Origin of the sequence: Roseovarius aestuarii (assembly GCF_019966515.1) — a bacterium.
Taxonomy (GTDB): Bacteria; Pseudomonadota; Alphaproteobacteria; order Rhodobacterales; family Rhodobacteraceae; genus Roseovarius; species Roseovarius aestuarii.
In genome coordinates this window covers 113,281-169,930 of record NZ_JAIMIB010000005.1, presented here as the reverse complement: position 1 = coordinate 169,930, position 56,650 = coordinate 113,281, and the positions used below count along the sequence as shown (strand labels likewise).

Below are 56,650 nucleotides of genomic sequence, written 5' to 3'. Positions count from 1 at the left end.
GACAGACAAAATTTGCAAGATGCATTTCTGAACCAGGTACGAAAGACCAAGATTCCGGTCACAGTATTTCTGATCAACGGGGTCAAGCTACAGGGTGTGATCACCTGGTTTGACAATTTCTGCATCCTGTTGCGCCGGGATGGGCAATCGCAGCTTGTCTACAAGCACGCGGTCAGCACCATCATGCCGTCGCAGCCGGTGAACCTCTATGATGGTGAAGACGCCAGTTGACCGAGACCGCGCGGGAGGCGACCCGGGCCTGGGTTCTGCATCCTGACATCAAGACATCGCCGGGAACTCGTGATCCCCAATTGGCGCTGGAGGAGGCGGTATCGCTTGCCCATGCGCTGCCCGAGCTTGAGGTTGCGGGGGATATGGTCGTGCGACTGCCACGCGCCCATCCCGGCACGCTCTTTGGCAAGGGTAAGATCGAAGAACTGAACGCGCTATTCGAGGCCGAAGAGATCGATCTGGTGCTGATCGACGGGCCAGTCACGCCGGTGCAGCAGCGCAATCTGGAAAAGGCCTGGGGACTGAAGCTTCTGGATCGTACCGGGTTGATTCTGGAGATTTTCAGCGACCGCGCCGCCACCCGCGAGGGGGTGTTGCAGGTCGAGATGGCGGCGCTGAGCTATCAGCGCACAAGGCTGGTCCGGGCCTGGACCCACCTTGAAAGGCAGCGCGGCGGGCTGGGCTTCGTGGGTGGTCCCGGTGAAACGCAGATCGAGGCTGACAGGCGCGCCATTGACGACCAGTTGGTGCGGCTCCGGCGGCAATTGGACAAGGTGATCAAGACCCGCACCTTGCACCGCGCCTCGCGCGCCAAGGTGCCGTTTCCGATTGTGGCGCTGGTGGGCTATACCAACGCTGGCAAGTCGACGCTGTTCAACCGCATGACCGGGGCCGAGGTAATGGCCAAGGACATGCTCTTTGCCACGCTCGATCCGACGATGCGGCGGATTGAACTGCCGGAATCAGGCCCCGAGATCATCCTGTCGGACACGGTCGGTTTCATCAGCGATCTGCCGACCGAACTGGTTGCCGCCTTCCGCGCCACGCTCGAGGAGGTGCTGGCGGCGGACCTGATCGTGCATGTGCGCGACATCTCGCACCCAGAGACGGCTGAACAGGCCGAAGACGTGCGCGCCATCATGGACAGCCTCGGCGTAGCCAAGGACACGCCGCAGATCGAGGTCTGGAACAAGGTCGACCGGCTGGACGCTGAGGCGCGCAACACGGTTCTGACTCAGGCCGCTCGGATGGATGACGCGCTGGCAATCTCGGCCATCACCGGCGAAGGGATGGATACACTGGTGGCCGGTATCACCGAGGCGCTGGAGGGGGACATGGTGGAAACCAGTGTGTCATTGGATTTCAATGAGGGCCGCAAACGTGCCTGGCTTTTTGAACGCGGGCTGGTCGAGAGCGAGGCACAGGGCGAGAAGGGGTTCGAGCTGACGGTGCGCTGGAACGCCCGGCAGGCTGCGCAGTTCGGTCAGTTGTGATCGTGAGACATTACCTGCGGCCAAAGACGTTTCCCACCAAGGTCGGTTTTGCAGACAAAGCTGACCTTTGCCGAGTATCAGTACTCTATCATAATTGTACGATCACCAACGTGATACTGGCGGCAACAATCGACTATCCGTTTTCCAAAACTTCCAAACCAACAGCCTTAACTTCCCTGAGCAACAATTCGAGGTCGCTGAGCCTTGTCCTGTGATTGCATATTGCGGCTCTCAAACAATGCCGTCCCTTGACGGTTGTATCTGATACTGCTGCAGTACCACTTTCCTGCAGGCGGATCATGATCTCTGTATTCAAAGTCTCCAGCGCATCATCAGCCAACTCGGCTGGCTTGTAGCGAAAGCAAACAATGTTGACCGTCGTTGGTGCGGCCAGTTCAAGCTCGGCATCTTCATTCACCATTTCAGTCAGATAGCGGGCTTGTGCGATGTTCTGGTCAATCAACCGCCCAAACTTCTCAACACCATGTTCCTTGAGCGTCATCCATATCTTTAGTGCTCTAAAACCGCGAGAAGTCTGAAGGTTGTAGTCCTGAAGATATTCTGCAGCCGCAATGCCGCGTGGCTTTTCTTCAAGATATTCGGGATGAACGGCGAAGGCGTCCCTATGCAGAGCAGCATCTTTTATTATAGCGCAGCCGGCCTCGAACGGAGCATGTAGCCATTTGTGAGGATCAAGCGCCAATGAATCTGCATATTCAATGCCGTCCACGAGATGTCTGTTCTCAGGTGCTATTGTCATCAGGGCACCGATACACCCGTCGACGTGAAGCCAAAGACCCTCCGCGTCACACAACTGCCGGATCGCCTTCAGGTCGTCTATTGCCCCGGTATTCACTGTGCCTGCCGTCGCAATCACGCAAGCTGGTCGCCTACCTGCATCGCGATCTTCATCTATCCGTCTTCTAAGCTCCGCCAAATTCATGCACAGGTCTGAATCAGAAGGCACACGGCGCAGTGCTTTGTTCCCCAGGCCCAAAAGCTCAACGGCTTTCTGGTGGCAACTATGGGCCTGATCAGAGGCGTAGTATGACAGTGGCTGCTTGATCGCAGCGACTCCCTCCGATCGAACATCAATGCCTGCCAGTGCGTTACGTGCTACTGTAAGTCCAACAATATTGGCCATTGAACCGCCGCTAACCAAAGTTCCACTCGCCGTTTCAGGGAAGCCCATCATCTTTTTTAGCCAATTGGTAACCTGCCCATCCATCAGCGCTCCCGCGAAGTTACCGCCACCGAGGTTAGACCCATCAATCGCCGCCAAAAATTCTCCTAATGCGCCGCTAAAACTCCCTGAACCCATGTACCACATCCAAAACCGTGGATGGATATTACCCATGGGATACGGAAGAAGATTTGATTTTAGTTCCGCATAGACGTCATCGAGAGCTGTTGACCCGAGCGGCAATGGCGCGGCGTAAGCGTCGCGAACCGCGGTGGGCATATCCTGCAAAAGCGGACGATCGCGGACGTCGCGTACATGTGAGATTGCATCGTCGATGATCTGGTGCGCCGTCGAATGAAGCGTCGCCCAATCAGGTGGATCAAGACTTTCTTCAATCTTTGGCTGGTCAATTTCAGTCATGGCATCCTCCAGCACACTCAGCATAATCAGAGCTGGAAATTTAGCAATCTGGGGTCCGCTAAGGGCTCTGTGCGGACCTTGCGATCCTTTGCCTGTGCACTTCCAACCTATTCTGCTTGCCGCGCCCGATTTGGCCGGGTGGTGACCGACCTCCCTCCGGGACTCGCTTTTTGATGTTTCGCCTGATGGAGACGTTGCGGCTTTGGCGAGGCGCCCGAATAAATCCCGGTTTCAACGCCCTCCAGGTCAGTCGCCGCCCTTATGATGTTCTTTATCCGGAAAGGGCTGAACAAGAACGTTCAATGCGCGAGAGGCATGAAATGCCGACCGCCGAACAGGTTCTTTTCACCCGGTTACCTTGATCTGACCGGTCATCTTCACGCCGCTTTCGGCCGCCATTGTCTTGGCCGTGACATTGGCATGCACCTTGGATGTTGTCCCAAGTTTCAGATCATCGCATTGCAGACTGCCGGTGTGTTCACCTTCGATCGTGATCGACTTTGCCGACAGCTTGCCCTTGGTCGAACCGCCCTGTTGGACGAAAACCGAATCTGCGGTGATGTCGCCGGTCACTTTGCCATTTATTTCAATGCCGCCTTCACCTGAACTGACATTGCCGTCGATAATGAGGTCTTTTTCGATAACAGAATTTGCCACTTCAATCGTCTCTCTTGAATGCCACTGCAGCCATAGTTTGTACCCGGACGGTCCCCAAGGCAACAACTCTGCGATTTCGGGCGGGAAATCGGCGGATGAACGGTCATTTGACGCGCTCAGGCGTTTGCGCAAGGCATCAAATCTGCACGCCGGTGCCTTGCAGTACCCCGTGTTCCAACGCGTAGCGGGTCAGACCGGCGGTGGAGGAGATGCCCAGCTTGCGCTTGATGTTCTTGCGGTGGGTCTCGACCGTACGGACGGATATATCCAGCTCGACCGCGACTTCCTTGTTGGACTTACCTTGCGCCAGTTGCAGCAGGATCGTCTGTTCGCGGTTGGTCAGCTGTTCACGGTCGCTGCGGTCAAACGGCTCAAGCGAGCCCTGCGCGCCGGTGCAGAGATAGCGCTGTCCGGCCATGACCGCATCAATCGCGCGCCTGATCTCGTCGGTGGGCACATCTTTCAGCACATACCCCATTGCGCCGTGGCTGAGCGCCGAGGAAATGTATTCAGGGCTATCATGCATGCTGAGGATCAGGATGCGGGTATCGGGGCGGCGTTCCAGAATGATCTCGGTTGCGGTCAACCCGCTGATGCCCGGCATGTTGAGGTCGAGCAGGATGACATCGGGGTTCAGCACCTCGGCCTGGTCGATGATCTGCTGACCATCGCTGAGCGTCGCGATCACCTCGACATCTTCGTAACTTTCGAGGATCGACTGGATGCCCTCGGCCACCATCGGGTGATCATCGACAATGACGATGCGGATCGGGGCAGGGGGTGTGTCAGGGCGTGTCATGCGCTGGCCTTTGTTTCGGATTTTGCTTTTTCAGGCGGAAGCAGGTGGCTGAGAGGTACCGTTGCCTCGATCACCGTACCGGTCTTGCTGGAGAGGATGCGAAGATTGCCATCCAACTGCTCCATACGTTCCTGCATGTTGCGCAGGCCCAGTCCGGAGGAGGGCGTGTCCTGCGCATGGGTCTGATCAAGACCACGTCCGTCATCGGCAATGCGCAAGGTGGCGCCGCGGGCATGGCCGCGCAGATCAATGGTGAGTTTGGACGCGCCGGAATGGCGTTCGATATTGGTCAGCGCTTCCTGTGCGACACGGTAGAGCGCGATCTTGGCGTCTTCGTCCAGCCGGTTGCGGAATACCACCGTGTCGAATTCGGTCTCGATCCCGGTGCGTTTGCCGAAATCCTCGGCCAGCGCTTTGAGGGCCGGGCCGAGGCCCAGATCGTCAAGCGCACCGGGGCGCAGATCCCGGCTGATCCGGCGGACTTCCTGAATCGCGCCGGAGAGATGCTCGAGACCGCTGTCAAGCGTGTCGGCGGCGCGCATGTCACCATTGGCCAGCCTGCGGCGTGCGGTATCAAGCGCATAGCGGACCCCGACAAGGATCTGACTGATGCCATCGTGCAGTTCTCGGGCGACGCGGCCGCGCTCTTCCTCCTGAGCATCGAACACCCGCTGAGTGAGCTTCTTGAGCTTGGCATCGGCCAGGCGGCGTTCCCTGATGGTGATGAACAGCCCTGACCCGAAGACCAGGAGCAGGGTCGCAAGCGTGATGGCGCCGATATAAAGAAATGTCCGGCGGATGCGCGCCTCGACCTCGGCGCGCGACGCGGCGACCTTGGCCACCACGTCGTCGATGAAGACCCCGGTACCGATGGCCCATCGCCAGTCCTGCAGCCCGATCACATAGGTAACCATCTGGGCGGTCTCACCGGTGCTGGGCTTGACTGAGGCGTAAGTGTGATAGCCCCCACCAGAGCGCGCAAGCCGGACCAGTTCATCGGTGATGGCGGTGCCGTTCGGATCGGTTCGCCCGGTCCAGTTTCTGCCGATGAGATTGGTCTCGCGCGGGCTGACAAGGTTGTTGCCGTCATAGTCGTAGACAAAGAAATAGCCGTCGCGGCCATAGAGCATGGCCGACAGGATCTGCGTGATCACCAGCTTGGCTTCTTCGTCATCGGGCGAGGCGCGCCCATAGATGTTGAAAAAGGCGTTGCGGGCGATGGAAAGATAGTTTTTCAGCTCGGCGCGTTTAGCGGCAATCAACTGCCGTTCGAGATTGCGGATTTCACGCTCGGCCAGTTGGCGAGATTCAAGTGTGACAAGGACCGAAATCACCACGGCCGCCAGCACAAGCGGTAGCGTGGCAGTCAGAAACAGTTTCTGCCCGTAGTTTCGCCAAAGGTGGTCGCGCAAGCGTCGCATGACGAATCGTTACGTCGATTCAGCGGTGATTCCCAGAGTTTGCGCCTCCGAGCCTTTGTCAGACCCATGAACCGGTAAGGTTTGCGGACCAAAGGCGTGTTTTCTACGCAGTAGTCGGTATTCCCAACCCGTTACGCTCGCGCTAGGGTGCCCCTACTTGCAACGATCCGCGTGCCGGCCCCGGTGGGGCAAGGCGCGCTTTCAACTCATCGGGAGGTATAACCATATGGATCGTCGTTCTTTTCTGAAGAATTCAGCTCTGGGCGGCTCGGCCGTCGCCGCGACGGCGCTTGCGGCACCAGCCTACGCGCAGGGCAAGCGTACGCTTACGATGGTCACAAGTTGGGGCCGCGGTCTGGCGGGCGTTTTTGACGCGGCGCAAAAATGTGCGGATAACATCAACGCCATCACTGACGGTTCCCTGACCATCGACGTAAAAGCCGCTGGCGAGTTGGTCGGTGCGTTCGAAGTGTTTGACGCGGTGACAGCCGGACAGGCGGACATGTATCACGCCGCCGACTATTACTTCGTCAACCAGCATCCGGGATTTGCCTTCTTTACCGGCGTGCCATTTGGCATGACAGCGACCGAGCTGAACAACTGGTACTACCACGGCAACGGTCAGGCGATGCATGACAAGCTGGGTGAAATCTTTGGCCTGAAATCCTTCCTCGGCGGGAATACCGGTTCCCAGGCGGGCGGCTGGTTTGCCAAGGAAATCAAGGGCCCCGAGGATTTCAACGGCCTTAAGTTCCGCATGCCCGGCCTGGGCGGCAAAGCCCTTGGTTACATGGGCGCGTCGGTTCAGAACCTTCCCGGCGCGGAAGTGTATCAGGCGCTGGCCTCCGGTGCGATTGACGGCACCGAGTGGATTGGCCCCTGGGCGGATGAAAAAGCCGGTTTCCAGGAGATCACCAAGTTCTACTACACTGCCGGTTTCCATGAACCATCAGCCGGCCTGTCGCTGGTGACCAACCGGGAAGTGTTCGAAAGCCTGACACCTGCACAACAGGGTGCCATCGAAATCGCGGCCGGACACGCAAATGTATGGAACCTGAGCCAGTTCCTGATGAACAACGGTGCGGCGCTCGAGCGTCTGAAGGCCGGTGGCGTCAACGTTCTGGAATTCCCGCCCAGCGTCTGGGATGCGATGGGTGCGGCCAGCCAGCAGGTCTATGACGAGTTCATGGGCGACGAGCTGTTCAAGGAAATCTACGACGATTATGTCGGCTCCATGAAAGCCTCCTCGGGCTGGCTGACCCAGTCGATCAGCGCCTACCGCAATCAGCGCGACCGCGTTCTGGGCTAAGCCGACAACAACACTTGCGGGTCCCGATAACCGGGGCCCGCATCAGGGATGAAGGGCCAGAACGGCCCATAAGAGGGGGCATGAGAGAACGATGCTGGACGCAATCGTCTGGTTTTTCCAGAATATCGGACTTGCCTTTTACAATCTGGGATATGCGCTGACCCATCCGCAATTGTGGCTGGACTGGTCTGACAAGGCCTCGATCATGCGCTTTGTCTATTACGGCGGCTCGGTCGAGCTGTTCTTTGTCATTTTCACCTTTGTTCTGATCATCACCGGCTTTGGCTTGTGGAAAAACGGTTTCATGTGGGGTTGCGTGCGCGTCCTTGAAGGTTTTGCCAACACCGTGGGCCGGTTTTTTGCCTGGGCCGGGCTGTTGATGGTGATCCAGCAGATCGTGATCGTGTTCATCCAGCGGGTCTTTACCCGGCCGGACATCGTGCTGGGCTTCGGTATTCCGATGCAGTTCGACATCAGCTGGTGGGCGGAAGAGCTGAAGTTCTACAATGCGCTGGTGGTGTGTATGTGCGCCACCTACACTTTTGTGCAGGGTGGGCATGTGCGGGTCGATCTGATCTATTCAGCCGTCAGTTTCCGCACCAAGCGCATCATAGACATGGCTGGCAGCCTGATCTTCATGATGCCGATGGCGGTGCTGACCTGGATGTATGGCTGGTATTTCATGTGGCGGCACATGATCGTGCCCAATCCGTCGGCCAGTGACAGTCTGGACAAGCTGCTACTGAAATCGCGCGCACTGCGCTGGAACCTCGAGACGATCGGTTTCAGCCCGAACGGGTTCAATGGTTATTTCCTGTTCAAAATTCTTCTGATCTGCTTTGCAGCGATGGTGTTCATCCACTCGATCGCGTTCTTCTACCGGTCGTATCTGGAGTGGAAGGAGGGGCCGGAAAGCGAAGGAAAATACCTCGACAAGGACAGCCTTGGTGAAGGGGAAGAAGCCTACGAGGGGACACACTGATGCTTTTCGGACTTGATGGCGTCGAGATCGGCCTGATCATCGTCTTTCTCTGCCTGTTTGGCGGAATTCTGTCGGGTTTTCCGGTGGCGTTTGCCATTGGCGGGGCCGGGATCATTTCGTTCGGGATCATTGCCGCGCTGGATAGCGCCGGATTGCTGATCCATCAGGCGATTGATACCGGAAGTGACGCCTATAACGCGCTGATTGCCAGCGGGGTGAAGGGCGAGAGCATTTCGGTCTTCCGATATCCAGAGTTGCCGCGATTGGCCGAACCGGTCTTTGTCAAAGGATGGGAAACGGCGCTGGACCGCAACATTTCGTTCATCGTCAACCGCATGAACGAACGCGTGCTGGCGGGCCAGTCGATCGAGACACTGCTGGCGGTGTTGATGTTCGTGCTGATGGGCATAACGCTGGAGCGCTCGAAAATTGCCAACGACCTGCTGACCACAATGGCGCGCGTCTTTGGTCCGTTACCGGGTGGTCTGGCCGTGTCGGTGGTGGTCGTGGGCGCGTTCCTGGCCGCCTCAACCGGTATCGTGGGCGCGACGGTGGTGACGATGGGCCTTCTGAGCCTGCCCACCATGTTGCGCAACAACTATTCGCCCGAGATTGCCACCGGCGTGATTGCGGCATCGGGCACACTGGGGCAGATCATTCCGCCCTCGATCGTGATTGTTCTCTTGGGAACGCTGGCGGGAGATCTCTATTCCGTCGCACAGGAAAACCGGGCGCTTGAGGCCGGCTGCACCGATGCGTTGACTTATCTGGGTGAGCCTGCGGTCGTTTCGGTCGGGACATTGTTCCAGGCAGCTCTCTTGCCAGGAATTCTGCTGGCGCTCCTATACGCGCTTTATGCCTTTGGCTATGCGCTGGTTAATCCCTCGAAGGCACCTGCTGTAGAGATGGGGGCCAGCAGCGGTGAGGTCGTCACAAGAGGCGAAGCGCTGACCTGGTATCTGGGCGTGCCGCTGGCAATGATCGTCGGCGTGATCCTCTTGTCCTCGGCGAACATCGTCGGATCGCAAAGCCTGACGGTCGACAGTTATTCGGAACGCGGCGACGCGGCATCCCTGCGCACCAGTGTCAGTGACCAATGTGCGGCCTCTATGATCGAATTGCACGGGCAAGAGGCCTGGGATGCGGCTCTGGCGGAACAGAAAGCCATTGACGATGCGGGCGGAGCTGCGGCCAGCGTCAAGCTCAGCGAAGAGGAACTGGCCGCCGCCGTCATCGAGAAAGAGGCCACCGCAGCACCTATCGGTACCGGTGTTGCGATCATCTTCCTGCTTCTGGGTCTGATCCTTGCGGTGGCGCGCGGAGTTAAGCCATCGGCTGCGCCCGCCCCGTTGTTGATCGGTTCCCTGGGGATTGTGCTGGGCTTACTGGTGGATATCTTGCTGATCGCCCCTTCAACCAGCCCCGGTATCAGCATTGTTCTGCTGGCCATTCCGCTGGCAATGGCGCTTTATGGTTGCGGCCACGGTGCCATGCGCCTGGCAGAGAATGAACTGATCCGGGTGGTTTTCCCGCCGCTGGTGCTGATTGTCGCGGTTTTGGGGTCGATCCTGGGCGGTATCACCAACCCAACCCCCGCGGCGGCACTTGGGGCAGGCGGCGCGATCATGCTGGCGGCCTATCGCAAGCTACGCGATGACGAACGGTCGGGCAGGGTGATCATCTACGCCACATTTGCCATCATCGTAGCCATTCTGATGGGGGTGAATTTTGATCTGCGGATTAATGTTCAGGGCGTTAGCGTCGAGACTTGGATTGCCTTTGTTGTGGCCAAGGCGGCGTATCTCTTTGCGCTCTTTGGCCTCCTGTTCTCGTGCTGGGTTCTGTTCGCCGGGGGCGTGCTCAGCCCCATCGTGCGCGAGACCGCCAAGGTCACCTCGATGGTCTTTACCATCCTGATCGGGTCGCAGCTTTTGAACCTTGTGGTGATCAGCTTCGGCGGCGAGCACTATATCCAGCAGTTCCTGAAAAGCTTCGATTCAGAGTTCAAGGTCTTCCTGATCGTGATGATCGTGCTTTTCGTGCTGGGCTTCGTGCTCGATTTCCTCGAGATCATCTATATCGTCATCCCGATTGTCGGGCCTGTCATCTATGGCGGCACGTTCGACCCGAAATGGGTGACGATCATGATCGCGGTGAACCTGCAGACCTCGTTTCTGACGCCGCCCTTTGGTTTCGCGCTATTCTATCTAAGGGGGGTTGCGCCGAAGGAAGTTACGACGGGACATATCTATCGCGGCGTGTTCCCCTTCGTGCTTATCCAGGTACTCGGGTTGGCGATCCTGTGGTTCTTCCCGGCGATCGTGACGATTGTTCCGGCGCTGATCCCGAACTGATCCAGCACATCACCGACCATGCCTGGGGGCGCCTTACGGGGCGCCCTTTTCCATTGCGGGCCATTGACGTTCTTGTCGCGCCTGAATAGGCCGGAGGGGCAGGGGCGGTGCCCTTTCGTGGGGGCAGGGAAAGAGATGCTGCTAAGGCATTACGGCGATACCGATTTCATCACCGGTCTCAGAGCGATTGCCGCGCTGATGGTGGTGGCCGTACATACTCGCGCCTTTGACGGGTTCGGCTGGATCGGAGAGATCGCAAGCGACAATGGCAAATACGGCGTCCAGATCTTCTTTGTGATCTCGGGGTACACCATCGCTGCGACTTACCTGAAGGCGGGTAGTTTTGCGCCCTATTTCATCCGCCGCCTGATGCGGATCGCGCCGCTTTACTACCTTGCCGTGCTGGTGTTTTTCACGCTGATCGTCAGCGGCGTGATGGGTGCGCCCTATTTCATGCAGCTCTATGACAGCAAGCCAGATGGGTATAATCTGTTCATGCACCTGAGCTTTCTCAGCGCCTGGGACGCGCGGGTTGCAAATTCCCTCATCGGGGTTGAATGGACCATCCCGGTTGAGATTTTCTGGTATGCGGCATTGCCTTGCCTGTTGGCCTATCGCCTCACCCCGCGCAGCTTCGCCAAGGTGTTTTTTCTGCTGTTGCTGCTATCGGGCGCATCGCGCGCAATTGGCGAACTGTGGTTGCCGAAGCATGCGGCGCATTTCATGCCGATCACCTATGGCGCCTACTTCTTTCTGGGCGCCTGGTGTCACCACATACGTGACAGCCGTCTCTCGGATGCGAGCTTTGCCTGGCGCAAATGGCTACTGGCGGGATATCTGATTTTCGCGATGGCACTGATCACCGATACCGGCTTTTCCGCCGCCCTGATGGCGGTGGCGACGGCGATGATCATTGTCAGCTACCGAGTTCGGGCCGGCAGAGTGCAACTGCTGCGATCAAAGGGCTTCGTTCTGATCGGCTCGATCAGCTACAGCATCTATTTGTGGCACCTGCTGGTGGTGTTTCTTTTCGTAATGGTATTGGGAAACACGTATACCGAATGGTCCGGCTTGGTGAAATTCGCCACCGTTTCGACAGCCACGATCCTGTTGTCGATCGTGACCTATCTCGTGGTTGAGCGCCCGACAAACCTGTTGGGTCGGCATCTGTCGCAGCGCTTTGAAGCGGGTCAGCCGGGCCGCGCCTAGCGGCTGGGACGCAGCGGACGGCCATCCGGAAGCGAGATATCGGCGACCTGTTCGGCGATCGGATCATTGCTCAGCGGATGGCGACGGGCTTCGTAATCGGCGGGATCGCGCATTTTCTCCCAGTCACCGTTCACGTAAAGCTCCAGCCCCGAGAACGCTGCCTTGTAACCCATCTTGGCGCTGCCGGGCACCCAATAGCCCAGATAAACATGTGGCAGACCCGCATCGCGGGCGATCTGGATGTGGTCGAGGATAATATAGGTGCCGATGGAGTCGCGGGGCCGGTTCGGCGTGAAGAAGGAATAGACCATGCTGACCCCGTCATCGAGGACATCGGTCAGGCAGACGGCGACCAGCTCTCCTGTATCGCGGTCGGTATACTCGACCACGCGGGTACGAATGGGGGTTTCCTCGACCATCGCAGCAAATTCGAACGCATCCATATCGGCCATGCCGCCGCTGGCGTGGCGGCTTTCCAGATACTCGCGGAAAAGCTCGTATTGCTCATCCGTGGCCCAGGGCGAGGTGGCGCGGCGTTCCAACCCCTCATTGCGTTTCCAGGTGCGTTTCTGGCTTTTCGACGGAGAGAAATTCTCGACCGATATGCGGGCTGACAGGCAGGCGGCACAATCTGCGCAGGAGGGTCGGTAAAGCACGTTCTGCGACCGACGAAAGCCCTGTTTTGACAGCCCGTCATTCAGCCGCTGTGCTGCCTCGCCCTGCAGTGCAGTGAACAGTTTCCGCTCCATCCGGTCCTCAAGATAAGGACAGGGTTGCGGGGCCGTCACATAGAACTGGGGCGCGATGGGCAGAGTGTGGCGCATGTCATCTTTTTCTTTAGCGTCACAGAACGATAACAATGAACCCCCAACAGGCCAAGAGATAATGAAATTTTGAGTAAACAGAGCGATGGTTTGGATCGGGCTGGGCGGAGCCAGGTTGAAAGTACCACTGGCAACCGCAGTTCAGACGCCGCTGCCGCGTCCGGCCGGTCTAGCTGAGGGCCCGGCGGTTGACGGCGACGGTGCCCAGCACATGGTCGCTGAGGCCCTGACCGCGCGGGGTGGTCAGCATCAACACGATGGAGCCGACTTGCAACAGGGCAAAGGCCCAGGAGATGCTGTAGCCAAGCGTATGCATGAAGGCCATCGGCAGGTCAAAATGCGTACCTTGGGCGGTCCGAAATTCGATCGCGGTCAGGCGCATGCCCCAGGTGGCCGAGGCGCGTGCGATGGTGATAACGCGGTAGACAAAGCTGACGCCAAGAAAGAGAACCGGCAGGAAAAACAGGCCTGTAAATGCCGTAAAGGGAAGGATCAGCAGGCAAATGACGATCACCACGATCGTGTCCGCCACCCAGGCGACCAGCCTTTTGGTGGGGACATCCGCATAGAATTCGGGCTGGGTCTGCGGATCGGGAATATGCCAGGTACTGTCGCTCATGAGGGTCATATAGGTGCGGGGAAGGCCCGGGTGAACCCAGGCCGATCCGATTAGGCCTCTTTCTCGTCGTTGTCTTCCGTGGCCGTCGGTTTGGCGCGTTCGTCCATGAACTGGTCGAACTCGGCCTTGTCACGGGCATCCCGCAGACGTTGCAGGAAGGCTTCGAACTTTTCCTGTTCGTCTTCCAGACGGCGCAGCGTTTCATTCTTGTAAGCGTCAAACGCGGCGTTCCCGGTTGGCTGCGACATGTGAGTATGGCGACATGCGTGGCGGCGGAACGAGGATTTCTTGGCATGACATGACATTTTTTTGCTCCAGAACATGTAGGCGAGAAGGGCAAGGCCAAGCGGCCAGAAGAGGATAAACGCCAATACCGTGGCGATGATCCAGGCGGCTTTGCCTTTGCTGTCCAGCCACGCCTCGGCGCGGTGAAGCCATGCGGCGAAGCCGGACGCAGAGGAGGATTGGGCAAGGGTGGTCATTCTGGTATGTCCTTTTCAGTTAGGTTTCCGGTCAATGTGAATGCGCTTCACATTACATAGATTGGGACCGCGCCCGCCAGTTGCAAGGGGTAATGTGAATGTTTTTTACATTTTTCTGCCCTGGAAGCAAAACCACCTGATTATCGGCACAAACCCCGGTGCACTGCGCCGAATGCCCGCTGAAGGTAAGGATTTCATGACTAAGAGGTTTCTGCAGAACTGCTATAGTGCGGTGTGGGAGGGTGAAGACGTGCGATTTATTTCAGTTATTTTAGTTGTAAGCGTTCTTATTGTAGCGGTTTCCGCGTGTTCGACAGGATCTTGTCGTCTGCCGTATTTGACCGGCGTGGACTCCGAAATCATTTAGGCCCGGCCAGGTCTGACCTAGACAACGATGGCGCCGGATTTTGTGGGTTAACACCAGTGCTGAGCTGGAAACACCAAGGCCTTCTAAATCTGCTCCACCGCCACCGTATCGCTTGTGTAAAACGCCAGATGTCCCTTGATGCGCGACACCTCGTCGTTCGGGTTCTCATAACTCCAGGCCGCGTTTTTCAGTGTCTGGCTTTTGGTGATTATCGAATAATAGCTGGCATCGCCCTTATGCGGGCAGTGGCTGCTATGGTCACTCTCATCCAGAAACGCCATCGCGATATCGTCCTGCGGAAAATAGATCACCGCCGGATAGTCGCCCTCGCTCAGTTCAAGCGCGTTTTTGCTTTCGGCCAGCACGGCGCCACCCGCGCGCACCGTCCAGACGCCATCGGCCTTGCGTATCCGGATATTCGCCATCATCTTCTCCCATTATTCTGCGTCTCTTTGGATGCAGTTGTACACGAGGAGCTTACAGAGGGGCAGTGGCATGATCCAGCCATTTCGCCGCAGCCTCTGACAGGCGCGGCCTGACCTTGTCGCGGCAAGTGGCATGGTAGGTGTTCAGCCAATCGCGCTCGGGTGTGCTCAGCATCGCGACATCAATCAACCGGCGGTCAATCGGCACCCAGTTGAGCGTCTCGAAACACAGCTTGCCAGTCTGATCCCCGCCCGTAATCGGCTCTGCCGGTGTAACCACGACTAGGTTTTCGATACGGATACCGAACGCCCCCTCGCGGTAATATCCCGGTTCGTTCGACACGATCATGCCGGGCCTGAATGGCACATGGCTGATCCGTGAAAGGCGCTGCGGGCCTTCGTGGACGCAAAGTGCTACGCCCACGCCATGCCCGGTGCCGTGGTTGTAATCCTGATCCGCCAGCCACAGGGGGTAACGCGCAATCGCGTCCAGATCGCGACCGGCCAGCCCCTCGGGCCAGCGCAGGCGGCTGATGGCGATCATGCCCTGCAGTACGCGGGTAAAGGCGGCGCGCTCATCCTCGCCGATCCGACCGACGGGAAGGGTGCGGGTGATGTCGGTGGTGCCGTCCAGATATTGCCCGCCGCCGTCCAGCACCAGCAGGTCGCCATCTTCCAGCGTTCTGTTGGTGTCATGTGTCACCCGGTAATGCGCCAATGCGCCATGCGGGCCACTACCCGCAATCGTGTCAAAGCTGATATCCAGCAATTTACCCGACGTGGCGCGGCAGCCTTCCAGTTTGGTCACCACGTCGATTTCGGAAATCGTTCCGGGCGCCTGCGCGTCGAACCAGGTCAGGAATTCGCAAAGCGCGGCCCCGTCGCGGAGATGCGCCTCGCGGGTGGCGGCAATCTCGGCCTCGTGTTTGCAGGCCTTGGGCAGGATCGGCGGCTCGTCGCCCCATTCATGTTCCACACCCGTGTCATCCAGTTGCTGAACCACCCAGAGCGGGATCCATGTCTTGTCCAGACGCACCGGACCGGTCAGATCTTGCAATGCAGCGCCGAATTCCGCGACCGGGCGTATCTCCACCTCGTCACCCAGATGCGCCTGTGCCGGTTCATCCAGCTTGGCCTCGTCCACGAAGAGCGCCAGCTTCGCACTATCATACAGAATGGCAAAGGCATGGGCGACGGGGTTGCGCAGTATGTCCCTGCCACGGATATTGAGCGACCAGGCGATAGAGTCGGGCAGGGTGATCACCGCCGCCTTATGGTTGGCCTGTTTCAGTTGTTCTGCCATTTCGGCGCGTTTATCGGCATGATCACGTCCCGCCAGTTCGACCGGGTAAACGCTGATCGCACCCGTTGGCGCGGCGGGCTGATCCGGCCAGATGCGGTCAATCAGGTTACTGCAGGCGCGCAACGTGATGCCGCTGCCCTTTAGCCCCTGTTCCATCTGTTCGACCTGTTCGGCGGTGTAAAGCCACGGGTCGAATCCGATGATGCCGCCGTCGGGCAGGTGGTCCTTCAGCCACGGGGCCGGTTTCACCTCGGGCCAATCCACGGGGGTGAAGTGAACGGTATCGACCTGCACCTTGACCTGCACGCGGTAGCGCCCGTCGACGAAAACTCCGGCAATCCCGGGCAGCACGACGCAGAACCCGGCCGAACCGGTAAACCCCGTCAGCCAGGCCAGACGCGCGTCGCGATCCGCTACGTATTCGCCCTGATGGGCATCGGCGCGGGGCACCAGAAATCCGGTCAGCCCCTCGGCCTCGATAGCCTCGCGCAGCGCCGCCAGACGCTCGGCCCCGGCCTCAGGGCTGGCAGTGTTGTGAAAAGATTGGAACATGGCGCGGCCTCGCATTCTTCTGGCTCTTTCCTTTACATCTCTCAGATATGCGGAAATGACCAGAGCGTTGCGCAGCCCTTGTTACCTGACGGATTCAATCGGGCCGTCCGCGCTGCCGCGAATGAACTGATCGAGGTAAGGATCGCCGGAATTGTCCATCTGGGCCACGGGGCCGGTCCACTGGATGACACCGTCATGCAGCATGGCTACATTGTCGGCGATGGCGCGTACGCTGGTCATGTCATGGGTGATTGTCATGGCCGTGGCACCCATTTCGACCACGATCTCGCGAATGAGTTCATTGATCACGCCCGACATGATCGGGTCGAGTCCGGTGGTGGGTTCGTCAAAAAAGATAATCTCGGGCTCGGCGGCGATGGCACGCGCAAGGCCCACACGCTTCTGCATCCCGCCCGAAAGCTCTGCCGGGAAGAGATCAGCCACCTCGGATTTCAATCCGACGCGGCGAAGTTTTTCGATCGCGATGGCACGGGCCTCGTCCTTCGGGCGTTTGAGCGAGCCGCGCAGCAGCCGGAAGGCGACGTTTTGCCAAACGGGCAGTGAATCAAACAGCGCGCCACCCTGAAACAGCATGCCAAACCGGGCGAGGAAGCTGTCGCGATCTGCCTTGGTCACGTCCTCGCCGTCCAGCGTTATGGTGCCGCTGTCGGGGGTAACAAGGCCAAGAATGCTTTTGAGGCAGATCGACTTGCCGGTACCCGAGCCGCCGATCACCACCAATGACGTGCCCTTGGGGATCGTCAGATTGACCCCGCGCAGCACCTTGTTGCTGCCGAATGCTTTATGGACGTCGGCGAGTTCGATCATAGGGCAAACAGGATGCTGGTGAGGATGAAGTTAGCGGCAAGAATCAGGATCGCGGCGCTTTCGACCGCGGTTTTAGTGGCGCGCCCCACGCCCTGTGCGCCGCGGCCCGTGTGCATGCCGTGATAGCAACCTAGCAACGTGGCGATGAACCCGAATGCCGCCCCCTTGATCAGCGACGAGACAACATCACGCGCCTCGATGAAATCGACGGTGTTCTTCAGGTAGGCGGCCGGGTTGAACCCCAGCGACTTCGTGCCCACGATGTAGCCGCCGAGGATGCCGATGATATCGCCGATACCAACCAGAAGCGGCACCATGATCAGGCCCGAAAGTACTCGCGGCACGGTCAGGTATTTCATCGGATGGGTCGACAGGGTGACCAGCGCGTCGATCTGTTCGGTAACCTTCATAGTGGCGATTTCGGCCGCGATCGAAGAGGTCACGCGCGCGGCGATCATCAGGCCCACAAGCACCGGCCCCAATTCGCGCACCATGCCGATGGCAACGATTTGCGGCACGACGGCCTCGGCGTTGAAACGCGCGCCACCGGAATAGATTTGCAGCGCCAGGGCGCCGCCCGTGAAGATGGCCGTGAGGCCAACAACTGGAAGGCTGAAATACCCAACGTTCATAATGCTTTGCAGAATTTCCTTAAAGTAAAATGGCGCGCGTATCATGTGGCTGAGTGCCTGGCCCGCAAAAATCGTCAGCCGCCCCAGGGAGGCGAGCCCCCTTGTGACCGGTTGGCCAATGGAGGCCAGGACGGCGATGATCCAGCTCATCCGCCGATATAACGGCGGGTGTAGCGCGCGCCCAGCGAGGTGAGGATTTCGTAACCAATCGTACCTGCGGCCTCGGCCAATGTATCGATGTTCTGATGGGGGCAAAGCAAATCGAGTGTTCTGGGGTTTGGATCGTCCAGATCGGTTATGTCGACGCTGATCAAATCCATCGAAATGCGACCCGCGACCGGGCAGGCCTGATCGTCGGCATAGAGCACCGCTTTCGGACCCATGGCACGGATGACGCCATCGGCGTAACCTGCGGCGATGGTAGCGATGCGGCTGGGGCGGGTGGTGATAAAGCTGTTACCATAGCCCACCGTTTCGCCCTCGACCAGATCGCGGCATTGGATGACCGGAACGCTCAGGCTGGCAACCGACGACGCCTCGGCAAAGGGCAGGCCGCCATAAAGGCCGATGCCTGGGCGTGTCAGATCAAAATGATAATCGCCGCCCAACAGGATGGCGCCGGTATTGGCAAGGCTGCGCGGCGCCTCAATGCCCTCGGTCATCTCGTGAAACGTGGTCAGTTGTTGTGCGTTCATCGCATGGTCCGGCTCGTCGGCGCAGGCCGGATGGCTCATTATCAGGGTCGGGCTCTGCTCAAGCGCAATGTCGCGCACCGCAGACCATTCGGCGGCTTCCATCCCAAGGCGGTTCATACCGGTATCAAGCTGGATGCCGAACATATGACCGGGCAGGGCCTCGACATGGCGGACAAGCTGTTCGAGCGAGTTGATCATCGGGGTCAGGGCCATGTCGGCGATCATGTCGGTATCGCCCCGCATATGGCCCGAAAACACATTGATCACCGGGCCAGGGCCCAGGGCTTCGCGCAAGCTCGCGCCTTCTTCGGCCGCGGCGACGAAAAAGCTTCGCACGCCAGCGCGCGCAAGGGCGCGACCAACGCGCTCCACGCCAAGCCCATAGGCATCGGCCTTGACCACGCCGGCGGTCTCGGCGCTTGTGCGCTTGTCGAGCTGTTGCCAGTTTGCGACCACGGCGCCCAGATCAATTGTCAGTGTTGCAGTTCCCATGAGAAGGGGTTTTGACATGCCTGACGGTCGGGTCAAGTGGGAATGCGAGCGTCTGTCATGCCCGTATCAGAAAGGGCGCAGCCGCATAGGGCCGTGATACGGTGCTGCCGCGACATTCGGCCGATCTAAGATACAGGGAATGTGGGGGCGACGCGGGTGATCAAACGGCCGCCGGCGGTTCGATCACGGACAAAAAATCGGCCCAGTGTTTTATCCGCTCAAGAAATTTTCCGGAACTGACGGGTTTGACAATGTAGCCAGCCACGTTTTTGTCGTAAGCCTTGCGGATATCGGACGGCCTGTCCGAGGTCGTCAGCACAAATACAGGTGTGTGTCGCAAGGTGGGATCGCCGCGCAATTCCTTCAGAAACTCGTGCCCATTCATCCGTGGCATATTGATATCCAGCAAGATGACCGTCTGTGCACCTTGATGTTGTTCACCGGCGTTTTGCTGAAGTTTTTCGAGAGCTTCTACACCATTCTTGGCCCGTGCCAGTGGCAGCGAGATTTCGAGCTTGCCAAATGCACGTCGTAGCGCCATCGCATCCAGTTCGTTATCTTCGACATGGAGCAAATGTAATTCAGTTGTCGCTGTAGCACTCATGCCGCTACCCTCATTTCCGAATCAGCGTCCAGCCTTTTTGGCCAGTCGAAAGTAAAGCGGCTTCCGTTGCCCGGTTGGCTGTCCAGCCGTATTTTCCCGCCATAATGGGTGATCGTCTTTTTGACGATCGCCAGACCGATGCCGGTGCTGTCAACCGATTTTGAGGGTTGCAGTGTCTGGAACATCTCGAAAATCCTGTCGTGATACCTTGGGTCGATACCAGGGCCGTTATCGGCAACCGTGACGACCAACTTTTCGCCCTTGTCTTCGATGTTGACATCCAGCTGAAGGCTGTACGGGTCGGTGTGATACTTGTGTGCATTTCCAATCAGGTTCAGCAGCACCTGCTCAAATCGGATGACATCGGTTTTGAATTCGATCAGATCGCCGGTCAATTTGTACTGATCCGGGCGCAAGCCGACAGAGGCACAGATGGAGGATACGAGCAAGGCGGTATCGACGAGTTCCGGTGAGACCGAATCGGAGTAGATACTTGAATATTTGAGGATACCGGTAATCAGGTTATCCATCCGTTTTACCTGATCTTCCAGCATCTCGAGGTTGTCGAACAGCTCGTTATCCTTACAATCCTCGCGCATATTATCGAGATCGTCGCGGATGCATTCCGAGAGGTATCCAATGCCGCGCAGCGGTGTCTTGAGGTCATGTGACGCCACGAAGGCAAAGCGTTCCAGGTCTTCGTTCGACCGCTGCAAGGAATCTGCGCGATGTCTCGCCTCGAACGTCATCTGGTCAGCGAAACGCAGCGCACGTCGGTTGGAGCGCGTTAATAGGATGAAGAGGCTGAGCAGCAAGGCATCAATGATAAGGCCCCCCAGCAGGATCATGATTGCCTCGTTGCTGCGGCTGCTTACCTGAAATTCCGGCGTCCCCCAGATATCGAACGTCCACTTGCGTCCGTGAACATTGATCTCATGGGTAGACTTGAATTCCGGTTCGAACGCGTCGTTATCCATATTGCGCTCGTCATAGAGGATCGTTTTGTTGTCCCTTATTGAAAAGCGAACCAGCTCATTGTCCCGGCCACGAAGCCCTTTGATCAACCTGTTGAAGATAAACGGTGCATAGACCATCCCGACAAAGTTCTCCCGCCGCTCGGCCACCGACTCGGAGCGGTTTCCAGCATAAAATGGTGTGAAGAATAGAAAACCGGGTGTCTTTTGCGCATCCTGCACCAGCACGATGGGGCCGGTTATCTGTGGCTGACCGTTGTCTCGCGACTGCAGCAGGGCTGAATACCGGTTGGCCTCATGCGCCATGTCCAGCCCAAGTGCTGCGGAATTTTCCCCTGCGGGTTCGATGTACGTTATCGGATAGAGGGTATCGCCGCTATGTTCGGGGTATATCTGGAAGCCGGGCTGGTTTCTTTGTTGTCCTGCGATATGTTCATCGGCCCTTTCGCGCGGGACTTTGTAGATGATGCCCATACCGTTGATGCCTGGATATTTTGTCTCGATCTGAAGTTCGGCAGTGAACGCGTGCCATTGCTCGTGAGTCATATCGCCGCCCGCCGCATGGACCGCTGCAACCCCGGACGCAAGCGCATCTTCATATTTGGCCAACCGTTCCTGCACCAGCTCGACAACGTGATTGGCATAACGCTCGAACCGGTTGGCCGCTTCTGTGGAAACCTGCTCGCTGGCGAAATACGAGGCACCTAAGGTCAGCATAAGCGACAGAATGACGGCGATCCAATGGACCGCGCTGAGCTTGCTCATGCGTGCAATCGCTGAACGTTCGGTCTCAATCTCATCATTATGGGTAAATTTCGCGGCCATGCTGGAATCCAATGTGCGCTCCCGCTTGGAGTTATTGACGCAGATCGTCTTAACAGCACGACCGCTTGCAGAAGTGCCTCGCAAACATGAAATTTCGGTTAACACGGGCGCGAACCCGCAGGCCGAAAATCTCTAAAATCGAGTGGATTTTCTGTGAAATCGGCGGTCTATATTTACAGCCACAAGGAGATGCTGGGCTCGTGAATGCCTCGTCAGAAACTCTGGTCCGCGCTGTTTTGCTGCCAGGGTTTTACCAGGTTGCCAAATCGGGTGAACTGCGCCTCAAAACTGAGTTCAACCGTGCCGATCGGCCCGTGGCGTTGCTTGCCGATGATTACCTCGGCCTTACCATGCAGGCGCGACATGCGCTCTTGCCATTCTGCGACCTCTTCGAGCCTTTCATCCGAGGGTTTCTCGCGTTCGACATAGTATTCCTCGCGGAAGACGAACATCACCACATCGGCATCCTGTTCGATCGAGCCGGATTCACGCAGATCGCTGAGTTGCGGACGCTTGTCATCGCGGCTTTCGACCTGACGTGAAAGCTGTGACAGGGCGATGACCGGAATGTTGAGTTCCTTGGCGATGGCCTTGAGGCCCATCGAGATCTCGCCGATTTCCTGGACACGGTTGTCGGACATGCCGCGCACCAGTTGCAGGTAGTCAACAATCAGCAGGTCCAGCCCGTGGGTGCGTTTCAGCCGCCGGGCGCGGGCGGCAAGCTGCGAGATTGGGATGGCGGCGGTGTCGTCGATAAACAGCGGGCAGGCTTCTAGCTCCTTGGCGGCGTCGACAAAGCGGCGGAATTCGGCCTCATCCATATCGCCCTGACGAATCTTGTGCGACGAAATCTCAGACGCTTCCGCCAGAATCCGCCCCGCTAGTTGCTCGGCGCTCATTTCAAGGCTGAAGAAGCCAACGACGCCGCCGTCCACCGCGCCCTCGGTGCCGTCCGGTAGCTTGCCGCGTTTATAAGCTTTAGCGACGTTGAAGGCGATATTGGTCGCCAGCGAGGTTTTCCCCATCGAGGGGCGTCCGGCCAGGATCAGCAGGTCGGATTTGTGCAGGCCGCCCAGCATCTTGTCCATGTCGACAAGATCGGTGGCGATACCAGCCAGGCCGCCTTCGCGCATGTAAGCGGCGTTCGCCACGTTCACGGCGTCGGTGACGGCTTTCAGGAATGACTGAAAGCCGCTATCGGCCTGGCCCTGCTCGGCAAGGTTATAGAGGCGCTGTTCGGCCTCTACGATCTGATCTTTGGGCTCGCTTTCGACATCGACGCTGGCTGCCTTTCCGGCAATTTCCTGCCCCAGCCCGATCAATTCGCGGCGGATCGCCAGATCATAGATCATCTGGGCGTAATCGCGCACCGCGAAGGCACTGATCGCAGCACCGGCAAGCCGGGCGAGATAGGCGGGGCCACCAAGTTCTTTCAGGCCGTCATCGTCTTCGAGAAACGCCTTGAGCGTGACCGGGGACGCCAGGTTGTTCTTGGCAATGCGAGCGGAGGCCACGTCGAAAATACGAGCGTGGACGGGGTCGTAGAAATGCTGCGCGCTGATGATCGAGGCGATCCGGTCATAGACATCGTTATTGGTCAGGATCGCGCCCAGAAGCTGCTGTTCGGCCTCGATGGAATGCGGCATGGTTTCCGCGCTCTCGACTTCGGTGCCGGCGGCATTGAAACTGGTGATCTCGTTCACGTCCCACTCCCTCAACTTTATTATTATTGTCCCCCGGGAGCGTTCTAGCGCAACACAAGGGGAGGCTCTATATGGACAGAATTGTGGATATTCGCCGGGATAAATCGGTGTAAAACCCTGTTGCCCGCAGGGGTCTTCCACATAGTGTATCAGAAGGGCACATATTGTCTACATAGAGTATCGAATGATCGATTCGATCCGCCGAAACGGGCTTTATCCACAGCGGAATTTATTTCTTGTTGTCTTCCTGCCACTTACGAGGATCGTTTAGAAAGGCTTCGACCCCGTCCAGTGTTGCCGTGGCGATTTCGCCCTGGGCGCGGGCCTCGGCCAGCACGTCCCACCAGGTGCAGAGATGGTGCAGGGTGACGCCGTGATCGCCGAGGGTTTTGCGGGTCTCGGGAAAGATGTCGTAGTAGAAGATCACCGCCGTGTGGCCGCAGGTGGCACCGGTTTCGCGGATGGCATCGACAAAGCTGAGCTTGGAGCCGCCATCGGTGGTCAGGTCCTCGACCAGCAGCACGCGCTCGCCCTCGGACATCGCGCCCTCGATCCGGGCGTTGCGGCCGTAGCCTTTGGGTTTCTTGCGCACATAGGTCATCGGCAGGGCCATGCGTTCGGCCACCAGCGCGGCAAAGGGGATGCCCGCGGTCTCGCCCCCGGCGATATTGTCGAACGCCTCAAAACCCGCGTTACGCATGACGGTGACGGTCAGGAAATCCATCAGGGTCGACCGGATACGCGGGAAGCTGATCAGCTTTCGGCAGTCGATGTAGGTCGGGCTGGGCAGGCCACTGGCCAGGGTAAAGGGTTCGTCCGCGTTGAAATGCACAGCCTCGATTTCCAACAGAATCCGGGCGGTCAGCCGGGCGATTTCTTCTGCCGGGGGATAGGAAGAGGGGATCATCTGGCCGGGTTCCTTCGGGTGATTCAGTCGCCGCTTTCTAACGCGACGGCAGTGGCGGGGCCAGAGCGGTTCAGCCTGTGCTCAGAATTTCTGCAAATTTCCCGGCGTCGATATTGCCGCCGCTCAGCACGGCACCGACACGTTTGCCGCGAAGGCCCTGATGTTCGGTCATGATAGCGGCCAGCGCCGCAGCACCAGCCCCTTCGGCAACATTGTGGGTGGCGCGAAAGAGCAGCCGCATGGCCGCTTTGATCTGATCGTCACTGACCTCGACAATATGGTCGACCCCGGCATTGATTAGTTCCACTGCTTCGGGGTTGGGTTCGCGCACGGCGATGCCTTCGGCGAAAGTGTCGGCCTTGTTGGTCGACACCGCATGCCCTGAGGCGAAAGAAAGCGCATAGGCGTTAGCTCTGCGACTCACCACGCCGACGACCTTGGTTTTCAGCCCCAGCATATCACGCATGCCCATCACACCGCAGATGCCAGAGCCCAGACCGATGGGCACGTAAATCACGTCCAGCTCGCCTGCTGCAGAAAACAGCTCATGCGCATAGGTGGCGACGCCGGTGACCAGATCACGGTGAAAGCTGGGGATCATATCGAGGCCTTCATCGGTGGCCAATTGTCGGGCAAAGGTCACGGCATCAATGAAATCGTCCCCCACCTCCAACAGTCGGGCACCAAGCGCCCGCATCGCGGCGTTTTTCCCGGGTGAGTTGTTTTTCGGAACCACCACCGTGGCGGCGATACCTTCCAGCTGCGCGGCATTGGGAATGGATTGACCATGATTGCCAGTCGACGCGGTGATGACGCCGTTCAGCAGGCCAGCTTTCTTGCGTCGCCGCATATGAACCAGTCCGCCACGTACTTTGAAAGCGCCCAGCGGGGTCTGGTTTTCATGTTTCAGCCAGAGATCACAGCCAAGTTCCTGCGCCAGGAGCGGCCAGTTATGCTGTAGCGTTGGTTGAAGATGCGTGTAGACTATGTCCTGTGCCGCTTTGAACTCGTCACGAGTGAACATCAGGCGCCCTCAACGCGCCAGTGCAGATCCATGCCCGGATCGAACACGGTCACCGGCCCGTCAGCGGTGTCGATCTTATCAGGATAGTGCACCGTCTCTCCCTTGGTGAGGGTGATGTGGTCTTCGTTCGGCGATAGGCCATAGAAGGTGGGGCCGTTGAGCGAGGTGAAGGCCCCCAGCCGGTCGAGCGCGTTTTCTTCTTCGAAGACATGGGCGAGGATCGACATCGTATTGGTGGCGGTGAAGCAGCCAGCGCAGCCGCAGGCGTTTTCTTTCAGCGCATCGGTGTGCGGGGCACTGTCGGTGCCCAGAAAGAAGCGCTTATCGCCCGAGGTGGCGGCGGCGCGGAGGGCCAGCCGGTGATCCTCGCGCTTAGCGACAGGAAGGCAGTAGTAATGCGGTTTGATCCCGCCCACCAGGATGTGGTTGCGGTTGATGATCAGGTGATGCGTGGTGATGGTGGCGCCAAGATTGTTCTGGCTCAACGCATAGTCCACGCCGTCGCGCGTGGTGATATGTTCCATTACCGTGCGCAACCCGGGTGTGGCGCGGCGAATGGGGTCGAGCACACGGTCGATGAAAACGGCCTCGCGGTCAAAAATATCCACCTCGGCATCGGTAACCTCGCCGTGGGCGCAAAGCGGCAGGCCGATTTCGGCCATACGTTCCAGCACCGCTCGCACCTTGTCGAAGTTCGTCACCCCGCTGGCCGAATTGGTGGTGGCCCCGGCGGGGTAAAGCTTGACCGCCGAGATCAACCCGCTGGCATGGGCGGCGGCCACGTCCTCGGGATCAGTATCTTCAGTCAGGTAGAGGGTCATGAGCGGCGTGAAATCGTCCCCGTTAGGCAGCGCGGCAAGGATACGATCGCGGTAGGCCGCCGCCTCAGCGCCGGTCACCACCGGCGGCACCAGATTGGGCATGATGATCGCCCGGGCGAAATGGCGGGTTGTTTCGGGCAGGACCGCGCGTAACATGGCGCCATCCCGCAAGTGCAGGTGCCAGTCATCGGGGCGTCGAATGGTCAGTTTTTGGGTCATGCCACGGACTTACACAATCGCGTTCCGGCGTGCCAGATATGTTCGCAGGTTAATTTCCGCGATAGTCATCCGGTGCTGTGGATGCCCAGCCTGTTGCGGGCGCGCGAATAGGCTTTGCGAAAGGCTGGCGCTTCGCGTTTCTCCAGTACCTTTCCGGCCAAAAGCATCACCAGATAGGGCCGGTTATCGGTCGAAAGGCGCTTGAGCAGGCGAAACTGATAGCCGGGGTCATCACGACGCGCCCGAAACAGCCGTGCTAACCGATGCCGGGTGAGTTTTCTCGCGCTGAGCTGGGCGATGACCCGCAAAAGAACATTCATGCGGATCAGCGATTGTTCCATTTCCACTCCCATATGCCGCATGCGAAACCGGGTGACGTTGGCGCGGGCGAAAAGGGCGGCATGCATCGCATCTTCGGTAATTTCCGGATCGTAGAGCACAAATGCCTGATCTGCCGCCTCAAGCATGTCAGGGGCATAACCGTAGCGGTCGGTGAAAGAAACCCGGCGCATCTGGCGAAACCGTTGATCCCACTCTGCCATACCGGGATCAAGCGTGGCCTGAGGTTGCAATATCAGGACCTGTGCCCCGGGCGCCGCTACTGAAAAGGCGGCAGCGGCATAGCCGCAGAGCCCAGCACCGTAGAATATGACCTGATCGAAATCTTCCAAAAACCCGTCATCGACCAGACGGTCGAAATAGCCATAGACATGTTTGTCGCGAAACCAGGTGTCTCCGTCACTGACAACGCAGAGATGTGACCAGCCCAACGCCTTGACCATTTCCCAGCCCATTGGATGGCCAAGTTCGGACTGCGCATTTATGGTCTGGTGGGTTTCGAAGGTGACCAGGAGCGTGGGTTTTTCCTCGACAAGAATGGCGGCATGCTGACCGCCCAGACGTTCCGTATACCCGTCGTCGTCCGTGATCCGCTCCAGATTCTCCAGCCAGTCGTGCCATGCCAGATCTCTGAGCGGCGTTTCGTACCCGTCCGGTACATCCTTCATTTCAGTAGGCCCTCGTCACCTTTAACCGGCACGCTCGTGCTGGTCGACAATTAACACGCCCCATCATCCGGATATTTGACGCAAATTCCAAGCGGAATCCGACAGATTTGAGTCGCCTAATAGCAGAGGTGTGCTTGACGCCGCGGGTGGCCCCATGCAGTGCTTGCAGCAAGAGGAGACGCTTGATGGATATACCGGGTTCGATTGGCGAGGTTGAGGTGATGCTGGGCGGGCAGGGCTATGTCTGCGACAGGTCCTTGGGAACGGTGGTTTTTTTGGCACTGACTTTAGGCCGGCCGCTGTTTCTGGAAGGCGAGGCCGGCGTCGGCAAGACCGAAATTGCCAAGGCACTGGCCAGCGGGTTGGGCCGCAGGTTGATCAGGTTGCAATGTTACGAGGGGCTTGATGCTTCCTCGGCCGTCTATGAATGGAATTTCGCCGAACAGATGATTGCGATTCGTACGGCTGAAGCTTCAGGCGGTGTTGACCGGGCCCATCTGAAGGACGAGCTTTTTACCGAGGAGTTCCTGATCGAACGTCCGCTTCTGCAGGCGATGCGGCCCCAACCCGGCGGCGCGCCGGTGCTGCTTATCGACGAGTTGGATCGCACCGATGAGCCGTTCGAGGCTTTCCTGCTGGAAGCACTCAGCGATTTTCAGGTGACGATCCCCGAGCTTGGCACGATTTCTGCACCGGAGCCGCCGATCGTGATCGTCACCTCGAACCGCACGCGTGAGGTGCATGACGCACTCAAACGGCGTTGTCTCTATCACTGGGTGGATTACCCGGGCTTCGAGCGTGAGATCGACATCCTGCAATCCCGCGCACCAGAGGCGGCAGAGGCACTTAGCCGAGAAGTCGTGGCCTTTGTCCAGCGGCTGCGTACCGAGGATTTGTTCAAGAAGCCCGGCGTGGCCGAAACCATCGACTGGGCCAAATGCCTGCTGGCGCTTGATGTGATCACGCTCAGCCCCGAAGTCATCGCCGACACGCTGGGCGCGATCCTGAAGTATCAGGATGATATCCAGAAACTTCAGGGCTCGGAAGCTAAGCGGATAATGGAAGAGGCACGTTCAGGGCTGGATGCGGCCTGAAGCTGGTTTGCCCGCTCAAGTTGCGATAGACTACTTATACAGCACTCGGAGGGCGCGCATGAATTTTGAAGCCCTAGACGGAATACGATTGACGACATTGATGATTGCCGGTGCGGTGTTTGCTGCGGTAGGGCTGTTTCTTCTGTTGAAACCGAAAACGGCCGGTACGGCGAAAATCGAACTGTTTGGGCTGAAGTTCGAAAGCTCGTCGGCCGGTCTGCTGGTATTCCTGATCGGTGCCGTGTTTCTTTCCTTGCCGCTTTTTGTGCCGGAACGAACGGCGACGGAGGGCGGTGAAAACGGGGCAGCGGAAACAGCGCAATCTGCCGACCCTGAAACAGGTGTATCAGGTACGGCTCTTCCGGCAGAAGCCCGAACCACCGAGGTCGAGCCAAATGATAGTTTGGCAAAAGCAAATGAACTAAGCTTTGGTACGGTCGTTACCGGCACAGTGACAGACGGCACAAGCGATTGGTATGTTGTTCCGATATCGCTTTCCCCAAGTAACAAAGTCGAGTTCCGGCTTAAGAAGATGGGACGTATCTCGGTATTCGCACGGCTGTTTGACGGGCGCGAACAAAATATCACCTCATTCGTTTCCAGTGTTGGCGCAACCTATCGCCAAGTCTTGGTCGGAGATAAAGACCGGATCTATGTCAAGGTCTACAACCTGGGCGGGGAATCGGTCTATGAGTTGAGCGCCAAAGCGGTTGGTGGCGACTAGTGCCGATGGATATTCTTACTGATCTGGATTTGCCGGAAAATCCGAAGCTGACCCATAACATCACGCATTTCGCACGCGCGCTGAGGCGTGCGGACCTGCCGATCGGGCCGGGCCGGGTGATCAAGGCGATCCGGGCGGTTGAAGCGGTCGGGTTTGCTGACAAGCAGGATTTCTTCTGGACGTTGCACGCGTGTTTCGTGAACCGGCCCGAGCATCGCGCTGTTTTTTCACAGGTCTTTCGGCTGTACTGGCGCGATCCGCGTTACATGGAACACATGATGTCGATGATGCTGCCAGCGCTTCGCGGCGCGCAGGAGGATCGCGCCGCGCAATCCGCCGAAAGACGCGCCGCAGAGGCGCTGCTGGATGGAGCCCAGATTGATCTGCCCGAGATCAATGACAGGCCCGATGATGAGGTGCTGATCGAGGTGGATGCCAGCGCTACCATGTCCGGCGAAGAACGTCTGAGGACACTGGATTTCGAGCAGATGAGCGCGGAAGAAATTGCCGAGGCCAAACGCATGCTGGCGCGGCTGAGATTGCCCGTCAAACCTCTGGCGTCGCGCCGCGGCCAGCCCAGCCATGCGGGTGGAGGCATCGACGCGCGCCGCACGATCCGACGGGCGATGCGACGTGGTGGCGAGATATCCGGTATAGCGTTGAAAAAGCCTCGACCGCGCTGGCCTAATCTGGTGGTCCTATGCGACATTTCTGGTTCGATGAACCAATACAGCCGCATGGTGTTGCATTTTCTGCATGCGGTAGCCAACGCGAAAGGCCAGGGCTGGGCGCGGGTGCATGCCTTTACCTTCGGCACCCGGCTGACCAATATCACCCGCCATCTTGCCACCCGTGACGTGGACGATGCGCTGGCTGATGCGGGCGCACATGCGCAGGATTGGGAGGGCGGTACGCGGATCGGAGAATGCCTGCACAGCTTCAATCGCGACTGGTCGCGCCGGGTCATGGGGCAGGGGGCTGTGGTGCTGCTGATCACCGATGGGCTGGACCGTGGTGATATCGATGGGTTGAGCCGCGAAGTCGAGCGCCTGCACCTGTCATCCCGGCGTCTGATCTGGCTTAACCCGTTGCTGCGGTGGGACGGGTTCGTACCCAAGGCGCAAGGCATCGCGGCGATGCTGCCGCATGTCGATGCGTTCCGCGCCGGACATTCGATTGCCACGCTGGAAGATCTGGCCATGGTTATTTCTAGTGCGACGGATGTCGGGGAAAAACAACGGCTTCTGGCGCAAATGTAACACCAGGCGCCATTCCTGCGGCCAGGGTGATCCAAAGGCGCGCTACCGCGCACTTTTCTTAGCACTCCGAGAGGCAACGCCAAACGTTGACCAGTGCAGGGGATGTTTCTGCGTGTAAGTGATTGATATTCCGGCTCGCGACCGCCATTCTTTCGGCGCGCCTGCGTCCGGCAAGCGCGGTAACGCAAGCAGGAATACCTGACATGGATCGTTTTGACGATATCCCTGAAATCGCGCTGGCCTGGTATCGTGAGGGCAAAGGGGCGGCCCTGGCCACGGTGGTCGAGACCTGGGGCAGCGCGCCGCGCCGGGTGGGCAGCCAACTGGCAATATCCGGCGAGGGTCAGATTGCCGGGTCGGTATCGGGGGGGTGCGTAGAGGGCGCGGTGGTCGCCGAGGCACTGGATGCAGTCGAGACGGGCAAACCGGTGATATTGGAATATGGGGTAAGCGACGGCGATGCCTTTGCTGTAGGACTGGCCTGTGGCGGGACTATCCGGGTTTTGGTGGAGCCTGTGGGCTTTGTCATGCCGTTGCATTTGCTTGAAGAACTGGTGTCAGCACGCGCTGCGCGGAAACCGGTGGCCTATGTCACTGGCCCGGCCGGACGGGCGCTGGTCCGAGATGGGCATGAGACTCGGTTTCGCATGGACCGGTCAGGTTTTGAAGAAGATGGCGAGACATTCATTGCAATCCATAATCCGCCGCTGAGGTTGATCGTTGTCGGTGCCGTGCATATCGCACAGGCGCTGGTGCCGATGGCGCGGATTGCGGGTTTTGATCCGGTACTGATTGACCCGCGTGAGAGCTTTGCATCAGAAGCGCGATTTCCCGGTGAAAAACTGGTACACGACTGGCCCGATGAAGGGGTGCGCGACTTTGGGCTGGACAGCCGGACAGCGCTGGTTCTGCTGACCCATGATCCCAAGTTAGACGATCCGGCACTGGAACAGGCACTGGCGTCCAACGTGTTTTATATCGGCGCCCTCGGCTCGACCCGGACCCATGCCAAACGCAGGGAGCGGCTGAGTGCGAAAGGCTTCACGACGACACAGTTGGCGCGCATCTCGGGACCTGTCGGGCTGGATATCGGGGCGGCAGGCCCCTCCGAGATTGCGGTCGCTATTCTTGCCGAAATGATCCAGGTGCTGAGGCAGGGCGCATGAAATTTGGACCCGTGCCTGTGGCCGCAGCGGAAGGCGCCATTCTGGCGCATTCGGTGCGGTTACTCGAGGGGCGGTTGCGCAAGGGTTTGAGGCTGGAGCGCTCCCACCTCGGGGCACTGACCGATGCCGGATATCAAGACATTGTGGTCGCTCGGCTTGATACCGGTGATTTGCATGAGGATGAAGCAGCTACGGCTCTGGCAACCGCGCTGGCCGACGGATGTGAAGCAACTCGTCTGAGTGCCGCGTTTACCGGGCGGGTTAATTTGATCGCCGAGCACCCCGGCGTGGTTCGGATCGACGAGGGCGCGATTCACGCCGCCAATGCCATTGACCCGGCGATCACTGTCGCGACGGTTGCGCCGTTCTCTCAGCTCCGCAAGGGCGGCATGCTGGCGACGATCAAGATTATTCCTTACGGCGTGGCAAATACGGCCGTGGCACGGGCGATTAAAGCTTTGCGCAGCGCCATCTCGCTGTCGCGACCGGTCTGCAAAACGGCAAGCCTGGTAGTCAGTGATATTTCGGGCGGGGTTGGGCGAAAAAGTTTGGAAGCGATCTCTAATCGTTTGAAAAAATTGGAAGTAGAGTTGATCGAGACAGTGAACTGTCCCCATAGCGAACAAGCGATTGCTGGCGCGCTGCGCGAAGCCAAGGGTGAAATTATTCTAGTTCTGACCGGATCGGCCACCTCGGACGAAGAAGATACCGCCCCTGGCGCATTAAGGCTAGCAGGCGGTGCGCTGGAGCGGTTCGGAATGCCTGTGGACCCGGGCAACCTGCTGTTTCTCGGGGCGCTGGATGCGCGGCCGGTAATCGGGCTGCCCGGCAGCGCTCGGTCGCCGGTGTTGCACGGCGCTGATTGGATATTGTCGCGCGTGGTTTGCGGCGTCGAAGTGACCAGCGCCGATATTGCCCGGATGGGGGTCGGTGGGCTTCTCAAGGAAATCCCCACACGACCGCAACCCAGAAGCGAGCGACGTCGGACAAGCTATGGGCGCTAGGATTGGCCGACACCGCGATTGCCATGCGGCGCGCCGTCATCCGGTCCAGTGTATCAATTTGCAAACACGCAACGCGGATATGTTTCAGTTAAGCAGCCAGCCTGGTGCTGACTGGCCGCATGGTGTCTTTTTGCCCAGACGGAGGTGACTAGTCCGAATTTCTTTGGAAGTGATCGATGAGGTGGTCGAAGTTATCTGGCTCGGTCTCATGACAAATTTCATCAACGATATACCGCAAGAGCCAAGGCTGAGCACTTCTGGTCCAGATATGTGCGATTGGAGGTATCTTACTTATATCATCCAGTGAGCCACCCTTCACGCTGAGCGTATCAGACTCCCCAGGAAAGGCATGATATATGCGTGTGCCACAGTCAGGGCAGAGGGTGCAGACCTTTTCATTCCCACTGTCGCCGCTTGTTTTCCAAGTCGAAAGAGTTCCGGACGTTAGCTCAAATGCATCCACTGGAAACCAAACAGACATACCAAAAGCACTGCTGGACTGTTGCTGGCAGTCCGTGCAGTGACAACAATATGCAACAACCGGTTTACTCTCTATTTTGTATCGAACAGCACCGCATTGGCAGCCCCCGGAATACGTCATCGCGATATTACCCATGTGTCTAAAGTTGGCGCTCACACCAAGAGCCTAACCGAACAACTATTAGATATGATATCAAAACTCGACTTTGCCCGCAGATCGGATATCCGGGAAGTGTCGCTGGCGTCTCAGACCATCATTTCCTTCGTGGCTGTCAATTTGACGTCTGGATAATCGCGCTCTACCCGGTCGATATCCCATTGCAGGCGGGTCAGGTAAACCACGTCGCCGTCATGGTCATGGGCGATGTGTTGTTTATTGGACTCTGTAAATTTATCAATGGCTTGCCGCTCTCCGCTCACCCAGCGAGCTGAGGTAAATTGTGACGCCTCGAAGCGTACGGGAAGCCCGTATTCCAGTTCGATCCGGCTGCCCAGAACCTCGAATTGCAGCGCCCCCACGACGCCCACGATGAAGCCCGAGCCGAAGGCGGGTTTGAAGACCTTAGCCGCGCCTTCCTCGGCAAACTGCATCAGTGCCTTTTCCAGGTGCTTGGCCTTCATCGGATCGCCCGCGCGGGCCTGTTGCAGAAGTTCGGGCGCAAAGGACGGGATGCCCGAAACGCGTAGCGCCTCGCCTTCGGTCAACGTATCGCCGATGCGCAGTTGGCCATGATTGGGGATGCCAATGATGTCGCCGGCCCAGGCCTCGTCGGCCAGTTCGCGATCCGAAGCCAGAAACAGCACAGGATTGCTGATCGCCATCGGCTTTTTCGAGCGTACATGGGTGAGCTTCATGCCGCGTTTGAAATGCCCCGAGGCCATGCGCAGAAACGCCACGCGGTCGCGGTGCTTGGGGTCCATATTGGCCTGCACCTTGAAGACGAAGCCGGAAACCTTTGTTTCGTCAGGGGAAATCTGCCGCGGCTCGGCCCGTTGCGGCTGTGGTTCGGGGCCATAGGTGCCGATGCCGTCCATCAGTTCCTTGACGCCGAAAGAGTTGATAGCCGAGCCAAACCAGATTGGTGTCATATGCCCTTCGAGCACCGATTGCGGGTTCAGTTCTGGCAGCAATTCACGCGCCATCTCGACCTCTTCGCGCAGCTTCTCAAGCAGGGTGGCGGGGACGTGATCGGCCAGCGCTGGATCTTCCAGCCCGTTGATTTCAATGCTTTCGGCCACGCGGTTGCGGTCGGCGCGATCCATCAGTTCCAGCCGGTCGTTCAGCATGTCGTAGCAGCCCATGAAATCGGCACCGACGCCGATGGGCCAGCTTGCCGGGGTCACGTCGATGGCCAGGTTTTCCTGGATCTCGTCGATTATGTCGAAGGTGTCGCGGCTTTCGCGGTCCATCTTGTTGCAGAAGGTCAGGATCGGCAGGTCGCGCAATCGGCAAACTTCAAACAGCTTCTGGGTCTGGCTTTCGACGCCTTTCGCGCCGTCGATCACCATCACCGCGGCGTCGACGGCGGTAAGCGTGCGATAGGTGTCTTCAGAGAAATCAGAGTGGCCGGGTGTGTCGACAAGATTGAACCGGAAAGTTTTGAAATCAAACGACATTGCCGAGGCTGAGACGGAAATGCCGCGGTCTTTCTCCATCTGCATGAAGTCCGAACGGGTACGCCGGGCCTCGCCCTTGGCACGGACCTGTCCGGCCATTTGAATCGCGCCGCCGAAAAGCAGAAATTTCTCGGTCAGCGTGGTCTTGCCCGCATCCGGATGCGAGATGATCGCAAAAGTGCGACGACGCGCTATTTCGGGCGGCAGAGCGGGGCGGTTTGTCAGGTCATCAGGCATGAGCGCCGTATAGAGGGCAGCGACCGGGCGCGCAATATGGCGTGACCAGATCGGGCAGGGATGTGGTAATGAACGGTGTAAGAATTCTTTTGATTTCTGCGGCAGATTGCGGATTTAGTTGACGCTGGGGAAATGACGAACCGGGGGACGGGGATGGACGGGCTTTTGACACCGGAGGTGTTGATATTGATCGCGGGCGGCACCTTTGTGCTGGGGTATCTGACGATCAATCAGGTGATATTGCGGCTTTTGCTGCTGATCGGGACAGTGTTTTACATCTGGTATTACGTGATCGTTGCGGCGGTACCTTTGTGGGAGGCGATCTATACATCGCTGGTGATGGGCGCGGCCAATCTGATCGGATTGCTGAGCCTTCTGGCGCAGCGGTCGCATCTGGTGGTCCCGTCAAAGCACCGCGATATCTATCCGCTGTTTTCGAATCTGACACCCGGTGATTTCCGATCGCTGGTGAAGCGGGCGGAGCGGTTCACAACGGTGGAGGATTTCCATCTGGCGACCGAAGGGGAGGCCACGCAACACCTTTTGTATATCATTAACGGCTCGGCCCAGGTTGAGAAACTGGGCGCGCAGTTTTCGCTACCCCGAGGGACGTTCGTGGGCGAGGTGGCGTTTTTAACGGGGCGGCAAAGCGCTGCGATCACGGTGCTGGCGGCGGGGTCGGAAGTGCTGCAATGGGGTTATGATGATCTACGCCGACGTAGTACCAGGTCCTCTCGATTCAAGCTGGCTCTTGAGGCGATGATCGCCAGCGATCTTGCGGCCAAGGTTTCGTTCGCCGTGGCCCCTTCAAACCTGTCCGAGGTCATGGATGCAAGACGAGGTGTATCGGCGTAAGAACAGCGCGCTGCCGAGCTGCTTACGCTGGCAACATCGTCTCGACACATAAATCCGCGCTTATGTCGCAAGGTTTTGGCGCGCCGCGATGGCTGAACCAAACCCGCTCGGGTTTTGCCCACCATCGCGGTAGTATCAGGCGGCGAGTTCGCAAAGCCGGCGAACCGGCAAGGTGGCGACGGAAGCGGTGCGCGTCGGTGCGTCGTCGACCTTCACCGCATGGGTGATGCAGATCATGTAGACCGGGTTGCCGTCCATCGTCGATTTTGACAGCAGGATGTAGCGTACACCGATGGAATCGAGAAAGCGTGCAACCTTTGGGAAGACCACCGCGACAAAGCCCGTCAATCTGTTTCGGTCACGGTAGCCATCCAGCAGGACCGCAAGATGTTTCAGCATGACCTTGCTTTCCTCGACCGAGATATCCTGAGCCCGGCAAAATCGTGTCAGCTCGTATATGCGGCGTTTTTGCATACGAAGAAAGTCGCAGGCGTCGGGAAAATACTGCAGGAAGTGGTCGGTGATCATAGTGTTGCTGGTGGTGGGGCGTACCCGGCATGACCCCATGTGCCGCCCGAAGCGGTGCACCATCAGATAGGTACTGTCATCGTCATCATATTCATCAATTTCATAACCCTGCGGTGTGACGCAAAGATCCCACTTCATACGATCGACAAACTGGCGTCCGCGGTCCACGAAAACGCTGTTATTCAAACTCTGTGGTAGATTGCGGTGGGTACTGATTAACGTTTGCATGTTCATCTCTTGTTCTTATCGAGGTGATGCTTGGGCCAGGCCGATTAACGACAAGATAAGCCTTTATTTATAGGGAATTAATTCAACTTGTATCGTTTACCAAGCTGAACGGAAGGTTGACGAAAATGTAAGACTTTGGAAGCGTGATATCGTTAATTGGCATTAATCGGCGGGTCGCGCACCGCGCCAGATAAAATGGCATTATGCGGCGGCCTGCTGAGGGGAAAGTTAACGCACGCAGTTAAGATATTGTGCTGGTTTCAGCCTATTTTATACGTATTGATCGGCGGAATTCAGCCTATGTTAACTTAATGAGATCATTAGAAAGCTATCTAACTAAGTAGGTAGCGAAGATGAAACACTGGGTACAGGCGGTCCTTGAGGACGCATTTTGGTCAAGAAACGCTCTCTCAGAAGAGACAATCCGAGATTTGAGGCGAATCGCCGAACTGATTGAAAACAGCGGTGTCCACACCTATCGGACGGACGAGCTGTGCGACATTGGCGAAGAATTGTCGGAATGCGGCAATCTTACGGAACTGTCCGAACTGATGTGGCAGGCTGCCTCGGCGACCGGATTTCAGAACTTTGCGATCTTCGTTATCCAGCAGGGATCAAGCGGGGCGTTCAGGTCACGCATCTGCACCTCGTTCAAGGACAGCTGGGTCGCGCGGTATCAGGAAAAATCCTATCAGTTTATAGATCCGGTAATTGCCCGATCAGCGTCGGAGGATGGGTGGTTTCTGTTTTCGGAGCTTCATTCTAATGCGCCGATGATTGAAAGTTTCTGGGAAGATGCAGAGAACTTTGGGGTCGGGCGGAACGGGCTTTGCTTCTCGATCTCAAGAAAGGATGGCGCCCGTATAGGCGTTTCGTTCTCGACCGCGAACACCAAAGAAAAGGTGGATGCGCTTGTCAGGTTGAACGGTTACGATCTGCAGTTCATCGCACATCTGGCGGTGGACAGTTTCTGCTATACGTCGCGCGGCCCGTCGCTGCCGGATGATACACTTTCGATGAAAGAACTTCGCTTTCTCTATACATTGGCCAGCAGTCCCGACCCGACCGAGGCGTTGGAGATTTCGGCAGGCTATGGATCAAACAAGGCCCTGCAATCTTCGATCCGCCGGAAGCTGAACGTGGATACTGTTTTTCAGGCGTTAACGATCGTCGCGGCGAAAGGCTGGTTCAACCAGTTACCCTTTGATCAGACCGAGGTTTCGAAACCATTCCCGGCGCTGGCCGGTTTGGGAGCGAACGAGCCCTTTCCGATCGAGTTGGACGAATGCCCGGACCCGGCGATACCGCAGCTAAGCTCGGATCAGGACGCCTGACCGGGCGTCGCCGCGTCGAGGTGGTAGGCCGCGTCTGAAAAACGTGGTGATGTCCGTGCGCGATGCCTACTCGGCGGCTTTCAACTCGAACCCTTTTTCGATCATGTCCGACGGCGTGACCGGATATTCGCCCGAGAAGCAGGCGTCGCAATATTGCGGGCATTTGGTGTCACGACCCTTCGCCTCGCCCACGGCGCGGTAGAGCCCGTCGAGCGAGATGAATTTGAGGCTGTCGACGGCAAGATGTTCGCGCATTTCCTCTTCGCTCATAGTGGCGGCAAGGAGTTTTTCACGGTTTGGCGTATCGACGCCGTAGAAGCAGGGCCAGGCAGTGGGCGGCGATGCGATGCGGAAATGCACTTCGGCCGCGCCGGCATCTAGTATCATCTCCTTGATCTTGCGGCTGGTGGTGCCGCGCACGACGCTATCATCGACAAGGATCACGCGTTTGCCCTCGATCAGGGCACGGTTGACGTTGAGCTTGAGGCGCACACCCATGTTGCGGATCTGCTCGGTCGGCTCGATGAAGGTGCGGCCCATATACTGGTTGCGGATGATCCCCATCGCGTAGGGAATGCCGCTTTCGTGGCTGAAGCCGATCGCGGCGGGGGTGCCAGAATCGGGGACCGGGCAGACAAGATCGGCATCCACGGGCGCTTCGCGGGCCAGTTCGATGCCGATCTGGCGGCGGGTTTCATAGACGCTGCGATTGCCGATGATACTGTCAGGGCGCGAGAAATACACATGTTCGAAGATGCAGAAGCGAGAGGCTTGCGGGCGGAAGGGGTAGTGGCTTTCAACGCCTTTGCTGGTGATGACCACCATTTCGCCCGGTGCGATCTCGCGAACATATTTGGCGCCGATGATGTCGAGCGCGCAGGTTTCGGAACTTAGCACCCAGCCGTCGCCGACCTGCCCGAGCACCAGCGGGCGCACGCCTAGGGGATCGCGCACACCGATCAGCTTGGTCCGGGTCATGGCCACGATCGAGAATGCCCCCTCGACCCGTCGCAGCGCGTCCTCCATCCGCTCGGGGATGGTGCGTTGCAAGGAGCGCGCCATCAGGTGGATGATGCATTCGCTGTCGGAATTGGATTGGAAGATCGAACCGCGTTCGATCAGTTCCCGGCGCAGGGCGTCGGCATTGGTTATGTTACCGTTATGGGCGATGGCAGCACCACCCATAGAGAACTCGCCAAAGAAGGGTTGCACGTCGCGGATCACCGGGGTTTTACCACCTGCGGTCGAATAGCGCACATGGCCGATGGAGAGGGCTCCCGGCAGGGTTTCCATCAGCGATTGCTTGGTAAAGTTATCGCGGACATAACCGAAGCGGCGGGCCGAGTTGAATCCGTGTTCGGGATGATGGCAGACGATACCGCCTGCCTCTTGTCCGCGATGTTGCAGGGCGTGCAGGCCTAGGGCTACGAAATTGGCCGCATCGGTGACGCCGATAACACCGAATATGCCACATTCCTCGTGGAGTTTATCGTCATCGAAGGGATGGGCGGGTGGCATCTGTTTGGACAAGGCAGGCAGCTCCGAATCCGTGTGATCGCGATTTGATCCGTACATAAGGGCTCGGGCGCGGTATGTCACGAAACTTAAACAATTCGCTGCATTTGTGACGTGATGTCGTTTATGGGGTGAGGACACCGGTTTCGAGACCACCGGTTGGGCGGTCTAAACAGCATACGATCAGCTGACTCGCGGGGTTCGGACGCGGGTTAAGTGCTCGCTGCGGTCGGGAAAGGTTATTCGATCACCGGCTTGTCGCATTGACCAACCAGTTGTTCGTACTGCTTGGTGATCCAGCCCAGTGCCTCTTCGGGATTGCCACTTTCAACCTGTTCGGTCATCCGCGCAAAGACACGGGCCGAACGGCTGTCGTCAATAATCTGGATGTTCTGCGAGGTGATCACCGTTTCGTAGACGAAATAGGCGATCGCCACCAAAAGCACGCCGCGCGCGACGCCGAAGACAAAGCCGAGACCCTGATCGAGCCCGCCAAGCACGGAGCGTTGCACCAAAGACGAAAACAGCGGTGTGATCATGGAAGCGATGATCAATGCACCTGCAAAGACCACGGCAAAGGCTGCTATCATCGACAATTCACAGCTATCCGCGATGAATTCACCGACAACGGGCACTTCCTTGACCAGCGGTTCCAGCTGTGGCGCGAAGATAAAAGCGACAATACCTGCCGCGATCCAGCCTGCGATGGCCAGTGCCTCGCGCATGAAACCGCGTGAATAGGCCAGCAGCGCCGACAAGACGATAACCAGCGCAACAACGCCGTCGATGATGGTAAAGCCGTCCATACCTGCTCTTCCTCAAGCTCGAGGCGCTTAACCTGCGCCGAATTTGTCACCCACAAAACTCGTCAGATCGCTCATCAGCGACAATTCCATCCCGCTATCGCCGGTCGATTTACCCCCGGCGGGCGCGATGGCCGACGTGAAACCAAGTTTTCTGGCTTCTTTCAACCTGTTTTCTGTCTGTCCTACCGGTCTGAGCGCGCCAGACAAACTGATTTCGCCAAAAACCACCGTATCTGCGGGTAAAACTGTGTCTTCGCGGGCACTAAGCAGGGCCGCCGCAACCGCCAGATCGGCGGCGGGTTCCGATATTTTCAATCCCCCGGCGACATTGAGATAGACATCCAAGCCCGCAAAAGGGATGCCGCAGCGCGATTCCAGCACCGCTAGGATCATTGCCAGGCGCGATCCGTCCCAGCCGACGACGGCGCGTCGGGGCTGCGAATGCGGGGTGGGGGCGACGAGTGCCTGCAATTCGACCAGCACGGGCCGTGTACCCTCGATGCCGGAAAACACCACGCTGCCGGGGCTGGGAGTGCCGCGTGTCGACAGGAAAAGCGCCGAGGGGTTGGCAACCTCGGCCAGACCGGCACCCGTCATCTCGAACACGCCGATTTCATCGGCCGGACCAAACCGGTTCTTGACCGCGCGCAGGATGCGGAACTGATGGCCGCGCTCACCTTCGAAATAAAGCACCGTATCGACCATATGCTCGACCACGCGGGGGCCGGCGATCTGGCCTTCCTTGGTGACGTGACCCACCAGGATCACCGAGACATCCTTGCGTTTGGCAAAGCTGGTCAGTTCATGGGCCGCCGCGCGGACCTGCGACACGCTGCCCGGTGCGCTTTCTACGGTGTCGGACCAGATGGTCTGAATGGAATCGATGATCACAAGACCCGGCGCTTCGGCCTCAAGCGTGGTCAGAATATCGCGCAGCGAGGTTGCGGCGGCCAGTTTTACCGGTGCGTCCGCGAGGCCCAGACGCTGGGCGCGCATGCGGACCTGTGCGGTGGCCTCCTCGCCCGAGACATAGATGGTTTTCAGGCCGGATTTCGCGAAGCGCGCGGCGGCCTGCAACAAAAGCGTTGATTTGCCGATGCCGGGGTCACCACCCACAAGGATGGCGCTGGCGGGCACAAGGCCACCGCCGAGCACCCGATCAAGCTCGGTTATGGTCGAGCAGGTTCGTGGTGGTGGGGCCTCATCCGTCGCAAGATCGCTGAGCGGGATGGGGGTGCCGCGTTTGGCGCCCAGGCTTTTCGACTTGGGTCCGGTGGTCAGCGGCGCCTCTTCGACGATGGAATTCCATTCTCCGCAGCCATCGCAGCGACCGGACCATCGGGAATGTACCGCACCACAGGCGGTGCAGGTGAATGTGCTCGACTTTGCCATGCCCCCCTGATGCCTCAAGGGACAGGGCCGGTCAAATGCCTATTCGGTTTCCGTGAGCGGTACTATTCGGCGGCGTATCTGGGCAGCGGAACGACGCGGGTGTCGCCACCAGAGCTTTCGGCATCCGGCCCGATGATTTCGGGTACGATCTCGGCCAACGTGTTGCGCAGGCGCGCGAGCTGGCTGGCGGCTACGCTTTCGTCGGCATCGAGGTCATTTTTCCATTTCGCCAATTCCGAGGTCACCTGTTTGGCGCGATCAATCCGCGCATTGAAATCATCGACTTCCTGCTGGCGCGCCTTGAGGAAGGCTTGAGCACGCTCGACATTTTCGTCCGAATAGGTCGCTGCCAGGTCTTGGCTGACGCGCGACATCTGCGCCGCGACTTCAAGAACATCCGGTTCGAACCCCTGCAGATCAGGGTGATTGCGCAGGTGGATCATACGTTCGCGCACCGCATCATATTCGGAGGATGTATGAAACAGTCCGGCCCGATCGGAAGCATGGGCGACAGCATAGGCTTGTGCGACGTCATGCATACCCAATTCAAATCGCCGATGTGAGGTCTCTAGCCGTAATACCCGATGCGCCGAGGGGAGGTAGACCGTGAGCAGTAGCATCAGCACAGTCAGCCCGATCTGGGCAATCTTGCCGGTGTTTTCATACGCGATGCCGCCAAAGCTGGCCTGAATTTCCAACCACGGCAATATTCCTGCCGCGGCAAGCGCCGTGACGATGGTGAGGGCTGCGGCAAATGCAGCCAATGTGATCATGCCCACAACATTGGCCAGTGTGGCCATCCTGAGAATGATAGCTTTTGATTGTTCAGACATCACAAAACCCCCGAAATTAATAAAAACACAAATCGAATATAGTCGATTTGGCGGTGGAATTCTGCCAAATCGCAAGGTTTGGCCGCTCGCGACCGTTCACTTTACGCTATAAAGTTGTAACACATCCTCGAAAGGTTGCATGAGGTTTACCGCGTAACCTTTTGATTACGCTTCTCTGTAAGAAATCCTATTGCGATAGATATGAGGATGCAGCCGGTGAACAGGTAAAGACCCCAAGCGGTCTCGATTTTACCGATACCAATGCCCTTTGACAGCGTGATGTAGAGCGCAATCAGGAAAATGTCGGCCATTGCCAGCTTGCCCAGCACATGCAGCACCGGCAATATCTTGCGCCGCATCAGCCCAAAATGAATGAGCGCAAGCCCGAGGGTCTTCAGGTAGGGGGCGAACAGGGCGAAAAATGTTACCATAAGGGCAAGGAAAACATCGCTTTCCCATAGGCTTTGAAGGCCCGAGATCACGCTGATCTCGTTCAGGTCGAAAAGTGGCAGGCCCAAGCCAGCGCGCATCAGTGGCGCAAACCATGCGACGGGAAAGAGGACAAGCAGTGCGAGATTGGTGAATTTCAGCATGATGTCCTCGGGATGGTGATCAGGATGAGGTGGTGGCGCAGGCGGTGCATCGCAAGCTCCAACTTCAGGTATCGGGTGTAAAGCTCTGCTTTTTGTCGTATCCCTTTCAGACCGTGAAAGCTTGTTCTACGGCGCCGGAAATGCGCAGCAGATCAGCGGGCGCGGCAGCAAAGACATGCCGGGGCGTTCCGGCGGCGGCCCAGACTGTTTCGAAATCCAGCAGGCGCGGATCAAAATAGGCGCGCGGCGGGGTCAGGTGACCGACGGGTGACACGCCACCGATGGCAAAACCGGTCTGTGCACGGATCAGGGCGGCATCAGCCTTGCCCAATATCTCTCCGGCAAGCGCGCTGGCTTTCGCAGGGTCGATTTGGTTACCACCCGCTGTGATGAACAGCAGCGCCTCGCCGCTCGTTTCGCCCCGAAAGATGATTGACTTGGCAATCTGGTCCAGCTGACAGCCCACAAGATCGGCGGCCATACGAGCGGTGGTTGCCTGACCAATCTCTAGCGGTTCAATGTCGATCCCGGCTTCCTGCAAGGCGTGGATTACGCGTTTCAGGCTTTTGCTCATTGATGTCGCGTCCTAGTTCGAGGTTGTTGAAAAGAAGCTGTCATAGACAATTCCTGTAAGGCTCAGCGCGCCGTCGCTGCTTAGATGGTCGCCGTTTCGGTAAAGTCGGGTGGTTCCATCGTAGAGCGGGCAGATATCGGGGCCGCAAAGCGAGGTAAAGATGCTCTGATAGCCCACATTGGACAATGTCGCGGCCAGGTTCTGCAACAAAGGCTCATAACGGGCGCGTTGTTCGCGTTCCTCGGTTGCAGGCAGCCCCAGGTTGGAGAGATGTGTTTTGTCCCCGTAAAGCAAAAGCCGCGCATGGGTTCGCAGATCCAGTTCATCGCCGACAGGGATATCGTCGAATAAGACGAAGCGGCGGTCCGGAAAGATATTTGCCAGGGCAGTCAGGCCACGGATGGTCGCTTTCGGGTTATAGGCCGTGCCCGAGCCGTCATAGGCGGCGTCCTGCCAGATCCGCCCTTCGTGCCGGTAGGACTGCCCGGTCATCTGCACCAGCCACAGGCGGGTGATGTAGATCGTCTTTATCTCCGGTCTTTTCTTCAGAAACGCGATCATTGCGTCGGTTTGGGCAAGCCAGTCGGGTTTGCCGGGCCGAGTGACACCGACAAGCGGTAGAAACCCTGGCGCGGTGTAGTGATAGCCCGAAAGACCGGCTCGGCCGGCAGCTTCGAAAAACGCCGGGCTGATGGCGTCGGCGTGGCTGTCACCGGCCAGCATGATGCTGGGCGGCGCTGACAGATCGCCGCGGATGCAAACGTCGCCGTTCCGGGCGCGCAGAGGGTCGACCCGGTGGCAATCGCGACGGTCATGCAGCAGACCATCAGGCGCTAGGACGGATGCGACATCTTCAGGCATCCTGTCGGGAAATCCATTAAATTTCGTCACGATGTTTGCCGCCCCGATGATCAGTGCGGTACTGGCAACAAATCCCACAAAGATTTTGCCGCGTGAAATCTGGGTTCTCTGCCGGAAGGGACGCTCGATATAGCGCCAAGAAGCGATGGCAAGCACGAATGACAAGACAATGCAGACAAGACTTTGCCCCAGGGTGAGGTCATCGACATTAACGTAGAAATACAGCGAAATAACCGGCCAATGCCACAGGTAGAGTGAATAGGAAATCTTGCCGATAAAGACAAAGGGCGCAAGTCTGAGAAGACGCGCAACGGGTGTCCGGATATAGCTGCCACTGGCAATAAGGGCCGCCGCGCCCAGACAAGGTGGCAGGGCGGCGATTCCGGGGAAAGCGGTTTCCGCATCATAGCTGACAACCGGCCAGATGATCAGCGCAAGGCCGACATATGCAAGGGAAGCCATTGCAAGGGGCGCGCGCAACAGGCGATCCAGCCAGCCCTCGGATATTGCGATCGCGAGAGTTGCGCCAAGCGCCAGTTCCCAGATCCGGTATTGCGGCAGGTAGAAGGCGGCATCTGGATCATTGTCAAGCGCCCAGACCGAGAGTGCCAGAGAGATCAGGCCCAGCGACGCGATGCATGCCGCCGTTACCGCAGCACCGGTGCGACGGACAAGCAAGACAAAGAGCGGTGGGAAGAAAATATAGAATTGCTCTTCTATGCCTAATGACCAGGTGTGAAGCAGTGGTTTTAGTTCGGCCGCTTCGGTGAAATAGCCCTGCGATAAATATTGCCAGACATTGGCAAGGAACAGGGTCGAGGCGACGGCGCTATGCGCGAAGTCATAGAGATGGCTTGGGATCATCAGAGCATAGGCAAAAACCCCGGTTGCTAAGATTACGGCGAAGAGGGCAGGAATGATCCGTCGCACGCGCCGCTCATAAAACTCTATGATCGAGAAGTTATCGGTTTTTGCGTCGGCAAAGATGATCGAGGTGATCAGAAAACCGGAAATAACGAAGAATATGTCGACGCCGACAAAACCACCGCTCAACCCGAGATTGGTGTGAAAAGCGACAACCGGCAGAACAGCCACCGCGCGAAGCCCGTCAATATCGGCGCGATACCTCATCATGCGTTGTTCGTATGTCCTTGGTTCGGGTTTCGGCCCGTTGCCTATCACCGTTGCGATTGAAGAGAAACCCACCCTAATTCGTTGACCCGGCGCGTCGGCCTTGTATCACTGGCGCTATGGATTTTTTGCCTCGCATGACCCGTCAGCCACGTGCCTATGACCCCGAACAGGGGGCGGATGCGCAGGCGATGGTGCCTGACCTGAATCCGCAATTGGGTGAGCTGGTCGGAGGCGCAGCGGGGTGCAGCCCCTATCTGGCCACGCTGATCGGGCAGGAACGGGACTGGTTGCCAGTTGCGCTGCACGATCCTGAAGGGGCGCTAAGCGATGTCTTTGCCGATCTCTCTGTGGTGCCGCCGGATCAGCTGGGCGAAGCGCTGCGCAAGGCGAAGCGGCAGGTGGCGCTGATCATCGGGCTTGCCGATTTGGCCGGGGTCTGGCCTCTGGAGATGGTGACGCAGGTTTTGACTGATTTTGCCGATCTGGCGGTTGATCTGGCGACAAAGGCCATGATCAGCGCCGAGATCAAGCGCGGCAAACTGCCCGGCATGGGTCCGGATGACGTGGCCACGGCGGGCGGGATGGTGGCACTGGCCATGGGCAAGATGGGGGCCGGAGAGCTGAACTATAGCTCGGATATCGATCTGATCTGCCTCTTTGACGAAACCCGTTTTGATCCCGATGATTATCACGATGCACGAGCGTCTTTCGTCAGGGCCACGCGGCGGATGTCGGCGCTGCTGAATGATCGTGCGGCGGGGGGATATGTGTTTCGTACTGACCTCCGGCTGCGCCCCGATCCGGCGGTCACACCGGTCTGCATGGCGATGGCCGGGGCTGAGGCCTACTACGAAAGCCTGGGCCGCACCTGGGAGCGCGCGGCCTATATCAAGGCGCGACCCTGCGCCGGTGACCTGGCGGCGGGGCAGCGGTTTCTTGAAACATTGCGGCCCTTCGTCTGGCGCCGGCATCTGGATTTCGCAGCCATCGAAGACGCGCATAACATGCGGCTCAGGATTCGCGAGCATAAAGGGCTGGGCGGCAACCTCACCTTGCCTGGCCACAATATGAAGCTGGGCCGTGGCGGTATCCGTGAGATCGAGTTTTTCACCCAGACGCGCCAAATCATTGCCGGCGGGCGCGACCCCGATCTGCGGGTGCGTGGCACGGTAGAAGGTCTGGCGAAACTGGCGAAAAAGGGCTGGATCCCGGACGCATCGGCCCGATTGCTGACCGAGCATTACCGTTTTCACCGCAAGGTCGAGCACAGGCTGCAAATGCTGCGGGACGCTCAGACCCACGTTCTGCCCAACTCGGGCGAGGAGTTTGACCGTCTGGCTTGTTTCATGGGACGTGAGACCGCTGAATTGAAAGCGGAACTGGAGACGCGCCTGAACGAGGTGCATGACGTGATCGAAGGGTTTTTTACCCCCGAGGCCGGGGACGTCGCGGCCCCTATTGCGCCGGAGCTGGATGACGAGATCATCAGCCGTTGGCCCAGCTATCCGGCGCTGCGCTCGGCCCGCGCGGTGCAGATTTTCAGGCGCCTCAGGCCCGATATATTGTCGCGTCTGGCAAAAACCGCGCATCCCAGCGAGGCACTGCTGGCCTTTGACGGATTCCTGTCGGGGCTACCAGCTGGCGTTCAGGTTTTTTCGCTGTTCGAGGCCAACCCGCATCTCATTGACCTGTTGGTAGATATCGTCGGTACCGCGCCCGCCCTGGCGGGGTATCTGTCGCAGAACGCGGGCGTGTTCGACGCGGTCATCGCCGGGGATTTCTTCGCGCCCTGGCCGGGGCGGGAAACGCTCGAGGCACAGCTGTTCGAGCGGTTGTCGGGCGAGGATGACTATGAGCGCAAGCTGGACGCCGCCCGGCGTTGGCGCAAGGAATGGCATTTCCGTGTTGGTGTGCATCACCTACGCGGGTTGATCAGCGCCGATTACGCCGGTGAGCAATATGCCGATCTGGCAGGCGCGGTGATTGCGGCGGTCTGGCCCGAGGTGATCGCGCATTTTGCTCAAAAACACGGTACGCCGCCGGGACGTGGGGCAGTGGTTCTGGGCATGGGGTCGCTCGGGGCCGAAAAATTGAACGCCGGATCCGACCTGGACCTGATCGTGATCTACGATGCCGCAGGGGTGGATCAGTCCGACGGTCGGCGACCACTTATGTCGCGGCTTTATTATGCCCGCCTGACGCAGGCCATGATCACGGCACTGACCGCGCCCATGGCCGAGGGGCGGCTTTACGAGGTCGATATGCGCCTGCGCCCGTCGGGCAATCAGGGGCCGGTGGCGACCGGCTGGGCGTCGTTCCGCGAGTATCAGCGGTCCGAGGCCTGGGTATGGGAACACTTGGCTCTGACCCGCGCCCGAGTGATCACTGGCGATGTCGGGCTGGCGGAAGAATTCGAGGCGTTCCGTACCGAGCTTCTGGAGCAGAGCGGAGAGCCCGCCCGCGTGCTGATCGAAGTATCGGAAATGCGTGACCGGATCGCGGCGGCGAAGCGCCCTCAGGGGCCTTGGGATACAAAGCTGGGCAAGGGCCGGCAGCAGGAACTGGAACTCTTGGCGCAGGCCGGTAGCCTGATGGCCGGGGCGACCAAGCGTGATGTTGCCACGGGTTTGAACGCTGGTGTCGCAATCGGCTGGCTGGATGACGCGGACAGGACGGCGCTGATGCGGGCCTACACGCTTTGCTGGCAGGTGCTTCAGGCGGCGCGACTGTTGAGTGACAAGCCGCTTGAGCCGGGCCAGATCGGCGCGGGCGGAGCAGAGTTCGTGACACGCGAGACAGGCTATGACAGCCTTGAGGCGTTGCGCGAGGCGCTTCAGTCAGCTACCGAAAAGGCCGGAGAGATCATTGATCACGCGCTGGCGCGTCAACCGCGGGGGATTTGAGTTGGAACGGGATCCGCTGGACCATAAAGGGCTTATTCGCGAAGCCTACCGCATTGACGGGATAACGCTGGGCGAATGCCGCTCGATCTTTCTGGATTGGGCGTTGTCGACGCCTGATGGGGCCGATAGTCGGCCGATGATCACGGCCTTGCTTAAGAAATACGCAGGCGAGAATCCGGACCATCCGATGACCCGGGTTCTGACCGAGGGCAATCAGAGTGCAATGACACCTAAACGCCGGGGCGGCTGGCGGTCGAGGCCGCGTGATTGAGCTTTGCCGGGCTGATTTCTGTCGGGAAAATTGAACGGGTCTTTGCTTAGAGTAATGATCACCCGTGCTCACACCTGACTTCGAATCTCTATACCGTGGTCAGACAGCGACGGGCTAAAGTGCTTGCAGGCCCATGTAAATCACCACCGCGATGATAAAAGAAAACCCGAACAGGACGGTGATTGCCATGCCCTCAAGAAAGGTACGGCGTGCCGGTTCGATCGAGCAGATCGCGAGGACACCCATGGCGCATAGAGCGAAGAGCAGAAATATAAACAGGTTCATCGTTAACAACCGGGGTAAAGAGCAACTGACCTAAGAATCGCAGATGAATTGGGCAGAAATAGGTTGGAATGTCGCTGCTCTTATGGTGCCGGAAACAATCGCTGCGGAGCGCATTTATTGTCGCGGCCCTGCCTTACGGTCAGCGGCGTGTCGCGTTGCGGGCCAGTAGCGTTATGCCCTCCCAATCGCGTTTCTCGATCAGCTCGGGCGGCGTGACGGCGTCGGTGGCGACACTCAGGACGTTGGACAACGCGATGTAATCGGGCGCGGCATCCAGGTCTATGTCGCCGGAGACGCAGAACCTGAGCTGTGGTAGGGGTTGCTGTATCGCTTTCAGCATTGTCAGCGCGTTGGGTGATCCGCCCGGGAAGAAGTTGAGCGTGGTGTAGCCGCGGCTCAGCAGGTGCAATGCTTCGGTCGGCGTGGCGCAACCGGGCAGTAGCGGCAGTTCAATGCCGTCGAAATAACGCAGCAGCGGGTCGGTGATCCCGGGGGTTGTGCAGAACTTCGCCCCGGCCTCGCGGGCGATACGCACGTCATCCGGGGACAGGACCATCCCGGCACCCACGATGGCATCGGGCACCTGTGCCATTTCCCGGATGATATCGGCCGCGTTTCTTCTGCGGATCGAAATCTGGATGACCGGCAGGCGGCCACGGGTGAGGGCGCGGGCAAGCGGCGCGGCATGGGCGGCATCGGCAAGGGTAGGCGTGGAGATGAAGGGTGAAGTCCGGCAGATCATTTCGATCGTGTCCGAGGCCAGTTTGGTCTGCATTCAAAATCCCATGTCGCGCATCGTAAGCCGCGCATTGTGAATGCCCCCGCACGCGGCGAACTTTTGTCAGGACCCGGGCTCACGTCAATCTGTAAGCCACTGGAAACTCAAATCTTCTGGAAGTGTTGCATATGCGGTTCACTAAATCGGAATGCGGCAATTCCCGCCGTTCATTAACCACGATTCTGCGCCATGATCGCCGCATCAGGGCCGTATTCCGCTGCCAGGCTGGGGACAAAGAAACATGGCCATAAGGTCAGGAGGAAATCATGAGCAGTATTCGAAATCTGATGATCATAATGCTGGGCCTGTCCCTGTCCGCCTGCGGCGGGCTGGGCATTGCGACACGGAATGCGCCGTTTGAGACCATTCCTGAAAGCGTGCAGATAACAGCGCCGGATATCCTGGCGGTCAGGGTGGTCGTGCCCGAGACGCTGCGGGTGTCGAAGGCCAATGCCTATTATCCAGGCGGAGATATTGTCTGGCGTGGTGATCCGGCAGGCGACCGCCATGCTCAGGTCAAGGCCATTTTCGAAACCGCGGCCCAACAAAGCGTGCAGAAGATTACGAAGGGCGGGCAGCCGGCGATCATGGACATTCAGGTGACGCGCTTTCATGCGCTAACCGAAAAAGCGCGCAACACCGTCGGCGGCGTTCACGCGTTGCAGTTCGCCATTATCCTGAGAGATCCCGAAACGCTTGGCATGCTGGGTGAGCCGAAGCATGTGCAAGCTGACTTCAGGGCGCTTGGCGGCGCCGGCGCGGCAGTGGCCGAACGGCATGGGATTACCCAAAAAAAGCGCATAATCGAACATCTGGCCGAAGTGATCGAGGTTGAACTGACCGATCCTCGGGGCCACGAGCCCGCAAAGCTGGGCCTGCTCGGCGCGCTCAATCAATTGTAACCTTTCCGACACGGCGGAAACCTTTTATGGGGGCGTATGACCTTGCCCTCATTTCCCGTTATCCGTCTGAAACCCAAAATACGACCACAGGCCATTCGTCACGGATTTCCCTGGGTCTATGACAATGAACTTGTCACCGACCGGCGCACTCGGGCGCTGGCGCCCGGTACTATTGCCGTGCTCGAAGACGCCGAGCGTAACGCGCTTGCGCTGGTAGCCGTCAATCCGGATTCTCGCATCATGGCGCGGGTCCTCAGCCGGGATCTCAACGCGGCGATTGATGCGGTATGGCTGGCGGACAGATTGGCGCGCGCGCTTGATCTGCGCAAGCGGCTTTATCAGACGCCTTTTTACCGGTTGGTGCATGCCGAGGCAGACGGTCTGCCCGGCGTGGTGATCGACCGTTTCGGCGATGTAGCGGTGATCCAGCCCAACGCCGCCTGGGCCGACGCTTTGCTGCCACAACTGGTACAGGCATTGGTTGACGTGACCGGCGTCTCGACGGTTCTGAAAAACGCCTCGGGTCGCGCCCGGGCGCTGGAGGGGCTGGATGATGTGAGCGACGTGCTGATCGGGCAAGTGCTCGAGGCGCCGCTGCCTGTGCCGATGAACGGTGCCACCTATAAGGCCGATCTGACCGGTGGGCAGAAAACCGGGCTGTTCTACGACCAGCGGCCCAATCACGCCTTTGCGGCAAAGCTAGCCGACGGGGCAAAGGTGCTGGATGTGTTTTCACATGTCGGCGGGTTCTCACTTGCCATGCTGGCGGGCGGGGCGACAACGGCGCTCGCGGTTGACGGCTCGGCGCCGGCTCTTGCGCTGGCTGCCGAAGGGGCCGCGCGGATGGGCGTCGCGGACCGGTTTGACACCCGCAAGGGGGATGCCTTCGATGTGCTCGCGGCCCTGGCAGATGAACGCGCGCGCTTTGATGTGGTGATCTGCGACCCGCCTGCCTTTGCCCCGTCGAAAAAGGCGCTGGAGGCGGGTTTAAGGGCTTATGAACGCGTCGCACGGCTGGCAGCGCCGTTGGTGGCAGAGGGTGGATATCTGGGATTGTGTTCGTGTTCGCACGCGGCTGATTTGGGCAAGTTCCGGACCGCCTGCACCCGCGGTATCGGGCGCGCTGGCCGAGCGGGCCAGCTGATCCATACAGGAGCGGCAGGGCCGGACCATCCGACCCACCCACAGCTAGCTGAAAGCGGCTATCTGAAAGCGCTTTTTTACCGCCTATGAAGGTCTTGCTGGATGCCTGCGTGATCTACCCGACGGTCATGCGCCAAATGATCCTTGGCGTGGCCCGCGCCGGCGTGTTCACGCCCCTTTGGTCGGCGCGGATCGTCGAGGAATGGGTGCGCGCGGCGCAGAAGCTTGGCCCTGACGGCGCCCTGCAGGCCAGCGGTGAGGCAGCGCTGCTGGCAGCGCAATGGCCAGAGGTCGAGGTCACTTATGCACCGTCGCTGAAGGCACGCCTCTGGCTGCCGGACCCGGCGGATGTTCATGTGCTGGCAGCGGCAATCGCCGGGTCCGCCGACATGATCCTGACCCTCAATGCAAAGGACTTCCCCCGCAACATACTGGCCGAGGAGGGGTTGAGCCGTGCCGATCCCGATGGGTTTCTGCATGGTGTCTGGCAGGCCCGGCCCGAGTTGGTCGCAGGGGTTGCCGCCGAGGTGCTGACCGAGGCCGACCGCCTGTCTGGTCGTGCATGGGAGTTGCGGGCACTGCTGAAGAAAGCGCGCTTGCCCCGGCTGGGCAAGGCGTTAACGCAGGATTGAGAGCAGATTGGCGTAATCGTCGGTCCAGACCGGGCCGCCATCGCTTTCCAGGGTGATCCAGCGGGCATCCACGGCCAGATCGCCAAGCGCTTCGGTTGACCGGCTTAACATCACGACGACCGACGCGGAGTCGGCGGGATCAGCCGCAACATTGCCGGGGTAATGCTGAATTCGCGCGGTCAGGCCCAGAGCGTCGGCGGCACGTGCAAGCGGCCTGTCAATTTCATAGTAGCGGTTCGAGATGTGGAACAGCAATACACCGTCCGATGCCAGGCGATCCATGTAAAGTTGGATCGCTTCCAGTGTCGTCAGATGGACCGGTACCGAATCCGAGCTATAGGCGTCGACGACCAGAATGTCATACTGCAGGCCGGTCTGTCCGGCGAGCACGATGCGCGCATCCCCCAGATGTGTGGGCGCCGCCCCGGCACAGTTGGACATGAAGCCAAAGAGCGATGGATCACGGGCGATATCATCGACCATCCGGTCGATCTCGTAGAATTGCCAGTTCTGATCCGGTTGTTGATAGCAGGCCAACGATCCGACCCCCAGCCCCACGATGCCGATTTCCTGTGCCGCATGACCCCGGGTCGAGGTCATGACCTGCGCCATCGGACCATTGGGGTGATAGTAGAACAAAGGCTCGGGCCGGGGCGCGGCGCTGTCCGAGACCCGTTGCGCGCCGTGGATCGTGGTCCCGTTGCCATAAAGGCGCAGTCCGTTGGTTTCATAGACAGTGTGGGCCCCGAAAAAACTGCGATCCCGGAAAAGCTTGTTATCCGGTACGATAAAGGTTCCCACGAGGATCAGCGCGATGGCAGATCCGTACAGCGACAAGGCGTTCCGGCGAAGAAGGGCTGCCGTGATCACGGCGCTGGCCAGCAGGCATCCGATGACGATGTCGAGCGTATCCAGAGCCGGAACAAGGCTGGCGATGAGGGCCGGGATGGCTGCGGCAGCGCCGACGAGCGCGCCGACACCCAGTGCGCGCAGGACGACCGGCGCAGGGCGTTGCAGATTGATCAGCAGCAATGCGGCCAGGATGATCGTTGTGCCCGACTCGTAAAGCCCCGAGAACAGCACCGGGCCGACGATCGAGTTGAACAAGCCGCCCAATGCGCCGCCGATCGACATGGTCAGATAGAAACCGGTCAGGTGGCTGGCATCGGGACGCGCCAGATATAGTTTGTGATGGGCGTAGATCGTGACCACGAAAAAACCGATGATCAGTATCGCGACAAGCGCCATGTTAAGTTCAGGGCCGGTCAGGCCAACGAAAATCGGCAGCATGCCGATAAGCGCCAGGGCGGTTAACGGCTTGAGTATCCTGGCCAGTGGCACGCGGCGTTGGGTGAATGTCAGCACGAAGCTGAGTAGGTAAAGCGCCAGTGGCACGACCCAGACCATCGGCACGGCCCCCAGGTCAAGGCTGATCTTGGAGGTGACCGATAGCATCAGCGACGAGGGGATAAACGCCAGAAAAGCCCAGTAAACATAGGATCTGGCGGCGGGTCGGCTATCCGTTTCGGTCTGGCTGGCTGTGATCAGTGTGCCGCCATTGGCACTCAACCCGCTGATCAATAGAAACGCGCCGAGCGCGGCAAAGCCCATAGCCCAGCCAAAGCCGATCAGCGTCGTGCCAAAAAGTGGCTCAGCCACCAGTGGGAAACCCAGCAGCGCCACGAGAGAACCCAGGTTGCTGGCGCCGTAGAGAAAGTAGGGGTCCGAGGCCGAAGGCCCGCCACTGCGCCCATACCAGGATTGCAGCAATGGCGCGTTGGCCGACAGCGCGAAAAACGGCATTCCGACGCCCACCCCGAAAAGCATCAGCGTCTGCCAGGCGATGGGCCCGTCGGGGTCAAATTGCCAGCCCTCGGGAATAGTCAGCGGCAAGAACAGCAATGCCCCGGCCCAGACCGCCAGGTGAATGACCAGCTGCACCCGCACGGACAGGAGGCGGCTGAGCAGATGCGCGTAGAGATACCCCGCGATCAGCGTGGACTGGAAAAACAGCATCGCCGTCGTCCAGATCGCCGGCGAGCCGCCGATTTGCGGCAGCACGATGCGGGTAAAAAGCGGCTGCACGAAGAAGAGCAGGGACGCGCTGAGGAAAATCGTCGCAACGAAGATAACCGGCACAAAAATGCCGGCACGTGCTGCGGGGGTGGATTGCGAAATCTGCATGAGTGCCTCCGTGGCCAAAGCCTGCCACGAAAAGACAAAGAAATTCTGGAGAAAATACGGCGCGCTACAAGACAATTTTAAGGCAAATTGACGGTTTATGCGTTTTCGAGCGATGGCGAGAAAACCACTGGCGATTTTCATCTCGGACATCGCGCGAACTCAATAACGTAGACACGAACAGCGATTCAGAGCTCAAGGACGGCGCTCTAGCGCCAGCGCGCCTCTAGTTTTTCGATGGCCGCGATGCGCTCGGTCGTCTTTGGGTGGCTCATCAGCCATGCGGGCGCGGCGCCTGAGCGGGCCTGCGTCAGCGCTTCAAGCTTATTGAACAGTGACTTTTGTGGCGCGGTGCCGATCCCAGCCTTGGTCAGAAGGGCGGCGGCATATTCATCGGCCTCGTATTCGTCCGAGCGCGACAGGCGCGCGGCCAGAAGCGTGGTCAGCCCGTTGGCGATCCAGACACCAATGCCGGGCAGGAACCGGCTGAGCACCATTGCAAGTGCTGTTCGAAGCGCGTTCTGGCCGGAAAAGTCGATCATCCGGCGGCGCGTATGTCCTAGGGCAACATGGCCAAGCTCGTGGGCGATCACGGTTGCCATTTCATCCGCCGTGACCTCGCCATTCTGGAACTTGCGGTAAAACCCACGGGTGATGAAAATGCGCCCGTCTGGCGCGGCAAGGCCATTCACCGGATCGATCTCGTAGATATGCACCTTGATCCGGGGCAGGTCGAGCGCCCGCGCAAGCCGATCGGTCATGACCTTGAGCATCGGATCGGCCAAATCGGTCGAGCGCGCATCCAACTCTCGCTGTGTGCGCCAGACCGAGAAGCGATACATGGCCAGCGCATAAGCGATTGCCAGAAGAATGGGCATGAACTTGAGCATGAGGTCTATATGGGGCAGGGGCGGAAGCGGGGCAAGTAGCCCACAACGACCGTCCTGAGCCGCCATCGTCTGATCTACCGTGACGCGGCGCAGGCCAGCTTGTAGAAAAGCGACCGGAATGATCAGTTCATACAGCCCGGTCGGTACGCATCATGCAGTGTAAGCACTTATTATCTTATTGCACTGCAAGAGCTGCTTCAATCGCGGACAACCCCGCGTCATAGATTTCTGATATTGTGGTTTCCATTGCCGGGTCTTCTGACGAGAAGCGGCCAGACCAGCTGATGAGCGATCCATTCAGAGGCTCAATCGAAAAGGTCGCCGTGTAATTTTCAATCGGCAAGGGCGAACTGACGATACTGTATGTGTAGGCTAATCCGGGTTCATTCGCGATGCGCTTTTCCACAAATTCGTCACCATCGGCCGTTGTCAGAGTACGATGAAGCCCGCCATCTCTCACCGAGAGCGAACACGCCGTCAAAGACGGATGCCAATCGTCGATATCGCAAAAATCGCCGATCAGGTTCCACACCTCGGTAGAAGGTGCGGTAAGCTGCAGCGTGCGTTGGACTTTGTAGTCGGCGGACCATGCGCCGGTCGAGTGGAAACCAACGATAGCTGTGACAGTTAGCAGTGTAGTGAGTTTCATTTTTCTTCCCATTTGTTGTGTCTTGAGCCGCCTGAAGATCCTCTTTGGGTTTCGGGCGCTGTTGGTCTACGCACGCCTTGACCGCGAAAGCAGGCGAATCTGCTTGCGTCGAGACGTACCGCCTCGCAAGGTTGATCGAATACAAAGGCGCGTGGAATGTCCGGAAATTATCCCGAAAAAGAAGCGAAATTACCCGAAAGATTTCGCTTGGGAGAATTTAAGTTTTTGTTGGAAACGAACGAACTGCGGGACGCATTGGGCAACATTGTGCATTTGCGCAGTCAGAGCGCTGACGTCTTGGCCCAATTGGTTCGCTGCTACGGTCAAGTTGTCTCAAAAACGGTTTTGTTTGAGAGCGTTTGGGCCGGATCAGTTGTAACAGATGACAGCCTGGTGCAATGCATTACAGATATCAGGCGTGCCTTAAACGATAGCGATCACAAGATTATCCAGACCTCATCCAAAAAGGGCTACAAGGCACTTGCAGTGCCGATCCCGTCTGAGCCGGACTCCATTATCCTCCCGCTTCCGCCCCTGCCATCGATCGCGGTTTTGGCTTTTGATGACTTCAGCGTCGGAGATGACAGTGACTATCTGAGTGATGCTATCGCCGAAGGCGTTATTGCCGAGTTGTCCCGGT

General features: G+C 58.6%; 53 protein-coding genes (2 of these 53 running past the window's edge). 19 read left to right on the top strand and 34 right to left on the bottom strand.

The features are described 5' to 3' along the window. Together hfq and hflX are read left to right on the top strand one after the other, a co-directional pair. Positions 1-231, top strand: the 3' portion of a protein-coding gene (gene hfq / locus LC334_RS09085) for an RNA chaperone Hfq (RefSeq protein ID WP_085800088.1). It extends 9 nt beyond the left edge of the window; 231 of the gene's 240 nt are visible here — the last part of the coding sequence; its start codon lies beyond the left edge, outside the window; the stop codon is at positions 229-231. Further along, positions 228-1,505 (top strand): GTPase HflX, encoded by a 1,278-nt coding sequence (gene hflX / locus LC334_RS09080; protein ID WP_085800089.1) that lies wholly within the window; start codon positions 228-230, stop codon positions 1,503-1,505. The genes hfq and hflX overlap by 4 nt, the downstream gene beginning before the upstream one ends. 133 nt (positions 1,506-1,638) lie before the next feature. On the opposite strand, the gene LC334_RS09075 is transcribed toward hflX, so the two are convergent. From LC334_RS09075 to LC334_RS09060, 4 genes are all read right to left on the bottom strand, one after another. Continuing rightward, a complete protein-coding gene (locus tag LC334_RS09075) occupies positions 1,639-3,108 on the bottom strand; it encodes a pyridoxal phosphate-dependent decarboxylase family protein (RefSeq protein WP_139836355.1) in 1,470 nt (489 codons plus the stop codon). 345 nt (positions 3,109-3,453) lie between these two features. After that, positions 3,454-3,765: a bactofilin family protein gene (locus tag LC334_RS09070; RefSeq protein WP_085800232.1), complete on the bottom strand. Its 312-nt coding sequence runs from the start codon at positions 3,763-3,765 to the stop codon at positions 3,454-3,456. 136 nt (positions 3,766-3,901) lie between these two features. Further along, positions 3,902-4,564: a response regulator transcription factor gene (locus LC334_RS09065; protein WP_085800091.1), complete on the bottom strand. Its 663-nt coding sequence runs from the start codon at positions 4,562-4,564 to the stop codon at positions 3,902-3,904. After that, on the bottom strand, positions 4,561-5,985 hold the full coding sequence (locus LC334_RS09060; RefSeq protein ID WP_085800092.1) for a cache domain-containing protein: 1,425 nt from the start codon (positions 5,983-5,985) through the stop codon (positions 4,561-4,563). The genes LC334_RS09065 and LC334_RS09060 overlap by 4 nt, the downstream gene beginning before the upstream one ends. Before the next feature lie 226 nt (positions 5,986-6,211). Between LC334_RS09060 and LC334_RS09055 the strand changes: the two genes are divergently transcribed. The 4 genes from LC334_RS09055 (at position 6,212) to LC334_RS09040 (ending at position 11,839) form a co-directional block, all read left to right on the top strand. Continuing rightward, positions 6,212-7,294, top strand: coding sequence for a TRAP transporter substrate-binding protein (locus LC334_RS09055; protein ID WP_085800093.1), 1,083 nt, complete (start codon positions 6,212-6,214; stop codon positions 7,292-7,294). Positions 7,295-7,385: 91 nt separating this feature from the next. Beyond that, positions 7,386-8,276, top strand: coding sequence for a TRAP transporter small permease subunit (locus LC334_RS09050; protein ID WP_085800094.1), 891 nt, complete (start codon positions 7,386-7,388; stop codon positions 8,274-8,276). Continuing rightward, complete coding sequence (locus tag LC334_RS09045) at positions 8,276-10,630, top strand: TRAP transporter large permease subunit (protein WP_085800095.1); 2,355 nt, start codon at positions 8,276-8,278, stop codon at positions 10,628-10,630. Before LC334_RS09050 ends, LC334_RS09045 begins: the two co-directional genes overlap by 1 nt. 135 nt (positions 10,631-10,765) lie before the next feature. Continuing rightward, on the top strand, positions 10,766-11,839 hold the full coding sequence (locus LC334_RS09040; protein ID WP_176237670.1) for an acyltransferase family protein: 1,074 nt from the start codon (positions 10,766-10,768) through the stop codon (positions 11,837-11,839). Here the strand turns inward: LC334_RS09040 and LC334_RS09035 are convergent. The 15 genes from LC334_RS09035 to LC334_RS08965 form a co-directional block, all read right to left on the bottom strand. After that, entirely contained in the window at positions 11,836-12,663 is an 828-nt protein-coding gene (locus LC334_RS09035; protein WP_085800097.1) for an arginyltransferase, read from the bottom strand. The genes LC334_RS09040 and LC334_RS09035 overlap by 4 nt on opposite strands. A gap of 169 nt (positions 12,664-12,832) precedes the next feature. After that, entirely contained in the window at positions 12,833-13,282 is a 450-nt protein-coding gene (locus tag LC334_RS09030; RefSeq protein WP_085800098.1) for an RDD family protein, read from the bottom strand. A 50-nt stretch (positions 13,283-13,332) separates the two neighbouring features. Then, the gene (locus LC334_RS09025) at positions 13,333-13,764 is read right to left on the bottom strand and encodes a DUF2852 domain-containing protein (protein WP_085800099.1); all 432 of its coding nucleotides are present in this window, start codon (positions 13,762-13,764) and stop codon (positions 13,333-13,335) included. A 450-nt stretch (positions 13,765-14,214) separates the two neighbouring features. Next, entirely contained in the window at positions 14,215-14,559 is a 345-nt protein-coding gene (locus LC334_RS09020; protein ID WP_085800100.1) for a DUF427 domain-containing protein, read from the bottom strand. 49 nt (positions 14,560-14,608) lie between these two features. Further along, positions 14,609-16,411, bottom strand: coding sequence for an aminopeptidase P family protein (locus LC334_RS09015; protein WP_085800101.1), 1,803 nt, complete (start codon positions 16,409-16,411; stop codon positions 14,609-14,611). A gap of 81 nt (positions 16,412-16,492) precedes the next feature. Next, positions 16,493-17,239, bottom strand: a complete 747-nt coding sequence (locus tag LC334_RS09010) for an ABC transporter ATP-binding protein (RefSeq protein WP_085800102.1) — start codon at positions 17,237-17,239, stop codon at positions 16,493-16,495. Then, positions 17,236-18,021 carry an MlaE family ABC transporter permease gene (locus LC334_RS09005; RefSeq protein ID WP_085800103.1) on the bottom strand — a complete coding sequence of 262 codons (786 nt, stop codon included), beginning with the start codon at positions 18,019-18,021 and terminating at the stop codon, positions 17,236-17,238. Before LC334_RS09005 ends, LC334_RS09010 begins: the two co-directional genes overlap by 4 nt. Further along, positions 18,018-19,058 carry an alanine racemase gene (gene alr, locus LC334_RS09000; protein ID WP_085800104.1) on the bottom strand — a complete coding sequence of 347 codons (1,041 nt, stop codon included), beginning with the start codon at positions 19,056-19,058 and terminating at the stop codon, positions 18,018-18,020. The genes LC334_RS09005 and alr overlap by 4 nt, the downstream gene beginning before the upstream one ends. A gap of 160 nt (positions 19,059-19,218) precedes the next feature. After that, the gene (locus tag LC334_RS08995; RefSeq protein ID WP_085800105.1) at positions 19,219-19,662 is read right to left on the bottom strand and encodes a response regulator; all 444 of its coding nucleotides are present in this window, start codon (positions 19,660-19,662) and stop codon (positions 19,219-19,221) included. Beyond that, on the bottom strand, positions 19,659-21,461 hold the full coding sequence (locus LC334_RS08990; protein WP_085800106.1) for a CHASE domain-containing sensor histidine kinase: 1,803 nt from the start codon (positions 21,459-21,461) through the stop codon (positions 19,659-19,661). The genes LC334_RS08995 and LC334_RS08990 overlap by 4 nt, the downstream gene beginning before the upstream one ends. A gap of 212 nt (positions 21,462-21,673) precedes the next feature. Continuing rightward, positions 21,674-23,164 carry a replicative DNA helicase gene (locus LC334_RS08985; protein WP_085800107.1) on the bottom strand — a complete coding sequence of 497 codons (1,491 nt, stop codon included), beginning with the start codon at positions 23,162-23,164 and terminating at the stop codon, positions 21,674-21,676. A gap of 229 nt (positions 23,165-23,393) precedes the next feature. Continuing rightward, on the bottom strand, positions 23,394-24,071 hold the full coding sequence (locus LC334_RS08980) for an orotate phosphoribosyltransferase (RefSeq protein ID WP_085800108.1): 678 nt from the start codon (positions 24,069-24,071) through the stop codon (positions 23,394-23,396). 70 nt (positions 24,072-24,141) lie between these two features. After that, positions 24,142-25,095: a threonine dehydratase gene (locus LC334_RS08975; protein ID WP_085800109.1), complete on the bottom strand. Its 954-nt coding sequence runs from the start codon at positions 25,093-25,095 to the stop codon at positions 24,142-24,144. Next, the gene (gene pyrC, locus LC334_RS08970) at positions 25,095-26,135 is read right to left on the bottom strand and encodes a dihydroorotase (protein WP_085800110.1); all 1,041 of its coding nucleotides are present in this window, start codon (positions 26,133-26,135) and stop codon (positions 25,095-25,097) included. Before pyrC ends, LC334_RS08975 begins: the two co-directional genes overlap by 1 nt. Before the next feature lie 65 nt (positions 26,136-26,200). Then, the gene (locus tag LC334_RS08965) at positions 26,201-27,142 is read right to left on the bottom strand and encodes a phosphoadenosine phosphosulfate reductase (RefSeq protein WP_085800111.1); all 942 of its coding nucleotides are present in this window, start codon (positions 27,140-27,142) and stop codon (positions 26,201-26,203) included. Between the two features lie 185 nt (positions 27,143-27,327). On the opposite strand from LC334_RS08965, the gene LC334_RS08960 reads away from it, so the two are divergent. The 5 genes from LC334_RS08960 (at position 27,328) to LC334_RS08940 (ending at position 32,389) form a co-directional block, all read left to right on the top strand. Continuing rightward, positions 27,328-28,236: an AAA family ATPase gene (locus LC334_RS08960; RefSeq protein ID WP_085800112.1), complete on the top strand. Its 909-nt coding sequence runs from the start codon at positions 27,328-27,330 to the stop codon at positions 28,234-28,236. Beyond that, entirely contained in the window at positions 28,226-28,960 is a 735-nt protein-coding gene (locus LC334_RS08955) for a hypothetical protein (protein WP_223412926.1), read from the top strand. The genes LC334_RS08960 and LC334_RS08955 overlap by 11 nt, the downstream gene beginning before the upstream one ends. Positions 28,961-28,965: 5 nt before the next feature. Further along, positions 28,966-30,219 (top strand): vWA domain-containing protein, encoded by a 1,254-nt coding sequence (locus tag LC334_RS08950; protein ID WP_085800114.1) that lies wholly within the window; start codon positions 28,966-28,968, stop codon positions 30,217-30,219. 203 nt (positions 30,220-30,422) lie between these two features. After that, complete coding sequence (locus tag LC334_RS08945; RefSeq protein ID WP_085800115.1) at positions 30,423-31,385, top strand: XdhC family protein; 963 nt, start codon at positions 30,423-30,425, stop codon at positions 31,383-31,385. Beyond that, positions 31,382-32,389, top strand: a complete 1,008-nt coding sequence (locus LC334_RS08940; RefSeq protein WP_085800116.1) for a molybdopterin-binding protein — start codon at positions 31,382-31,384, stop codon at positions 32,387-32,389. The genes LC334_RS08945 and LC334_RS08940 overlap by 4 nt, the downstream gene beginning before the upstream one ends. A 148-nt stretch (positions 32,390-32,537) precedes the next feature. Here the strand turns inward: LC334_RS08940 and LC334_RS23265 are convergent, their stop codons facing one another. Then, the gene (locus LC334_RS23265; RefSeq protein ID WP_223412931.1) at positions 32,538-32,990 is read right to left on the bottom strand and encodes a GFA family protein; all 453 of its coding nucleotides are present in this window, start codon (positions 32,988-32,990) and stop codon (positions 32,538-32,540) included. A 125-nt stretch (positions 32,991-33,115) separates the two neighbouring features. Next, entirely contained in the window at positions 33,116-34,723 is a 1,608-nt protein-coding gene (locus LC334_RS08930) for a peptide chain release factor 3 (RefSeq protein ID WP_085800118.1), read from the bottom strand. A 153-nt stretch (positions 34,724-34,876) separates the two neighbouring features. Between LC334_RS08930 and LC334_RS08925 the strand changes: the two genes are divergently transcribed. Continuing rightward, positions 34,877-35,578 carry a cyclic nucleotide-binding domain-containing protein gene (locus LC334_RS08925; RefSeq protein ID WP_085800119.1) on the top strand — a complete coding sequence of 234 codons (702 nt, stop codon included), beginning with the start codon at positions 34,877-34,879 and terminating at the stop codon, positions 35,576-35,578. 135 nt (positions 35,579-35,713) lie between these two features. Here LC334_RS08925 and LC334_RS08920 read toward each other — a convergent pair whose 3' ends face one another. Further along, entirely contained in the window at positions 35,714-36,334 is a 621-nt protein-coding gene (locus tag LC334_RS08920; protein ID WP_176237671.1) for an acyl-homoserine-lactone synthase, read from the bottom strand. A gap of 431 nt (positions 36,335-36,765) precedes the next feature. On the opposite strand from LC334_RS08920, the gene LC334_RS08915 reads away from it, so the two are divergent. Continuing rightward, on the top strand, positions 36,766-37,668 hold the full coding sequence (locus LC334_RS08915; RefSeq protein WP_176237672.1) for an autoinducer binding domain-containing protein: 903 nt from the start codon (positions 36,766-36,768) through the stop codon (positions 37,666-37,668). 66 nt (positions 37,669-37,734) lie between these two features. Here LC334_RS08915 and purF read toward each other — a convergent pair whose 3' ends face one another. The 7 genes from purF to LC334_RS08880 form a co-directional block, all read right to left on the bottom strand. Next, complete coding sequence (gene purF / locus LC334_RS08910) at positions 37,735-39,186, bottom strand: amidophosphoribosyltransferase (RefSeq protein ID WP_085800233.1); 1,452 nt, start codon at positions 39,184-39,186, stop codon at positions 37,735-37,737. 236 nt (positions 39,187-39,422) lie between these two features. Further along, complete coding sequence (locus LC334_RS08905; RefSeq protein WP_085800122.1) at positions 39,423-39,989, bottom strand: CvpA family protein; 567 nt, start codon at positions 39,987-39,989, stop codon at positions 39,423-39,425. Between the two features lie 27 nt (positions 39,990-40,016). Continuing rightward, a complete protein-coding gene (gene radA, locus LC334_RS08900) occupies positions 40,017-41,381 on the bottom strand; it encodes a DNA repair protein RadA (protein ID WP_085800123.1) in 1,365 nt (454 codons plus the stop codon). Positions 41,382-41,443: 62 nt separating this feature from the next. Then, on the bottom strand, positions 41,444-42,214 hold the full coding sequence (locus LC334_RS08895; protein WP_085800124.1) for a DNA repair protein: 771 nt from the start codon (positions 42,212-42,214) through the stop codon (positions 41,444-41,446). A 146-nt stretch (positions 42,215-42,360) separates the two neighbouring features. Next, positions 42,361-42,807, bottom strand: coding sequence for a paraquat-inducible protein A (locus LC334_RS08890; RefSeq protein ID WP_085800125.1), 447 nt, complete (start codon positions 42,805-42,807; stop codon positions 42,361-42,363). A gap of 106 nt (positions 42,808-42,913) precedes the next feature. Next, on the bottom strand, positions 42,914-43,381 hold the full coding sequence (locus tag LC334_RS08885) for a YbaK/EbsC family protein (RefSeq protein ID WP_085800126.1): 468 nt from the start codon (positions 43,379-43,381) through the stop codon (positions 42,914-42,916). Positions 43,382-43,393: 12 nt separating this feature from the next. Then, positions 43,394-45,373, bottom strand: coding sequence for an acyltransferase family protein (locus LC334_RS08880; protein ID WP_223412925.1), 1,980 nt, complete (start codon positions 45,371-45,373; stop codon positions 43,394-43,396). A 119-nt stretch (positions 45,374-45,492) separates the two neighbouring features. Here LC334_RS08880 and LC334_RS08875 point away from each other — a divergent pair, with 119 nt between their 5' ends. Both LC334_RS08875 and LC334_RS08870 read left to right on the top strand, forming a co-directional pair. After that, the gene (locus tag LC334_RS08875; protein WP_085800128.1) at positions 45,493-48,279 is read left to right on the top strand and encodes a [protein-PII] uridylyltransferase family protein; all 2,787 of its coding nucleotides are present in this window, start codon (positions 45,493-45,495) and stop codon (positions 48,277-48,279) included. Position 48,280: 1 nt separating this feature from the next. Continuing rightward, positions 48,281-48,550 (top strand): hypothetical protein, encoded by a 270-nt coding sequence (locus tag LC334_RS08870; RefSeq protein WP_085800129.1) that lies wholly within the window; start codon positions 48,281-48,283, stop codon positions 48,548-48,550. A gap of 114 nt (positions 48,551-48,664) precedes the next feature. Here the strand turns inward: LC334_RS08870 and LC334_RS08865 are convergent, their stop codons facing one another. Both LC334_RS08865 and eda read right to left on the bottom strand, forming a co-directional pair. Then, on the bottom strand, positions 48,665-48,835 hold the full coding sequence (locus LC334_RS08865) for a hypothetical protein (protein WP_176237673.1): 171 nt from the start codon (positions 48,833-48,835) through the stop codon (positions 48,665-48,667). Positions 48,836-48,974: 139 nt separating this feature from the next. After that, positions 48,975-49,610: a bifunctional 4-hydroxy-2-oxoglutarate aldolase/2-dehydro-3-deoxy-phosphogluconate aldolase gene (gene eda / locus LC334_RS08860; RefSeq protein WP_085800130.1), complete on the bottom strand. Its 636-nt coding sequence runs from the start codon at positions 49,608-49,610 to the stop codon at positions 48,975-48,977. Positions 49,611-49,879: 269 nt separating this feature from the next. Here eda and LC334_RS08855 point away from each other — a divergent pair, with 269 nt between their 5' ends. The 3 genes from LC334_RS08855 to LC334_RS08845 are packed head-to-tail and all read left to right on the top strand — an operon-like array spanning position 49,880 to position 52,290. Then, the gene (locus LC334_RS08855) at positions 49,880-50,515 is read left to right on the top strand and encodes a DUF6778 family protein (RefSeq protein ID WP_085800131.1); all 636 of its coding nucleotides are present in this window, start codon (positions 49,880-49,882) and stop codon (positions 50,513-50,515) included. A 36-nt stretch (positions 50,516-50,551) separates the two neighbouring features. Further along, positions 50,552-51,748 (top strand): RSP_2647 family RNA methyltransferase, encoded by a 1,197-nt coding sequence (locus LC334_RS08850; RefSeq protein ID WP_085800132.1) that lies wholly within the window; start codon positions 50,552-50,554, stop codon positions 51,746-51,748. Further along, entirely contained in the window at positions 51,745-52,290 is a 546-nt protein-coding gene (locus tag LC334_RS08845) for an RSP_2648 family PIN domain-containing protein (protein WP_085800133.1), read from the top strand. Before LC334_RS08850 ends, LC334_RS08845 begins: the two co-directional genes overlap by 4 nt. On the opposite strand, the gene LC334_RS08840 is transcribed toward LC334_RS08845, so the two are convergent. The 3 genes from LC334_RS08840 to LC334_RS08830 all read right to left on the bottom strand — a co-directional run bounded on the left by LC334_RS08840 (position 52,276) and on the right by LC334_RS08830 (position 56,022). Further along, entirely contained in the window at positions 52,276-54,474 is a 2,199-nt protein-coding gene (locus tag LC334_RS08840; RefSeq protein ID WP_085800234.1) for a fused MFS/spermidine synthase, read from the bottom strand. The two genes, LC334_RS08845 and LC334_RS08840, sit on opposite strands and share 15 nt — an antisense overlap. 206 nt (positions 54,475-54,680) lie before the next feature. Next, a complete protein-coding gene (locus LC334_RS08835) occupies positions 54,681-55,361 on the bottom strand; it encodes a M48 family metallopeptidase (RefSeq protein ID WP_085800134.1) in 681 nt (226 codons plus the stop codon). 175 nt (positions 55,362-55,536) lie between these two features. Then, entirely contained in the window at positions 55,537-56,022 is a 486-nt protein-coding gene (locus tag LC334_RS08830; protein ID WP_085800135.1) for an SRPBCC family protein, read from the bottom strand. Between the two features lie 144 nt (positions 56,023-56,166). On the opposite strand from LC334_RS08830, the gene LC334_RS08825 reads away from it, so the two are divergent. Beyond that, positions 56,167-56,650: the beginning of a winged helix-turn-helix domain-containing tetratricopeptide repeat protein gene (locus LC334_RS08825; RefSeq protein WP_085800136.1), read on the top strand. It continues 1,076 nt past the right edge of the window; 484 of the gene's 1,560 nt are visible here — the first part of the coding sequence; it begins with the start codon at positions 56,167-56,169; its stop codon lies off the right edge, out of view.

What these genes read in the sequence shown, in the direction of transcription:
- LC334_RS23265 (WP_223412931.1), bottom strand. Translation starts at nt 32,990, where the DNA reads ATGACGTATTCCGGGGGCTGCCAATGCGGTGCTGTTCGATACAAAATA.
- purF (WP_085800233.1), bottom strand. Translation starts at nt 39,186, where the DNA reads ATGCCACCCGCCCATCCCTTCGATGACGATAAACTCCACGAGGAATGT.
- LC334_RS08875 (WP_085800128.1), top strand. Translation starts at nt 45,493, where the DNA reads ATGGATTTTTTGCCTCGCATGACCCGTCAGCCACGTGCCTATGACCCC.
- alr (WP_085800104.1), bottom strand. Translation starts at nt 19,058, where the DNA reads ATGGGAACTGCAACACTGACAATTGATCTGGGCGCCGTGGTCGCAAAC.
- LC334_RS08920 (WP_176237671.1), bottom strand. Translation starts at nt 36,334, where the DNA reads ATGCAAACGTTAATCAGTACCCACCGCAATCTACCACAGAGTTTGAAT.
- LC334_RS09035 (WP_085800097.1), bottom strand. Translation starts at nt 12,663, where the DNA reads ATGCGCCACACTCTGCCCATCGCGCCCCAGTTCTATGTGACGGCCCCG.
- LC334_RS08995 (WP_085800105.1), bottom strand. Translation starts at nt 19,662, where the DNA reads ATGAGTGCTACAGCGACAACTGAATTACATTTGCTCCATGTCGAAGAT.
- pyrC (WP_085800110.1), bottom strand. Translation starts at nt 26,135, where the DNA reads ATGACCCAAAAACTGACCATTCGACGCCCCGATGACTGGCACCTGCAC.
- LC334_RS08840 (WP_085800234.1), bottom strand. Translation starts at nt 54,474, where the DNA reads ATGCAGATTTCGCAATCCACCCCCGCAGCACGTGCCGGCATTTTTGTG.
- radA (WP_085800123.1), bottom strand. Translation starts at nt 41,381, where the DNA reads ATGGCAAAGTCGAGCACATTCACCTGCACCGCCTGTGGTGCGGTACAT.
- LC334_RS09015 (WP_085800101.1), bottom strand. Translation starts at nt 16,411, where the DNA reads ATGTTCCAATCTTTTCACAACACTGCCAGCCCTGAGGCCGGGGCCGAG.
- LC334_RS08905 (WP_085800122.1), bottom strand. Translation starts at nt 39,989, where the DNA reads ATGGACGGCTTTACCATCATCGACGGCGTTGTTGCGCTGGTTATCGTC.
- LC334_RS09065 (WP_085800091.1), bottom strand. Translation starts at nt 4,564, where the DNA reads ATGACACGCCCTGACACACCCCCTGCCCCGATCCGCATCGTCATTGTC.
- LC334_RS09060 (WP_085800092.1), bottom strand. Translation starts at nt 5,985, where the DNA reads ATGCGACGCTTGCGCGACCACCTTTGGCGAAACTACGGGCAGAAACTG.
- LC334_RS09050 (WP_085800094.1), top strand. Translation starts at nt 7,386, where the DNA reads ATGCTGGACGCAATCGTCTGGTTTTTCCAGAATATCGGACTTGCCTTT.
- LC334_RS08850 (WP_085800132.1), top strand. Translation starts at nt 50,552, where the DNA reads ATGACCTTGCCCTCATTTCCCGTTATCCGTCTGAAACCCAAAATACGA.
- LC334_RS09005 (WP_085800103.1), bottom strand. Translation starts at nt 18,021, where the DNA reads ATGAGCTGGATCATCGCCGTCCTGGCCTCCATTGGCCAACCGGTCACA.
- LC334_RS08845 (WP_085800133.1), top strand. Translation starts at nt 51,745, where the DNA reads ATGAAGGTCTTGCTGGATGCCTGCGTGATCTACCCGACGGTCATGCGC.
- LC334_RS09010 (WP_085800102.1), bottom strand. Translation starts at nt 17,239, where the DNA reads ATGATCGAACTCGCCGACGTCCATAAAGCATTCGGCAGCAACAAGGTG.
- LC334_RS08980 (WP_085800108.1), bottom strand. Translation starts at nt 24,071, where the DNA reads ATGATCCCCTCTTCCTATCCCCCGGCAGAAGAAATCGCCCGGCTGACC.
- LC334_RS09075 (WP_139836355.1), bottom strand. Translation starts at nt 3,108, where the DNA reads ATGACTGAAATTGACCAGCCAAAGATTGAAGAAAGTCTTGATCCACCT.
- LC334_RS09045 (WP_085800095.1), top strand. Translation starts at nt 8,276, where the DNA reads ATGCTTTTCGGACTTGATGGCGTCGAGATCGGCCTGATCATCGTCTTT.
- LC334_RS08945 (WP_085800115.1), top strand. Translation starts at nt 30,423, where the DNA reads ATGGATCGTTTTGACGATATCCCTGAAATCGCGCTGGCCTGGTATCGT.
- LC334_RS08960 (WP_085800112.1), top strand. Translation starts at nt 27,328, where the DNA reads ATGGATATACCGGGTTCGATTGGCGAGGTTGAGGTGATGCTGGGCGGG.
- LC334_RS08930 (WP_085800118.1), bottom strand. Translation starts at nt 34,723, where the DNA reads ATGCCTGATGACCTGACAAACCGCCCCGCTCTGCCGCCCGAAATAGCG.
- LC334_RS08880 (WP_223412925.1), bottom strand. Translation starts at nt 45,373, where the DNA reads ATGAGGTATCGCGCCGATATTGACGGGCTTCGCGCGGTGGCTGTTCTG.
- LC334_RS08830 (WP_085800135.1), bottom strand. Translation starts at nt 56,022, where the DNA reads ATGGGAAGAAAAATGAAACTCACTACACTGCTAACTGTCACAGCTATC.
- eda (WP_085800130.1), bottom strand. Translation starts at nt 49,610, where the DNA reads ATGCAGACCAAACTGGCCTCGGACACGATCGAAATGATCTGCCGGACT.
- LC334_RS09040 (WP_176237670.1), top strand. Translation starts at nt 10,766, where the DNA reads ATGCTGCTAAGGCATTACGGCGATACCGATTTCATCACCGGTCTCAGA.
- LC334_RS08855 (WP_085800131.1), top strand. Translation starts at nt 49,880, where the DNA reads ATGAGCAGTATTCGAAATCTGATGATCATAATGCTGGGCCTGTCCCTG.
- LC334_RS08865 (WP_176237673.1), bottom strand. Translation starts at nt 48,835, where the DNA reads ATGAACCTGTTTATATTTCTGCTCTTCGCTCTATGCGCCATGGGTGTC.
- LC334_RS08975 (WP_085800109.1), bottom strand. Translation starts at nt 25,095, where the DNA reads ATGTTCACTCGTGACGAGTTCAAAGCGGCACAGGACATAGTCTACACG.
- LC334_RS08890 (WP_085800125.1), bottom strand. Translation starts at nt 42,807, where the DNA reads ATGCTGAAATTCACCAATCTCGCACTGCTTGTCCTCTTTCCCGTCGCA.
- LC334_RS08925 (WP_085800119.1), top strand. Translation starts at nt 34,877, where the DNA reads ATGGACGGGCTTTTGACACCGGAGGTGTTGATATTGATCGCGGGCGGC.
- LC334_RS08950 (WP_085800114.1), top strand. Translation starts at nt 28,966, where the DNA reads ATGGATATTCTTACTGATCTGGATTTGCCGGAAAATCCGAAGCTGACC.
- LC334_RS08940 (WP_085800116.1), top strand. Translation starts at nt 31,382, where the DNA reads ATGAAATTTGGACCCGTGCCTGTGGCCGCAGCGGAAGGCGCCATTCTG.
- LC334_RS08990 (WP_085800106.1), bottom strand. Translation starts at nt 21,461, where the DNA reads ATGGCCGCGAAATTTACCCATAATGATGAGATTGAGACCGAACGTTCA.
- LC334_RS09055 (WP_085800093.1), top strand. Translation starts at nt 6,212, where the DNA reads ATGGATCGTCGTTCTTTTCTGAAGAATTCAGCTCTGGGCGGCTCGGCC.
- LC334_RS09025 (WP_085800099.1), bottom strand. Translation starts at nt 13,764, where the DNA reads ATGACCACCCTTGCCCAATCCTCCTCTGCGTCCGGCTTCGCCGCATGG.
- LC334_RS08835 (WP_085800134.1), bottom strand. Translation starts at nt 55,361, where the DNA reads ATGCTCAAGTTCATGCCCATTCTTCTGGCAATCGCTTATGCGCTGGCC.
- LC334_RS09030 (WP_085800098.1), bottom strand. Translation starts at nt 13,282, where the DNA reads ATGAGCGACAGTACCTGGCATATTCCCGATCCGCAGACCCAGCCCGAA.
- LC334_RS08965 (WP_085800111.1), bottom strand. Translation starts at nt 27,142, where the DNA reads ATGAAGGATGTACCGGACGGGTACGAAACGCCGCTCAGAGATCTGGCA.
- LC334_RS08885 (WP_085800126.1), bottom strand. Translation starts at nt 43,381, where the DNA reads ATGAGCAAAAGCCTGAAACGCGTAATCCACGCCTTGCAGGAAGCCGGG.
- LC334_RS08895 (WP_085800124.1), bottom strand. Translation starts at nt 42,214, where the DNA reads ATGTCTGAACAATCAAAAGCTATCATTCTCAGGATGGCCACACTGGCC.
- LC334_RS08955 (WP_223412926.1), top strand. Translation starts at nt 28,226, where the DNA reads ATGCGGCCTGAAGCTGGTTTGCCCGCTCAAGTTGCGATAGACTACTTA.
- LC334_RS09020 (WP_085800100.1), bottom strand. Translation starts at nt 14,559, where the DNA reads ATGATGGCGAATATCCGGATACGCAAGGCCGATGGCGTCTGGACGGTG.